Consider the following 55615-nt stretch of genomic DNA (forward strand, 5'->3'; position numbering starts at 1 on the left):
GCCAAGGAGCCGATCAGCCTCGAAACCCCGATTGGCGACGAGGAAGACAGCCAGCTCGGAGATTTCATCGAGGACAAGAACGCGATCCTGCCGCTGGATTCCGCGATTCAGGAAAACCTGAAGGAAACGACGACGCGGGTTCTGGCCTCGCTCACGCCCCGCGAGGAGCGGGTGTTGCGGATGCGCTTCGGCATCGGCATGAACACCGACCACACGCTTGAGGAAGTGGGTCAGCAGTTCTCGGTCACCCGCGAACGGATCCGCCAGATCGAGGCGAAGGCGCTGCGCAAACTCAAGCACCCGTCGCGCTCGCGCAAGTTGCGCTCCTTCCTCGACCAGTAAGAGATCGCCAGATCTTTCAGCGCCCCCGAAGTTCGGGGGCGTTTGCTTTTGGGCGCATCGGTCGCAGGCGGGCGTTGCAAAAGCGTCATCCTCGCGGCGCATGATCGGGCCACCACTCTGGAACTTGCCGATGAAGCCCCGCGCCGCCGCCCTCGTTTTCCTGTTACCCGTATTGACCACGGGGGCGGCCTTCGCGCTGCCGATCCCCGATGGCGCGGGGCTCAGCGTGGTGCGCAAGGAATGCACCCGCTGTCACTCGCTGATGAAAATCGCAAATTGCGACGGCAAGACCCGCGCAGGCTGGGTCAAACATGTCGAGCGGATGACCGATATCGAGCGCCGCCCCGAGGCGATGAAAGCGGTGGTCGACTATCTCACCGAGCATTTCCCGCCTGACTGACTCTGGCGTGGCTCCCTGTCAGCTTGCTGTAAGCTCGCCACGCTAGCGGCGGGGGCGATGCGCCACCTGTCCCGCCGGTGCGAAACCCGTTAAACCGGGCCACGCCCCACCGCAGGAGAGGCGCCGGGAGTGAGGGACGGAAGGGAACGGATGTGCGTGAAGAGCTGCAACGGCTATTGCTGACCTGGGCAACGATCATCGGCATGGCGCTGGCGGCGGCCTGCCACTGGTTCTTGCCCGGTTTCGAGGAAGGCTGGGCCGAGGCCGCGGCGCTTCTCCTCGTGTTTCTCGCCGGTGGCGTGCCCGCAGCGCTGCGCGCGGGCGAGGCGCTTGTGAAAGAGCGCACCCTCGACATCGACCTTCTGATGGTGATCGCGGCGCTGGCCGCCGCCGCCGTTGGCGCCGCGCTCGAAGGGGCGGTGCTGCTCACGCTTTTCAGCCTGTCGACCACGCTTGAGCATCGCGCCATGGGCCGCACCCGCCGCGCCATCGAGGCGCTGATGGAATTGCGCCCGGACCGTGCCTTCAAGCGGGTGGGGGATGGTGTCGAGGAGGTTCCCGTCGAGAGCCTATGCCCCGGCGATGTGGTGATGCTGCGCCCCGGCGCACGGGTGCCGGTGGATGGTCGCGTGGTCGAGGGCGAGGGCTCGGTCGATGAATCCACCATCACCGGGGAATCGGTGCCGGTGCACAAGGCCCCCGGCGCGCAGGTGTTCGAGGCGACGGTGAACCTGCATGGCGTGCTCGCCGTCGAGGTGGCCCGCCCGCTGACCGAAAGCACCGTGGCGCGGATGATCGCTCTGGTCACCGAGGCACAGGCCGAGCGCGCGCCCTCCGAGCGCTTTTCCGAATGGTTCGGTCAGCGCTATACCGTCGCCGTTCTGGTGGGCGCGATCCTTGCTTTCGGTGGGTTTTTCGCGCTGGGCCATGATTGGCAGGTGTCCCTTTACAAGGCGGCCACGCTGCTGGTGGCGGCGAGCCCCTGTGCCATCGTGATTTCGGTTCCGGCGGCGATCCTCTCCGCGTTGGCGGCGGCGGCGCGGGGCGGGGTGCTCTTCAAGGGCGGGGCCGCGCTCGAAACCCTCGCCAAGGTCGAGACCTTCGCCTTTGACAAGACCGGCACGCTGACCACCGGCCAGCAGGAACTCGTCGAGATCCACGCGACCTGCGACGAGGCCGATTTTCTCGCGCGTCTCGCCGGGCTCGAGGCCCATTCCGAGCATCCGATTGCCGCCGCCATCCGGCGCGCCGCCGAGGCGCGCGGCATCGCCCCCGTGGCGGTGCGCGAGGCACGCGCGGTGCCGGGCGAGGGGATGGTCGGCGTTGACGAGACCGGCGTGATCTGGGCGGGCAACCTGCGGCTCGCCACCCGCATGGGCGCGAAGGCCGAGGCCGATGCCGCGAGCCAGGTGCCCGAAGGGCTTCATGCCGCGCCACGCACGCTGGTGTTGCTGGGCCGCGGCGCGCAGCTTCTGGGCGTTGCCGGGTTCGAGGACCGGCCGCGGGCCTCCACGCCGCACGGGCTTGGCGCGCTGCGTGCGGGCGGTGTTGGCGAGATCCTGATGCTGACGGGGGATCGGCGCGCGGTGGCCGAGCAGGTGGGGGCGGAGCTGCGCATCGCCCCCGCGGCAATCCACGCCGATTTGCGCCCCGAGGACAAGCTGCGCCTTGTGGGGGAGCTCGCAGGCAAGGGCCGGGTCGCCTTTGTGGGCGACGGGGTGAACGATGCTGCAGCACTTGCGCGCGCCGATGTGGGCATTGCCATGGGGGCGGCGGGCTCAGAAGTGGCGCTTCAGGCCGCCGATGTGGCGCTTCTCTCCGAAGACATCGGACGTCTTGCCGAGGCGCATCGGCTCGCCCGCCGCACCGCGACGATCATTCGCCAGAACCTGATTTTTGCGATGACGGCGATGCTCGTTCTGGTGATCTCGGGGCTTTTCTTCGCGTTGCCGCTGCCGATTGCGGTGATCGGCCATGAGGGGGGCACGGTGCTCGTCGTGCTCAACGGGCTGAGGCTCCTTGCGGACCCGATCCGCAAGGCGCGCGCCTGATCAGGCGGCCAGAAGCGGCAGCGTGACGCCCATCACCCAGGCGAGGGCCAGACCAAGCCCGAGCCCGGCGGCGCTGGCGCCCGTGCGCCGCGCCAGCCAGCGCCCGATCAGCCCCTGCCCGAGCCAGAACGCCAACAGCACCGGGATCGCCATCACCACAAAGAGCCGGTCCTGATCGCCCAGCGCCACCGCGCCGGCGAGTGAGGCAAGGGCCGCCAGCCGCGCCAGCGCCCGGCGCCAGAAGGCGGCGTTCCCCGCCTCGGTGAGCGCGGCATCGGCGAGCATGAAAGGCAGCGTGCCGCACAGCATGAGGGCGATCAGCCCGGCGCGCTCGGGCGAGGGCCAGAAGTTGATGAAATAGCGATCCATCGCGAAGCCGAAAACGCCAAGCCCCCAGATCAGGAAGAACGCGACCGCCTTCCCGTGCAGCCGCTTCAGCCCCGCGCCGCGCAGGAGCGCAAGTTGCAGCCCGCCGTAAAGCGCGAGATGGATGGTGAGATAAAAGACCGCCGTCACCCCGAGCGGGTTGACGCGCAGCGCCGCCAGCGCAAGCGGCGTGACGAGCGCGGGGGCGAGCGTGGCGATCAGGAAGCGGCGCCGGGGCAGGGGAATAAAGCCCGGCCCCTTTTTCAAAAGCGCAATCAGCGGATGCGCGAGGAGCACGATGCCGGTGAAAAGCGTGACGAGCCAGACCCCCATCGGGTCCACCGGGGCCTTGCTCTCGCGCCCGAAGGCGCGGTCGAGCCAGGCGCGGGCGGCGGTGATGGCGGCGGGGCTGTAGAGCACGCCCACATGCCCCACATGCGGTGCAACGACGGTTTGCCGTTCCACGCCATCGGCGGCAACCAGCGTGCCCTCCTTGGCCTCTGGCACCACCTGTTCGGCCGCCTTGCGCGCAAAGCCGCGCAGCATCCCCTCCCATTCGCCCGAGATGATCTCGAGCCGCGGCGGAAAATCGGGGGTGATCGCCTCCGAGAACGACGAGATTGCAACGACAGTGGCCACCGGCGTGCCCGCCTCCGCCTCTTCCTTGGCGGCGCGGATGATGATGTCGGTCGCCATCGAATGACCCAGAAGCGCCACCTCCGGCGCGCCCGGCAACGCGCGGGCGGCGGCAATCACCCGCCGCGTCTCGGCCATCAGATAAACCGTTGTCCCCTCGATCTTCGTCACATCGCCGCGCATCGGCACCGGGTTGCGGCCCTGCCCCTCGAAGTCAAACGCAAGGACGCGGTAGCCTGCCTGCGCAAGCCGGAAAGAATAGCCCTGCATGATCTGTCGCGAGCCGGCAAAGCCATGCGCAATGACCACCGCCGGGCCAGTGGCGCCGGGCTGCTGGTAAAGCGTGACCGGTGTCGGGCCGAGCGGGACGGGCCGGATCTCGAGCCCGGCGCGCTCCCGTTCCAGCAGGAACACCGAAACGACGATCAGGCCGAGGGCAAAAAGACCAAGGGCAGCATGGCGGAGCGGATGTCTCACGGGCGCGTCTCTGGTTGGGTGACGGGATCTTGGGTGGCAGGGGCGGCCTCAGTCTGACCGAAAGCGCGCGTGGTGCAAGCGGGCGCAAGCGCGCGGCGCCGGAGGTTGCGCAAGAAGCTGGCGGCCGCGCAAGAAAAAGCCCCCGCGCGGGGGGCTTTTCGCTTTGTGGTGGCGCCGGGGCTTATTTCGGCAAGATCCGCACGCCGCCTTTCGCCGCCGAGGAGGCCAGAAGCGCATAGGCCTTGAGCGCGGTCGAAACGGCGCGGGTGCGCGGCGCGGCCGGGGTCCAGGGCAGCGGCCCCTTGGCGGCGCGGCGCGCTTCCAGCACATCCTCGGCCACGGCAAGGTGGATGGTGCGGTTCGGGATGTCGATCTCGATCCTGTCGCCGGTTTCCACCAGCCCGATCAGCCCGCCTTCCTCCGCCTCGGGCGAGACGTGGCCGATCGAAAGACCCGAGGTGCCGCCCGAGAACCGGCCATCGGTCAGGAGCGCGCATTTCTTCCCCAGCCCCTTCGATTTCAGATAGCTCGTCGGATAGAGCATTTCCTGCATGCCGGGGCCGCCGCGCGGCCCCTCGAAGCGGATCACCACCACCTCGCCCTCGGTGACCTTGCCGGTGAGGATGCCCGAAACCGCATCATCCTGGCTTTCGAACACTTTCGCCGGGCCGGAGAATTTCAGGATCGACTCGTCCACCCCCGCGGTCTTCACGATGCAGCCGTTGAGCGCGATATTGCCAAAGAGCACGGCCAGCCCGCCATCTTTGGAATAGGCGTATTCCGCGGCGCGGATCACGCCCGTCTCGCGGTTGCGGTCCACCTCCTTGTAGCGGTTCTGGGTCGAAAACGCCTCGGTCGTGCGCACGCCCCCCGGCGCGGCGCGGTAGAACGTGTCCACCGCCGGGTCATTCGCCGTCATCACGTCCCATTTCGCGATCGCCTCGCCGATGGTAGCGGAATGGACGGTGCCGCAATCGCCGTGCAAAAGCCCCGCGCGGTGCATCTCGCCCAAGATCCCCATGATGCCGCCCGCGCGGTGCACGTCTTCCATATGCACATGCGAGACGGCGGGGGCGACTTTGCAGAGCACCGGCACCTTGCGGCTCAGACGGTCGATGTCATCCATGGTGAAATCGACCTCGCCCTCATAGGCGATGGCCAGAAGGTGCAGCACCGTGTTGGTCGAGCCGCCCATCGCGATATCGAGGCTCATCGCGTTTTCAAACGCCGCATGGGTGGCGATGTCGCGCGGCAGGAGGCCCTTTTCCTCGCCCTCGTAATGGCGCTTGGTGATCTCGACGATGCGGCGGCCCGCCTCAAGGAAGATCTCCTTGCGGTCGGCATGGGTGGCGAGCATCGAGCCGTTGCCCGGCAGCGCAAGGCCCAGCGCCTCGGCCAGGCAGTTCATCGAGTTGGCGGTGAACATGCCCGAGCAGGAGCCGCAGGTCGGGCAGGCGGCGCGCTCGATCTCGGCCACCTGATCATCGGTGTATTTATCATCTGCCGCGGCCACCATCGCATCGATCAGGTCGATGTCATGGGACATGATCGACGGGTCGATCTTGCCCGCTTCCATCGGCCCGCCAGAGACGAAGATCACCGGAATGTTGAGCCGCATCGCCGCCATCAGCATGCCGGGGGTGATCTTGTCGCAGTTGGAAATGCAGACCATCGCATCGGCGCAATGGGCATTGACCATGTATTCGACCGAATCGGCGATCACTTCGCGCGAGGGCAGAGAATAGAGCATGCCGTCATGGCCCATCGCGATCCCGTCATCGACGGCGATGGTGTTGAACTCCTTGGCAACACCGCCTGCCGCCTCGATCTCGCGGGCGACCATCTGGCCAAGGTCTTTCAGATGCACATGGCCCGGCACGAATTGCGTGAAGGAGTTGACGACCGCAATGATCGGCTTGCCGAAATCCCCGTCCTGCATGCCAGTGGCGCGCCACAGGCCACGGGCGCCGGCCATGTTGCGGCCATGGGTGGATTTGCGGGAACGATAGAAAGGCATCGGCTGTCTCCGGTCTGGCATGCGGCTGGCGCCCTTCTAACGCAGCGCGTCGCCGAATGCCATGCCGTTGCGAAAGCGACCGGAGCGCGGCCTTTCTCCGTTCGGTGTTCCTTCGGGCGGAGAACGGAATCGATCCCGAAAGGCAGGGCCACGGCAGGTCTGCGCCCAAGAAGACGGGAAAGATCCGCGCACCGCAATCGCGCAAGGCACGCGCAAAATTTTCGTGGCCCGGGAGTTGACAGGGCGGGGGACGATGACTAGATCGCCCTCCGTTGGCACTCAGCCGATGTGAGTGCTAAAAGCGACAACCTGGAACCTTAGGGAGTGACCCAGATGGCATTCAAACCGCTTCATGACCGCGTGCTGGTCAAGCGCGTGCAGAGCGAAGAAAAAACCAAAGGCGGCCTGATCATCCCCGACACGGCGAAAGAAAAACCGGCCGAAGGCGAGATCGTCGCGGTGGGTGAAGGCGCGCGCAAGGATTCGGGCGAGCTGATCGCTCCTTCGGTGAAAGTGGGCGACCGCGTCCTGTTCGGCAAATGGTCGGGCACCGAAGTGACGCTCGACGGCACTGAAATGCTGATCATGAAAGAGTCGGACATCATGGGGATCATCTCGTAATCGCGAGACGACCCTGATCCCCAACGATATTTGAAGGAGCCTCAACATGGCAGCCAAAGAAGTCAAATTCTCCACCGACGCCCGCGACCGGATGCTGAAAGGCGTCAACGTGCTCGCGGATGCGGTGAAAGTGACCCTCGGCCCGAAAGGCCGCAACGTCGTGATCGAAAAATCCTTCGGCGCGCCGCGCATCACCAAGGACGGTGTGACGGTCGCCAAGGAAGTCGAACTGGCCGACAAGTTCGAGAACATGGGCGCGCAGATGGTGAAGGAAGTCGCCGCGCGCACCAATGACGAGGCTGGCGATGGCACCACCACCGCCACCGTGCTCGCGCAGGCGATCATCAAGGAAGGCCTGAAATCGGTCGCCGCGGGCCTCAACCCGATGGACCTGAAGCGCGGCATCGACCTCGCCACCGCGAAAGTCGTGGAGTCGATCAAGGCCGCCGCCCGCCCGGTGAAAGACAGCGACGAAGTCGCGCAAGTCGGCACCATCTCGGCCAACGGCGAAGCGCAGATCGGCCGCTTCATCGCGGACGCGATGCAAAAGGTCGGCAACGAGGGTGTGATCACCGTCGAAGAAAACAAGGGCATGGATACCGAGGTTGAAGTCGTCGAAGGGATGCAATTCGACCGCGGCTATCTCTCGCCCTATTTCGTGACCAACCCCGACAAGATGATCGCGGATCTGGAAGACTGCTACATCCTGCTGCACGAGAAAAAACTCTCCTCGCTGCAACCGATGGTGCCGCTGCTCGAGTCGGCGATCCAGTCGACCAAGCCGCTCCTCATCATCGCCGAAGACGTGGAAGGCGAAGCGCTCGCCACCCTCGTGGTCAACAAGCTCCGTGGTGGTCTGAAGATCGCTGCCGTCAAGGCTCCGGGCTTCGGGGATCGCCGCAAGGCCATGCTGCAGGACATCGCGATCCTGACCGGCGGTCAGGTGATCTCGGAAGACCTCGGCATGAAACTCGAGAACGTCACCCTCGACATGCTCGGCCGCGCCAAGAAGATCTCGATCTCGAAAGAGAACACCACGATCGTCGACGGCGCTGGCGACAAGGCGGAAATCGACGCCCGCGTGGCGCAGATCCGCGCGCAAATCGAGGAAACCACCTCGGATTACGACCGTGAGAAACTGCAAGAACGCGTTGCCAAACTGGCGGGCGGCGTTGCGGTGATCCGCGTCGGCGGCATGACCGAAGTCGAAGTGAAAGAGCGCAAGGACCGTGTGGACGATGCGCTCAACGCGACCCGTGCGGCCGTGCAGGAAGGCATCATCGTCGGCGGCGGCGTCTCGCTCGTGCAGGCGGCGAAATCGCTCGACGGCGTGACCGGCGCCAATGGCGACCAGGATGCCGGTATCGCCATCGTGCGTCGTGCGCTCGAAGCGCCGCTGCGTCAGATCGCTGAAAACGCCGGTGTCGACGGCGCCGTGGTGGCTGGCAAGGTCCGGGAATCGGACGACCACACCTTCGGCTTCAACGCGCAGACCGAAGAATATGGCGACATGTTCAAATTCGGCGTGATCGACCCGGCGAAAGTCACCCGTACCGCGCTTGAAGATGCGGCGTCGGTGGCGGGCCTCTTGATCACCACCGAATGCATGATCGCCGAGAAGCCCGAGCCGAAACCGGCCGCGGGCGGCATGCCCGACATGGGCGGCATGGGCGGCATGATGTAATCCTGCCCCGGCAGCGAAACGCGAAGGGCGCCCGCAAGGGCGCCCTTTTGCATTGGCTTGGGGCATGGCACGGGCCGTGCCCCCTAGGGGAGGCCTGCTTACTCCGGTTTGGCGGCTTTTTCGCTGGTGTGCTGGAGCCGCAGCCGGGCCAAGGCCTCGTGCCGGTCGGCCTTGCGCTGCTCGCCAAGCGAGACCTCGACAAAATCCATATGCGCCGCCACCGCCGCCCGGGCGGCCGCGCCGTCGCGGGCCTGGATGGCGGCGTTGATGCTGCGGTGCTGTGCCAGCAGCGCATCCCGGGTGGAGCGGTTGCGGAACATCACTTGCCGGTTGTAGAACACGCCCTCGGTCAGCAGGTCGAACATCGCGCGCATCATGTGCAGCATGATGATGTTGTGCCCGGCCTCGACGATCGCCATGTGGAACTGCGCATCGAGGCTCGCCTCATCAGTCGGATTGCGCTTGCTATGTGCAGCTTCCATGCGCTCGAAGAGCGTGTCGATCACCTTCAGATCGGTGTCCGAGCCAAGCCGCGCCGCGCGTTCTGCCGCCATTCCCTCAAGGTCGCGCCGGAAGGCGAGATAGTCGAACACCGCCTGATCATTGCGGGCAAAGAGCCGGATCAGCGCGGGCGAAAAGGCATGGCCCAGCACTTCGGCAACGAAGATGCCCGAGCCCGCACGCGTGGTCACAAGCCCGGAGTCTTGCAACTCGGCAATCGCCTCGCGCAGGCTCGGCCGCGACACCGCGAGCCGCTCGGAGAGCTCGCGCTCGGAGGGCAGGCGTTCCCCCGGCCGCAGCACCCCCTGCAGGATCAGCGTTTCGATCTGACGCACCACCGCCGCGGCCAGCTTTTCGGATTCGATCTTCTGAAATGGCATGATTTCCCCCGTGGTCAGAAGTTATGACCAATGATCCGGGGGGGCAAGACGGCAAAAGGCCGGGCGGGGCCCGGCCTTCGTCTTGCCTGCGGGCGCGCCTTACTGGTTCGCGCGGATGATGAATTCGACGCGGCGGTTCTGCGCCTTGCCCTCGGGGGTATAGTTCGAGGCGACCGGCTGTTCCTCGCCGCGGCCATAGGAGACGACGCGCGCTTGCGGCACTCCGGCATTGACGAGGATATTGGCAACGGCGCGGGCCCGCGATTCCGAAAGCCGCTGGTTATAGGCGGCCTCGCCGTCGGAATCGGTATGGCCGACCACTTCGACCGTGGTGTTGGGGTAGCGGTTGAGGCTGCCCGCGAGCGTGTAGAGATCCTGTTGCAGATCGGGGCGCACCGCCGCGCTGTCGGTGGCAAAAAGCACATCCTGCGGCATCGTCACCACGAGCCGGTCTCCCTGCCGAACGACCGAGACGCCATTCGTGTCGAGGTCGCGGCGCAGCTCCTGCGCCTGCTTGTCGAGCTGGTTGCCGACGGCGCCGCCAATCAGCCCGCCGATGATCGCCCCCGCCGCGGCCTTGGTGATCCGTTCGTCGCCGCCGCTTGTGGCGCCCAGAGCGCCGCCCAGAAGCGCACCGGTGAGCGCCCCGGCCTGGGTGTTGGACATCTGGCCGGATCCGGAGCCATTGTAGCTCTGGCCGTTGTAACCGTCATCGCAGGCCGCGAGCGTCAGGATCGCAGCGGTCGCGGCAAGGAGGAAGGGGGATCTGGTCATGCTCTGCCCTGTCATTGATGGCCCTGTGGGATGGCCCTGTGGCCGTTTCGGCAATACTACGCCGGAACGGCGTCCCGGTTCCATCACTGCTGCATGAATGGGCATATTTTCGCGCATCACATCTGGGCGAGGGGAGCGGACTCGCGGCGTGCGGCCTCGCGCGCGAGGATCGCGCGCTTGATCCCGAGCCCCCAGTGATAGCCGCCGAGCCCGCCCGATTGCCGCAGCACCCGGTGGCAGGGGATCAGGAGCGCCACCGGGTTGCGCCCGACCGCCGTGCCCACGGCGCGCGCGGCCGAACGGGTGCCGATTTGTGCCGCGAGCGCGCCGTAGCTTGTCGCCGTTCCGGGCGGGATCGCGAGAAGGGCCTCCCAGACCTTGAGCTGGAATGGCGCGCCGATCGGCGCGAGCGGGACTGCCCCTACGCCCCCGAAAGCCGCTTTCATGAGGGGGGCGAGCGCGGCCGGATCTTCGCGCAGGCTCGCCCCGGGCCAGCGGCGCGCCATATCGGTGAAGGCGGCCTCGACCCCCATTTCGGCGCTGAAGGCAAGGCCGCAGAGCCCGCGCGCCGTGGCAAAGGCGAGCGCCGCGCCGAAGGGGGTTTCAAACTTGCCCCAGCAGATCTCAAGCCCGGCCGCGCCCGCGGCGTAATCGCCCGGGGTCATCGCCTCCCAGCGCAGCATCAGGTCGTGCAGGCGCGAGGGCGCCGAGAGCCCGGCCGCCTCGGCCACGGCATCGAGCGGCAGTTTCTCGGCCAGCAGCTCACGCGCGAGCGAGAGCGCGAGATATTGTGTGTAGCGTTTGGGCGAAACACCGGCCCAGGCGGTGAAAAGGCGCTGAAAATGTGCGGGCGAGAAGCCGAGCCGGGCGGAGAGATCGGCCAGGGAGACCTGTGCCGGGCGCCCTGCGGCGCGCGCTTCGGCCTGGGCGGCGTCGATCTCGGCAATCGCGCGCGCGATCACCCGGTAATGATAACGATCCTCGAGCGCATCGGGCTCATCAGAGGGAAAACAATCGGGGGGAAAGCTGTCGGGCATCGGGGCGGTCATGGCGGTCTCCTTGCCCGAAGACTAGCCCGGGCAAGGTCGACAAGCGACCCGAAAGCTGCGGTTTCGGCACTCAGGCGGCGAGCCGGCGCGCCCGTGCCAGCCGCTCGCGGCGGAACATCGCCACTTCCCAGTCGTCCAGCCAGGCGCGCGCGGGCTCGGCATGACCCGTGGCAACCTGGGCGGTCAGGGGGCCGCGCAGAGTGTCGGGGAGAAGCGAGAGATAACCGGCATCGGCATGCACCGTGGCAACCCACATGCCTTCGGCCAGCACCACCTGCGGCGCTTCGAAAAGCATCGAATAAAGGATCTGCCGCCCGGCCCCGGTTTCCGCCTGCGGCAGGGCATGGCGGGCCGGCGCGAACATTTCGCTTTCGCCAAACCAGAGTTCCAGCTCGTGTCCGGCCAGCAAGATGCCGGTGCCCGGCGTGACGAGCACGTCACGCTCGGGCAGGGATTCACCAAAACACTCGGCGCAAAGGCGCAGGGGCCGGGTTTCGACCGGTGCGCGCCGCGGCATCGTGTGTTGACCGACCCAGAGCAGCGGCTGATAGCCGTTGTCGCGGGTCAGCACCCGGTCGCCCGGGCGCAGCCAGTCGATCGGCGCCGGCCCATCGGATGTCGCCACCATCGTTCCGGCGCCGAGCGCCTGCATCCCGGCGATTTCCTCGGGGCTCGCGGCGCGCGCGGGCAGGGCGAAGGGCTCCACTTCGCGATAATCCGCCCCCGGCACCAGAAGATCGGCAGGCATGTAGAAAGCGAGCACGCCATCGATCTCGATCCGGTCGAGGCGCAGCGTGCCGCCGCCGGGCTTTTCGAGCACAAGCGGCACATCTGCCGTCATCACGCCCTGTGCCCGCTTCGTGCCCAACGCATCGGTGAGTGTGGCGCCGGACTCGTCATGCGAGATCTGCCACAGCATCGTTTCCGCATCGAAATCGTGCGGCAACGACCACCGCGCCTGCTCGGCATCGAAGCTGAGCGCCGAAACCGGATAGCCGTATTCCATGAAACCTCCTGCCGTGCCGGATGCGACTCGGCGTCCAGCTTCCTCCGGACAGGGCAAATGCCCGGTTAACAGCGGCGACGAATCGTCTCTAATTCCTCCAAAATAGTAAACCGCACGCGCGCCCTCTTGCCCGCTCGGTGGGGGCCGGGCAGAAGGGGGCATGACCGCGCAACTCGCCTATCCCCAGATGCAGGAAATCTTCCGTCGTTTCGCGGCGGTTGAGCCGCATCCGAAGGGCGAGCTTGAGCATACCAACGCCTTCACGCTGCTTGTTGCCGTGGCGCTTTCGGCGCAGGCGACGGATGTCGGGGTGAACAAGGCCACCCGCGCGCTTTGGCCTCTGGCGGATACCCCCGCAAAGATGCTCGCGCTGGGCGAAGAGGGGCTGATCGCGCATATCAAGTCGATCGGGCTTTACCGCAACAAAGCGAAAAACGTGATCAAGCTCAGCCAGATCCTCGTTGAGAATTATGGCGGCGAGGTGCCGAGTTCGCGCGCGGCGCTCACCTCGCTTCCGGGCGTGGGCCGCAAGACCGCCAATGTGGTGCTCAACATGTGGTGGGGGCATCCGGCGCAGGCGGTCGATACCCATATCTTCCGCGTTGGCAACCGCACCGGCCTCTGCCCGGGGCGCGATGTCGAGGCGGTGGAGCGCGCGATTGAAGACAATGTGCCGGTGGAATGGCAGCGCCACGCGCATCACTGGCTGATCCTGCACGGGCGCTATATCTGCACCGCCCGCAAACCCCGCTGCGCCGATTGCCTGATCCGCGATCTGTGCCGTTTCGAGGAGAAAACCGCATGAAGAAATATCAGGTCGTCGGCATCGGCAACGCCATCGTCGACGTGATCGCGCAATGCGAGGACGCGTTCCTGAGCGTGAACGGCATCGACAAAGGCGTGATGCAGCTGATCGACCGGGACCGGGCAGAGACACTTTACGCCGCGATGGGGGCGCGCACCGAGGCGCCCGGGGGCTCGGTTGGCAACACCATCGCGGGGCTCGGCAACCTCGGGCTCAAAGCTGGTTTCATCGGCCGCGTTGCCGATGATGCGCTTGGCCATTTTTATGAGGCGGCGCTGAACGCCGAGGGCACCGATTTTCCGAACCCGCCGGTGAAAAGCGTGGAGCTTCCGACGTCGCGCTCGATGATCTTTGTGACGCCGGATGGCGAGCGCTCGATGAACACCTATCTCGGTATTTCGGCGGAGCTTTCCACCGAGGATGTGCCGCTTGATGTGGTTGAAAACACGGAATTTCTGTTCCTCGAAGGCTATCTCTTCGACAAGGATCACGGCAAGGCGGGGTTCCTGAAAGCCGCGCAGGGCTGCCACCGTGGCGGCGGGCGCGCGGGGATTTCACTTTCGGACCCGTTCTGCGTCGATCGCCACCGCGCCGGCTTCCGCCGCCTCGTGAAGGAGGAGATGGATTTTGCGATTGGCAACGAGCACGAATGGGCCTCGCTCTACGAGACCGACCTTGAGAGCGCGCTGAAGCAGGCAGCCTCCGAATGCGGGCTCATCGTCTGCACCCGGTCGGGCGCGGATGTGGTGGTGATCCGTGGTGACGAGCGGGTCGAGGTGCCGGTGCACCGGGTCGTTCCGGTCGATGCCACCGGCGCGGGCGATCAGTTCGCCGCGGGCTTCCTTTACGGCATCGCCACGGGCAAGCCGCTTGCCGTTGCGGGACGGATGGGCTGCATTGCTGCCGCCGAGGTGATCAGCCATTACGGTGCGCGCCCCGAGGAGGATATTCTCGATCAGTTCCGCGCCGAGGGGCTGCTCTGAGCCGCTCGCCCTATCTGGCGCCTGATTTTTACGAGAGCGCGATTGCTGCCGGGCGGCATCGTGCGATCGTGGGCGGGCGCTGGGACGAAACCGGGCGCGTGCAGATGGCAGCGCTCCGAGATGCGGGGCTTGCGCCGCATCATCACCTTCTGGACATCGGTGCGGGCGCCTTGCGGCTTGGCTGCAAGGCGGTCGGCTACCTCGCTCCGGGCCATTACTGGGCAACGGATGCCTCGCGCGCGCTTTTGCTCGCGGGCCATGCGCGCGAGCTGGAAGACCCCGCCCGGCTCGACCCGGCGCAGCTTATAGAGGATGGCGATTTCGCCTTTCCGGGGGTGCCCGACACGATCACCCATGCGATTGCCTTTGCCGTCTTTGCGCATTTGCCGGGCGAATGCTTCGCGCTTGCGCTGGCGAACCTCGCGCGCTTCCCCCGGCTTGAGGCCTTTCTGTTCACGGTCTTTCTTGCGCCTGATGCGCTCGCGCACACCGCCTACCGGCAAGCCGATGGCGTGGTGACCCATCCCGACCGCCCGCCGCGGCATCTGCGCGAACCGGAGGTGCATGACGCCGCCCCCGGTTGGGTGCTCACCCGGGATGACCGGCTGCTGCCGCGCGGGCAGGTGCTTTTTACCGCCCGGAGGGACTGAGCCCGGCTCCCATCGGTCGCCCGCGTCAATCCCCGAGTTTCGCGTGCATCTCGTCGAGATCCACTTCCCCGATCGGGAACTTGTTGTCCGGGTCGTCGAAGTCATATTTGAAAAGCTGGAAATCCTTTTTGTAGATCTCCCACACGAGATGGCGCGACAGGTCGTCGAAATAGTCGCTCACCTTATGCGCGCGTTTTGGCCCGTGGCCCTCGCTCTCGTTGAACTTCGGGATCGCGTTCAGGTCGACCGGATGCGGTGTCTCGATATGATCGAGCACCCGTTGCATCCCTTCGTTGAACTTTTCGGTGAAAAACACCTGATCATAGCGCCCGCCGTTGACGATGAAGGTCGAGATATGCCCCGACATCGCCGACCAGTGAATGTCCGGCTCCATCGGGCGGCGCCAGCGGATCGTGTCGCGGGCAAAGAGCAGGAAACGGCGGAACGACTTCACCTGATCAAAGGCGAAATCATCCTCGGGGCTGCCCACTTCGATGCCATATTTCTGGATAAGTTGCGGCACGAGGTTGCCGCGGTAGCGCTTGCCGTTCCTCTGGATGCCCGCGATCTTGTCAAAGAAAGAGCTGAGGATCCGCGCATAGGGGTTGCGCACACAGGTGAAGGCGTAGCTCTTGTGCCCCTTCACGTTCCTTTCGATCAGTTTCTGGCTCTCTTCCTGGCTCCATTTGTGCAGCCCCGTGGTGCTGTCATGAATGTCGCCGTCAAAGAATTGCCCGTGATCGGAATAGAACATGATCTGCCCGATTGAGGAGCAGGCGCATTTCGGGACGACGCGGTAGACCACGCTCTCACTCTCGGTCATCCACGTGCCGGGAAACCCCATGAACTCAGCCTCCAGTTGCGATGCGTCGACCCTGCCGCACCCGATCTTGATAAATCCTTCCCGACAGGCAAGGAAGCTCTGTTTTTTCAACGCCTCTTGGCGCTATTACGGCAGAGTGCAAGAAAACCGCGCAAGAGCAGTCTCCGGAATGGCCAAAATCGCCTTCATCCTGCTGACCCACAAGGATCCCGAAGGGGTCATCGCGCAGGCCGAACGGCTGACCGCGGCGGGTGACTATGTCTCGATCCATTTTGACGCCCGCGCAAATGCGGAGGATTTCGCGCGCATCCACGCGGCGCTCGCGCCTAACCCGTCTGTCAGCTTCGCGAAGCGGCGCTGCAAATGCGGCTGGGGCGAATGGAGCCTCGTCGCGGCGACGCTCGAGGCGGTGAAGGCCGCGCTTGAGGATTTCCCGGAGGCAACGCATTTTTACATGCTCTCGGGCGATTGCATGCCGGTGAAAAGCGCCGAATTTGCGCATCGCTTCCTGGATGCGGAAAACGTCGACTATATCGAGAGCGTCGATTTTTTCGCGTCTGGCTGGATCAAGACCGGGTTCAAGGAAGAGCGGCTGATCTATCGGCACTGGTTCAACGAACGCAGCCAGCCGAAGCGTTTCTACGCTGCACTGGCGGCGCAGCAGAAGCTCGGGCTGACCCGCAAGATCCCCGACGACATCCAGATGATGATCGGCTCGCAATGGTGGTGTCTGCGGCGGCGCACGATCGAATGGGTGCTTGAGTTCACGCGCAAGCGCCGCGACGTGATGCGCTTTTTCCGCACCACCTGGATCCCCGACGAGACGTTTTTCCAGACCCTTGTGCGCCATCTGGTGCCGGAAAAGGAGATCCGCTCGCGCACGCTCACGTTCCTCATGTTCACCGATTACGGCATGCCGGTGACCTTCTACAATGATCATTACGACCTGCTTTTGGGGCAGGATTACCTGTTTGCGCGCAAGATCAGCCCCGATGCGCTGGCGTTGAAGGAGCGGCTTGGCGCGCTCTGGCAGCAGAAAGGCGCGCAGTTCGAGATCTCGAACGAGGGGCGGGCGCTCTTTTCCTTCGTCACCGGGCGGGGCCGGATCGGGCGGCGCTTCGGACCGCGATTCTGGGAGCGTGAGGCGAGCCTCGGACGCGAGCGCACACTGATGATCGTGGTGTGCAAGAAATGGCATGTCGCCAAGCGGCTGGTCGAGCAGGTGCATCATCGCACCGGGTTGCCGGTGGTCGAATATCTTTTCAACGAGGCGGGGGGGCTCCCCGATCTGGGCGGCATCGAGCGCACGGTGGAAAAGCGCAACCGTCACCGCCGCGCGCTTTTGCGCATGCTCTTCGATCATTTCGGAACCGATCAGATGGTGATCTGTCTTGATCCGGCCGCCATCGAGCTGATGCGCGATTTTACCGCCGACAAATGCACGACACGGGTTCTGGAAATCGCCTGCGATTTCACCGATGACTATCTGATCGGCCATGCCTGTCGCATCGGCCTTGCGGGGGAACACAGCCCGCGCGAGGTGTTGGACCGGCTCTTGCCGACGATCCGCAATGATCTGCAATATGAAAGCGAGCAGATGCGCGATGCGCAGTTTCCGGTGTTCCTGCGGATGCGTCAGGGCGCAAGCCCGGAGGAAAATGCCGCCGCGCTTGCGGCATTCCTCGGGATCGAGCGGGAGCTTGCGCTCGAGATCGCCGCAACCGATTATCTGTTCGTCGATTGAGGAGGTGGCCCGTGCCCTATGTCTATGACGATACGAACATCTTCGCCCGCATCCTGCGCGGCGAGATCCCCAACAAGACGGTGCTGGAAACCGAGCATACGCTCGCCTTCGCCGATATTGCGCCGAAGGCGCCGGTGCATGTGCTGGTGATCCCGAAGGGGCCTTACGTCACCTATGACCATTTCTGCGCCGAGGCCTCCGCGGCGGAGATCGTCGATTTTGCCCGCACCGTGTCGGAAGTGGTGAAACTTTCGGGGGCCGAGGCGCATTCGGGCGGCAAGGGCTTCCGCGCCATCACCAATGCGGGCGAGCATGGGGTGCAGGAGGTGCCGCATTTCCACATGCATATCCTCGCCGGGCGCCCGATTGGCCGGATGATCGACTTCGACTGAGGCAGCCTGCCGCAGCGCCGCTTGCCCCGCGCCTGCTTTTGCGGATAAATCGGGCCAAGCGTTTCAGCCCCAGACGAGGAGCCTGCCATGACCAAGACCCCCGAGACCCAGACCGTGACGAGCTGGAAAGTGGCCTGTGACGGGGGATTGGGCGGGCATCCGCGGGTTTGGCTGACGATCCCGCCCGAGACGGGCGAGGTGGTCTGCCCCTACTGCAGCAAGACCTTCGTGATCGACCGCGCCCACGCGCACGCCGATCACTGAGCCGCATCATGCGCGGCGGAGCGGCGGCCCCTTCGGGCCGCCTTTTCGTTTCTCGGGTTCCGGCCCGCGGGCCGCTGTGGCACAACGAACCGGCAAGCGAAGGGAGAGGACCATGAGTTTCGGCAAGGGCTGCCATCTGCATCTGATCGACGGATCGGCCTTCATCTTCCGCGCCTATCACGCGCTGCCGCCGCTGACGCGCAAATCCGACGGGCTGCCGGTGGGCGCCGTCGCGGGCTTTGCCAACATGATCTATCGCTATATCGAAGAGGCGAGGGGGGCGGATGCGCCGACCCATGCCGCGGTGATCTTCGATTACAGCTCGAAGACCTTCCGCAACGAGATCTACCCCGCCTACAAGGAAAACCGCCCCCCCGCGCCCGAGGATCTGCGCCCGCAATTCCCGCTCACCCGCGCGGCGACCAAGGCCTTCAACCTCGCCTGTCTCGAGATCGAGGGTTATGAGGCCGACGACATCATCGCCACGTTGGCGCGGCAGGCGCGCGAGGCGGGCGGGCGCGTCACCATCATCTCGTCCGACAAGGATCTGATGCAGCTGGTGGGCGGTGGCGTTGCGATGCTCGACGCGATGAAGAACCTCGCGATCGGCCCCGAGGAGGTGGAGGCCAAATTCGGCGTTCGCCCCGAGAAGGTGGTGGATGTGCAGGCGCTCGCGGGCGATTCGGTCGATAACGTGCCGGGCGCGCCGGGGATCGGGATCAAGACCGCGGCCCAGCTCATTGCCGATTACGGCGATCTGGAGACGCTGCTCGCGCGGGCGGGCGAGATCAAGCAGCCCAAACGGCGTGAGACACTGATCAATTTCGCCGACCAGATCCGGGTCTCGAAGCAGCTCGTGACGCTTTGCGATACCGTGCCGCTCGACTTTGGGCTTGAGACGCTCGAGGTGAAGGAGCCCGATCCGCAAGCGTTGATGGACTTCCTCAATCAGATGGAGTTCCGCACGCTCACCAAACGCGTGGCGGACAAGTTCGGCCTGGCCGCGCCGCTTGCCAGCGAGGGTGCCCGCGGCGACAGCGTGGCCGCGAAATGGGCCGATGGCGCCGCGCCGCAGCCGCGCATCGACCCGCAAGCGGTGCCGGAGGCGCCGATCGACCCCGCCGCCTATGCCACCATCCGCGATGCGGAGACGCTGGAGGCATGGCTTGCCGAGGCGCGGGCCAAGGGCGTGCTCGCCGTGGATACCGAGACCACCTCGCTGGATGAAATGCGCGCCGACCTGGTCGGCATTTCGCTCGCCACCGCGCCGGGCAAGGCCTGTTACATCCCGCTGGGCCACACTGCGGGCGGTGATGACCTCTTTGGCGGCTCGGCGCGCGTTGAGGGGCAGATGGATTTCGAGGCTGCGCTGGCGCTCCTCAAGCCCGTGCTTGAGGATGAAGCGATCCTGAAGATCGGCCAGAATATGAAATATGACTGGAAGATCTTTGCCCGCCACGGCATCCGCGTCGCGCCTTTCGACGATACGATGCTGATGAGCTATGCGCTCTTTTCCGGGCTGCACGGTCACGGGATGGATGCGCTCTCTGAGGAATATCTCGGCCATCGCCCGATCCCGATCAAGGAGCTGATCGGCGCGGGCAAATCGCAGATTACTTTTGACAAGGTGCCGCTCGACAAGGCCACGCCCTATGCCGCCGAGGATGCCGATGTCACGCTGCGGCTCTGGCGCGCCTTCAAACCGCAGTTGTCGCGCGCGCGAGTGACAACGGTTTACGAAACGCTCGAACGCCCGCTCGTCCCGGTGCTGGCCGAGATGGAAATGGCGGGCGTGAAGGTGGATACCTCCGTGCTCGCGCGGATGTCGAACGTGTTTGCGCAGCGCATGGCGGGGCTGGAAGAGGAAATCCAGACCCTCGCGGGCCAGCCCTTCAACGTCGGCTCGCCCAAACAGTTGGGCGAGATCCTGTTTGACGGCATGGGCGTGCCGGGCGGGCAAAAGGGCAAGACCGGTGCTTATGCGACCGGCGCCGATGTGCTTGAAGACATCACCACGATGGACGATCACAAAGAGGCGGCGGCGCTTGCTGCCAAAGTGCTCGACTGGCGCCAGATCTCGAAGCTGAAATCGACCTATACAGATGCTCTGCAGGCCCATCTCAACCCCGATACGGGGCGGGTGCATACCTCTTACAGCATTGCGGGCGCTAACACCGGTCGCCTCGCCTCGACCGATCCGAACCTGCAAAACATCCCCGTGCGCTCGGACGAGGGGCGCCGCATCCGCGAGGCCTTCATTGCGCCCGCGGGGCGCAAGATCGTTTCGCTCGACTATTCCCAGATCGAATTGCGCATCCTCGCCCATGTCGCCGATCTCCCCGAGATGAAGGAGGCGTTCCGGCAGGGCATCGACATTCACGCGATGACGGCATCGGAAATGTTTGGCGTTCCGGTCGAGGGGATGGACCCGATGATCCGCCGTCAGGCGAAGGCGATCAACTTCGGCGTCATCTATGGCATTTCGGGTTTTGGCCTTGCGCGCAATCTGCGCATTCCGCGTGCCGAGGCGCAGGGCTTCATCGACCGCTATTTCGAGCGCTTTCCGGGGATCCGCGCCTATATGGAGAGCACCGTTGCCTTTGCGAAGGAGCATGGCTTCGTGCAAACGCTCTTTGGCCGCAAGATCCACACGCCCGAGATCAACGCCAAGGGGCCGGGGGCGGGCTTTGCCAAACGCGCCGCGATCAACGCGCCGATTCAGGGCGCTGCGGCCGATGTGATCCGCCGTGCGATGATCCGCATGCCCGCCGCGATTGCGGGGCTGCCCGCGCGGATGCTGCTGCAGGTGCATGACGAGCTGATTTTCGAGGTGGAGGAGGGCGAGGTCGAACCGCTCATCGCCACCGCGCGCGCCGTGATGGAGGGGGCCGCCGATCCGGCTGTGCGTCTTTCCGTGCCGCTTGTCGTCGATGCCGGGCAGGGCGCGAACTGGGCCGAGGCGCACTGAGCGCCCGTTTCACGAGAGACTCACCCTGATGTGATCGCGCGTTGCGGGTGTGATGGTGGCGCCTTTGTGCCGGGATTTGCGCATCCGAGGATGCGACAAATTTCCCGCGTCACAATTTTTTCTGGCGCATCCGGGCTGCCGCGGGGCTGATTTGGTCGTCTTAAGCTTCATAAAATAATGATCTTTCAATGGCTTCATTTGCGAAAGTGACGCAGTCACCGAATTTAGCCTCCTTGTAAGCATTTGATCATTATCACTTTTTCACATGGGACATTTTGCCCACCTGCGACAGCCCGCGCAGGCGCGACAGGCCGCCGCAGGGTCCATAGCTCGAGGAACCGCCTGCACGGGACTGGGCGGCGAACCAGTTGGAGAGAACAATGGAGTTCGGATTAGTCGAGCTATCTCGCCTGCAATTTGCAGCGACAGCGATGTACCACTTCCTCTTCGTGCCCCTCACCCTCGGGCTCTCGATCATGCTGGCCACGATGGAGACGGTCTATGTGATGACCCGTCGCCCGATCTGGCGGCAGATGACGAAGTTCTGGGGCACGCTTTTCGGTATCAACTTCGTGCTTGGCGTTTCGACCGGCATCACGATGGAATTCCAGTTCGGCATGAACTGGAGCTATTACAGCAACTACGTTGGCGATATTTTTGGCGCGCCGCTGGCGATCGAGGGGCTGATGGCCTTCTTCCTCGAAGCGACCTTCGTGGGGCTGTGGTTCTTCGGCTGGGAAAAACTGCGCCCGCGCGCGCATATGTTTGTCGGCTGGTGCGTGGCGATCGGCTCGAACTTCTCGGCGCTCTGGATTCTCATCGCCAACGGCTGGATGCAAAACCCGGTCGGGGCGGAGTTCAACCCGATGACCATGCGCATGGAGCTGGTCGACTTCTATGCCGTGCTTTTCAACCCGGTGGCGCAGGCGAAATTCGTCCATACCGTTTCGGCCGGCTATGTGACGGCCTCGATCTTTGTCGTCGGTGTGTCCTCCTGGTATCTGCTGCGGGGCCGCCATGTCGAACTGGCGCGCCGCTCCATCGCCATCGCCTCGGCCTTCGGCCTTGCCGCCTCGCTCTCGGTGATCGTGCTGGGCGACGAGTCGGGTTATGAAGCCACCCACAACCAGAAAATGAAGCTCGCCGCGATCGAGGGCATGTGGGACACGGAAAAGGCGCCTGCCTCCTTCAACCTGTTCGGCATCCCCGATCAGGAAGCGCGCGAGACCAAATATGCGATCAAGGTTCCCTTCGTGATGGGGATGATCGGCACCCGCTCGCTGACCGAAGAGATGCCGGGCATCAAGGATCTGGTGAAGGGCTCCGAGGGCCGCATCCGGTCTGGGCTTGTTGCCTATGAGGCGCTTTTGCAGATCCGCGCCAATAAGGGCAACGTGGCGCCGGAAGTGAAAGCCAGTTTCGAGGAACATGCGTCCGACCTCGGCTATGCGCTTCTGCTTTCGTCGATGGTCGAAGATCCGCTGACCGCGACCGATGCGCAGATCGAGGCCGCCGCCTGGAAAACCGTGCCCGGCGTACTGCCGATGTTCTGGACCTTCCGGCTCATGGTGGGCTTTGGCTTCTTCATGCTGCTGATTCTGACCTACATGTTCTGGACCACCAACTTCCGCGGCGGGCGTTATCCGCAATGGGCGCTCAAGGTCTCGGTTTTCATCATCCCGATGCCCTGGCTTGCCGCCGAAATGGGCTGGTTCGTGGCCGAATTCGGTCGCCAGCCCTGGACCGTGGACGGGCTCTTGCCCACGGCGCTCTCGGCCTCGCATCTCTCGGTCTTTGATCTCGCGGTGACTTTGGGCGGCTTTGTCGCGCTCTACACCACGCTTTTGATCATCGAGATGAAGCTGATGCTCGCGGCGATCCGCAAAGGGCCGGTGCATGATGTCGAGGCGGTTGCCGCCTGGAACGCGCGCCACGCCCCGATTGCCCCCCAACCTGCGGAGTAAGATCATGATTTTGCATGAACTGCTGAGTTACGAAATCCTGCGCGTGATCTGGTGGGTGCTTCTGGGCGTGCTGCTCATCGGCCTTGCCGCCACCGATGGCTTCGACATGGGCGTGGCCGCGCTCATTCCCTTCGTGGGCAAAAGCGATGCCGAACGGCGTATCGTCATCAACACCGTTGGCCCGGTCTGGGAGGGCAACCAGGTCTGGCTGATCCTCGGCGGCGGGGCGATCTTTGCGGCCTGGCCGATCCTCTATGCGGTCAGTTTCTCGGGCTTTTATCTGGCGATGTTCATCGTGCTGGCCTCGCTGATCCTGCGCCCCGTGGGTTTCAAATATCGCAACAAGCGTGAGGGCTTTGCCTGGCGCACCCGTTGGGACTGGGCGCTTGTCATCGGCGGCGCGGTGCCCGCGCTGATCTTTGGCGTAGCGGTCGGCAATGTGCTGCAAGGGGTGCCGTTCTCGCTGCAAGACAACATGATGCCGATCTATCCGGGCAACTTCCTGCTCAAGCTTCTGGGCCTTTTGAACCCGTTTGCGCTCTTTGTCGGCGTGGTCTCGCTTGCGATGCATGTCAGCCACGGCGCGTCGTGGCTTGTGCTGAAGACCGAAGGCGCGGTGCAGGCGCGGGCACGGCGGATCGGCACCTATGCCGGGCTTCTGGGCATCGTCACCTTCCTGCTCGCCGGTGTCTGGCTCGCCTTTGGCGTCGAGGGCTACCGTTACGTCTCCGAGCCCGACCATTTCGGCCCGTCGAACCCGCTTCTGAGCGAGGTCGTGCGCGGCGGCTCGTGGATCGACGCTTACACGACGCGGCCATGGATCATCATCGCGCCGATCATGGGCGTGGTGGGGCTTGCCGGTCAGGTGCTGCTGATGCGGCTCTGGAGCGGCTGGTCGGTGGTGGCAGGCAAGGTGGGGATCTTCGGCATCATCTCGACCGTGGGTCTGACGATGTTCCCCTTCATCCTGCCCTCCTCGCTGAACCCCTCCGCCTCGCTGACGGTCTGGGACAGCTCGTCCTCGCATATGACGCTCTTCATCATGCTCGTTTGCACGATCATCTTCCTGCCGATGATCCTTGCCTACACCGCCTGGGTTTACAAGGTGCTCTGGGGCAAGGTCACGCAAGACGAGATCAACTCCAACCCCAACGCTTACTGAGAGGTCCGAAACATGTGGTATTTTGCCTGGCTTCTGGGCCTGCCGGTGGCGGTGATGTTCGGGGTGATCAACGCGATGTGGTTTGAGTTGCAGGAAGACCGTCGCCGTGCCGAGGGCGCGCAGGAAGACTGAGATCCGCTCCGGCGGGGCGCCGCTGCCGCCGGACCACTCGCGCTCAAGGCGCGCCTCCGCCCGGGTTCGCCCGGGCGGATCTTGCTTTTTGGAGGGGGGCGTTTGGTTCCGTCGAAACGCTGGGCCGTGCCTATGCCGGTTCGGCGGCGCGCGTTTCCCACATCTCGCGGAAGGCGGGGCGGGACTGGCACAGATCGAGCCAGCTTTTCAGCCGCGGATAGGCCGCCAACAGGGCGGCGTGCGGCTGCGCATAGCGCACCATCTCGGCCATGTTGATATCGGCCACGGTGAAGCGCCCGCCGACCATGTGGCTATGCGCGGCCAGATGGGTTTCCAGCGCCTTGAAGGGCCGGCCAAGCCGGGCACAGGCGGCAATGATCCGCGCCTCGCCGGTTTCCGTCGCCGCCTCGCCGCGGGCATAAGCGAAAGAGATCTCGAGTGCGGCTTCCTCGATTGCGGTGGCGCCGTAAAGCGCCCATTGCTCCATCAACGCCTCTTCGCGCGGGTCTTTCGGTGCGAGCGGCCCGCCCGCCTTGCGCGCGAGATAGAGGTTGATCGCGAGCGATTCCGAAAGCACGAGCCCGCCATCTTCCATCACCGGAATCGCGCCCGCCGGTGAGAGCTTCAGAAATTCCGGCGAGCGGGTGTTGAAGGGCGCTTCCGGGTGGACGGGGTCGATTCCCTGCGCCTCGAGCCTGTAGGCCTGGATCACCGGCTTCAGCGTCCAGGGCAGACCGAGTTCCATCAGTGCCCAGATATTGCGCGTCGCGCGCGAGCGATACATGCCGTAAAGCGTGATCATGATCCGTTTCTCCCCGAAAGCGCCTGTTGCGGCCATCCTGCCCGATGCGCAGGAGGAAGGAAAGCAACGCATGGCCGCCCCCAAAGAACACGCGGCACACGAGATGATGCAGGAAGGTCAAGGCGACGAATTGACCCGCATCAAGGCGGATTTAACGCGTTTGTGCCAGCACAGAAACGGTCAACAGGGAGGAACCGATGGAAGATCAAGTCAGCGTGCCGCAGGGCGAACCCGAGCAACTGCCCGCAGCGGCGCCGACCGAGGTTGCCGAGGTGGCTCCCGTGGAACCGGCCCCGGTGACCGGCAAGCCGTTGCCGGTCGAGCCGGAAGAACCGGCGCCCGGTGAGGGCGCGGCCCTGCAAGGCCCGCAGGCGTTTCCCTCGCTCGATCCCAATGCGATCCGCACCGCTTTCGAGAGCGGTAAATACCCCTACCCGCACCGCATGGCGCGGGCCACTTACGAGAAGGAAAAGGCGAAGCTTCAGGCCGAGCTTTTGAAGGTGCAGCGTTGGGCGCAGGAGACCGGCGAGAAATTCGTGATCCTGTTTGAAGGGCGCGATGCGGCCGGAAAGGGCGGCACGATCAAGCGCTATACGGAGCATCTCAACCCGCGCTTCGCCCGCGTCGTGGCGCTCAACAAGCCCTCGGATGAAGAGCGCGGCCAATGGTATTTCCAGCGCTACATCCGCTGGTTGCCCACCGCGGGCGAAATGGTCTTCTATGACCGCAGCTGGTACAACCGTGCCGGGGTTGAGCGGGTGATGGGCTTCTGCACGCCGACCGAATATTTGGAGTTCATGCGTCAGGCGCCCGAGTTCGAGCGGATGCTCGTCCGCTCCGGCATCCGGCTCTTCAAATACTGGTTCTCCGTCACCCGCGAGGAGCAGCGCCGCCGCTTCACCGAGCGCGCGACGGATCCGCTCAAACGCTGGAAGCTTTCGCCCATCGACATGGCGTCGCTCGACAAATGGGAGGATTACACCGAGGCGAAGGAGGCGATGTTCTTTTATACCGACACGGCCGATGCGCCCTGGGTGATCATCAAGTCAAACGACAAGAAGCGCGCGCGGCTCAACTGCATGCGCCATTTCCTGTCCTCGCTCGACTATCCCGACAAGGATCTCTCCATCGTCATTCCGCCCGATCCGCTGATCGTTGGCCATGCCCGCCATGTGGTGCATTCGGCCGAGCACATCCTGGGCGCGGCACAGCATCCCGAGAGCCGGCGCCAGACCCGCGCCAAGGCGCCGCGGGCCGCGACGCCCCCTGCAACGCCGGGCTGAACGCCTCGCCAGAAGTGCAGCTTGAATCGCCGCGCGCTTGCGGCGATTTTGCCCTCGATAGGTTTGGGGGATTGCATGAATTGGGACGAGCGCTTTGCGGGCGCAGACTATTATTACGGAACCGAACCCTGCGCGTTTCTGCGCCGCGAAGCCTGGCGGCTGGCGCGCGGGGCGGAGGTGCTCTCGGTGGCCGAGGGCGAGGGGCGCAATGCGGTGTGGCTCGCCGCACAGGGGCTGTGCGTTCATGCGCTCGACGCCTCGGCCCCTGCGCTCGCCAAGCTGCAGGCGCTGGCCACCGAACGCGGCGTTGCCGTGGCGACCGAACAGGCCGATCTGACGCGTTACATCTGGCCGGTCGAAGCCTATGATGCGGTCTTGGGGCTCTTCATCCAGTTCGCCCCGCCCACCCTGCGCGCCGCACTTTTTCGCGGCATGGCGCAGGCCCTCAAACCCGATGGAATTTTGTTTTTGCACGGTTTTTCTGTCCGGCAACTGGCCAACAGCTCGGGAGGGCCACGGGTGGCCGAGCAGCTCTGGACACTTGATGACCTGCGCGCCGCCTTTCTCGGCTGGAAGATCCTGCATCAAGGCGATTACGACGCCGATCTGGGCGAGGGGGCGGGTCATGCGGGCCGTGCCGCGCTGATCGATTTCGTCGTCCGCAAACCCGCCGAAACCCAAGGGACTGCGCGCTGATGCCGCAGGCCCGGGAGGCCCTGTGACGCTGTCACAGACATTTCATTCCCTATCTCATAGACGGAACGGCAGTAATCGTGCGTAAAACGGCTACTCAAGTTCACGATCGCACTGACCCCAGAACTTCCAAGGAGATATGCATGCGTAAAATTCTGCTCACCCTGCCGGTTGCGGCGCTGGTTCTCGGCACGGCTGCCTATGCGGACGGGATGGAAACGGTGAAAGCCCGCCAAGACTATTTCAAATCGCTCGGCGGCTCGATGAAGGCGATGATGGGCGTGGCCAAGAACTACGACGCCGAAGCCGCCAAGGCCGAAGCCGCCAAGCTCGAAACCCTGCTTGCCACCGATGTCGGCCCGCTTTTCGCGCCGGGCACTTCGGACGCCGATTTCCCCGGCGAGAGCGATGCGAAAGCCTCGATCTGGGCGAACATGGACGATTTCGGCGCCAAGGGCAAAGCCATGCATGAAGCGGGCGCGGCCGTGGTCGTCGCGGCCAATTCGGGCGATGCGGCCGCTTTCGGCGCCTCGCTGCAAAAGCTTGGCGGCACCTGCAAGGCTTGCCACGACGATTACCGCGTGCCGGAATAAGGCGCGATACCGGGCGGGGGAAAGCCCCCGCCCGTTTCTTTTCCAGACGAGCGAGATCCATGAGCACAGACCCCGAAACCGCCCCCGAAACCCGCCAGATCTGGGATCCGCTGGTGCGGATCTTCCACTGGACCCTTCTTCTTTGCGTTGCGGGGGCCTTCGTGCTCGGCCATTTCGGGCCGGATATCATGACCTGGCATTTCTACCTCGGTTACACGATCTGCGGGCTTTTGGTCTTTCGCATCCTGTGGGGTTTTATCGGCACGAGAAATGCGCGCTTTGCCAACTTCGTGCGCGGGCCCTTCGCCGTGATCCGCTACGTCTTCACGATGGCCTCGCGCAAGCCGAGCCATACCGACGGGCATAACCCGCTCGGCGGCTGGTCGGTGGTCGCGATGCTCCTTGTGCTCATCGCGCAGGTGCTCACCGGGCTCGGCACCGATCCGGACGATTTCGTCAATGTCGGCCCGCTCGCGCAATATTTGCCCGAGGGCTGGCCTCGGCTCGCGCTCTCTTGGCACCACAAGCTCGGCTGGGTGCTTCTGGCGCTGATCGCGCTCCATGTGGGCGCGATCTATTTCTACAAGGTCTGGAAGCGCGAAGACCTCGTGACGCCGATGATCATCGGGCGGCGCCGGCGCTCCTGAGGGCTCTGGACGGCTGGCAGCGGCTCGGCTAGCGTCCGGCCATGAACCAGACAGTCAAATCTCCGGCGGTGCGGCCCTCCGGCCTCGCCGCAAATATCGCTGCGACGCTGTGGCTCGGCCTGCCGATGGTGGGCTCGAACATCGCGCAGATGCTGCTGCATGTCTCCGACACGATCATGCTCGGCTGGTATGGCGTGCCCGAACTTGCGGCGGTGGTGCTGGGCTCCTCGTTTTTCTTTTTCCTCTTCATCCTCGGCTCGGGCTTTTCCTATGCGCTGATGGGGCGGATCTCGGCAGCGATCGGGCGCGGCGATGCGGTGCAATTGCGCCGCGATGCGCGGATGGGGCTCTGGATCGCGATTGGTTACGGTTTGGCCGTGATGCCGGTGATGGCCGCCGCCGAGCCGATTCTGTTGGCGCTCGGGCAAAACCCGCAGCTTGCGGCGCTGGCGCAGGAGTATCTGAGCATCGCCATGTGGGGCCTTGTGCCTGCGCTGATCGTGGCTTGCCTGCGCGCCTATCTGAGCGCGCAAGAGCGCGCGCATCTGGTGATGTGGGTGACGCTTCTGGGCGTGGCGCTCAATGTGCTCGGCAACTGGGCCTTCATCTTCGGCCATTTCGGCGCGCCTGAAATGGGCGTGCGCGGGGCGGCGCTCGCCTCGGTGCTGGTTCAGCTCTCCTCAGCGATCTTGCTTGCGCTTTACGCCGCCCGGGCCAAAGGCCTGCGCCAGGTCGCGCTTTTCGCGCGCTTCTGGCGGCCGGACTGGGAGGCACTCTGGGCCGTTCTGCGCCTTGGCCTGCCCGCGGGCCTCACCCATCTCTCGGAGGCGGGGCTGTTTCAGGCCTCGGCGCTGATGATGGGCTGGATCGGCACCACCGAGCTTGCCGCGCATGGGATCGCGCTCGAACTCGCCTCGCTCACCTTCATGATCCACATGGGGCTCTCGAACGCCGCGACGGTGCGGGCGGGCCACGCCTATGGGGCGGGCGATCCTGACCGGCTGCGCGCCGGGGCGAAGGCGGCGCTGATCCTGTCGCTCGTTTTCGCGGCGCTGACGATCATCGTTTTCCTTGGCATGCCGCATCGGCTGGTGAGCCTCTTCATCGACAATTCCGACCCGATGGCCCCCGCGATCCTCGCCTTTGGCGCGCGGCTTCTTGCAGTTGCGGCGCTCTTTCAGCTCTTTGACGCGGCGCAGGTGATGGCGCTGGGGCTCTTGCGCGGCGTGCATGACACCCGGGTGCCGATGGTTGTGGCAACAATCTCCTACTGGCTGATCGGCGTGCCAACGAGTTACGTGCTCGCCTTCCCGCTCGGGCTCGGCGGGGTGGGGCTTTGGCTTGGCCTCGTGCTCGGCCTCGCCTGTGTCGGCGTGACGCTGATCTTGCGGTTCTGGCGCGGGCCCTGGCTCGTTACCGGAACGCCTTCAGATAGTGGGTCTCGAACGCCCGCTTGAGCCAGTGGAGCGGTCGCATCGCGGGCAGCACAAGGTTGATATTGCCGCGGCGGAACACGATCATCCCCTTGTCGAGGCTGTCCATGATGCAGATGAGTTCGGGCACGAATTCGGTGCGCGGCGGCTTGCCCGCAAGCGCGGCGGCGATATTGGCGGCCACGGCCTGCGCCTGCAAATCGGCCTGATGTGCCTGTTTGGGCAGCCATTCCGGCCCCGGATAGGAGCCCGCGTCGCCCGCGACCCAGATCCCTTCAAAGCCCGGCACGCGGCAGAGCGCATCGCCCTCGATCATCTTGCCGGGGCTGAGCGGCAGATCGGTGCCCTCGAACCATTGAAGGCCGGTCATGCCGGGCTGAAACAGGATCAGATCGGCGGCGATCTCGCCCCCTTCCGTCACGACCTTATCGGGCTCGATCCGCACCATCTTGTGGCCGAGATGGGTGGAAATGCCCCGCCGCGCCATTGCCGCAAGCACACCGTCCACCGCCTTTTCGCCAAGCCGTTGACCGGGGCGTTTGGAGGGGGAAAAGAACACCAGTTCAAACTTCTCGCGCCGGCCCTGACGGCGCAGGAGCGTATCGAGGATGAACAGGTATTCAAACATCGGCCCGCCGCGGATCGCACCGGGCTCGGCCGGGTTGGCCGCCATGCCGATGGCGATGGTGCCGCCCTCAAGCTTTTGCAGCCCCGCGGTGATCCGCTCCGCGGCGTCGATCCCCTCGCAGGGGATGATCGCATTCTCGATCCCCGGCAGCTTGCGCAAAAACCGTCCGCCGGTGGCGATAATGATGTGATCGGCGCTGAGCACCTCGCCGGTGTCCAGCGTCACGCTCCGGTTCGCGCCCGACATCGTCGTCACAGAGGCCTTGATATGGCGCAGCTTGTGGCGGGCAAAGAAATTGTCGAGCGGCAGCTTCAACCCCTCCCCCGTGCGCAGCCCTGCCGGGATCCAGATCGTCGAAGGCAGGTAATGGAGCGTATCGCGCGGCGAGACGAGGGTGATCTCGGCCGTCACGCCCCGTTTGCGCAGCGCGCGCGCCGCGGTGAGGGCGGCAAAGCCCGATCCGAGAATGAGGATATGCGACATGGCGGCTCCGATCCGGAAATACATTCATCTTGTGGAATATATTCTAGCGCCTCGACCCTTTCCGACACAAGCGCGCTGGCGCGACGGGGCCATCACGCTTCGGTGTTGTCGCCCCCACCGCCGCTCAGGAGCCGCTCGGCCTTTTTGCGCACCAGAACCGAGCGCAGATCGTGCATCGCCAGAAGCAGCGCATCGGTCACTTCATCAAGTTGCGCGCCGCTGGCTTTTGTCTGCGCCCAATGCGTTGTCAGGTTGAGATGATCGATGGTGCGCAGGATGTCATCGACCTCGCGGGCGGAGAGCAGCGCCGCCCGCTTCGCCATCCAGGCTTCGATCTCGCGCAGATCCGCGGGCGAGAGCTTGCGCTCCCCCTGCGGTTTGACCTCGCCATTGCGGATATTGACGACGGCGATCTGTTCCATCTCGATGCGGCGTTGCCGGTTCTCGGTATCCACCTTGAACACGGCCGCGCCATTCTCGCGGATCCGGAAATAATACTCCGGCAGATCGCCAGCCATCCAGTTCTCCCGGGGTGCGCGCGCGGCCCCTGCGTTTTACCCTTATTTCAGCCCTTCGCAGAAGGCCTTGATGCGCGCGCAAGCCTCGGTCAGCGCGGCATCCGAGGTAGCGTAGCTGATGCGGAACGCGGGCGAAAGCCCGAAGGCCGCGCCAAACACCACCGCAACGCCCGCTTCCTCAAGCAGCGCATTGGCGAAGATCTCGTCATCGGTGATCGTCACGCCCGCTTTCGAGGTCTTGCCGATCAGCCCGGCGATCGAGGGATAGACATAGAACGCGCCTTCGGGCGTCGGGCAGGTGATGCCGGGGCAGGCGTTGAGTGCGGCCACCACGAGGTCGCGACGGCGCTCAAACGCCACGCGGCTCTCGCCGATGTAATCCTGCGGCCCGTTGAGCGCCTCGACGGCGGCATATTGGCTGATCGAGCAGGGGTTGGAGGTCGATTGCGACTGCACCTTGCCGATCGCCTTGATCAGCGCCTCCGGGCCGCCCGCATAGCCGATCCGCCAGCCGGTCATTGCATAGGCCTTGGAGACGCCGTTGCAGGTCAGCGTGCGGTCGTAAAGGCCGGGCTCGACCTGCGCGGGGGTAACAAATTCGAAGCCGCCGAACACGAGGTGCTCATACATGTCATCCGACATCACCCAGACATGGGGATGGCGCATCAGCACATCGGTGATCGCCTTCAGCTCGTCGCGCCCATAGGCCGCGCCCGAGGGGTTGGAGGGCGAGTTGAAGATGACCCACTTGGTTTTCGGCGTGATCGCGGCTTCCAGATCCGCGGCGGTGATCTTGTAACCCGCCTCCATCTTGCCCTCGACAAAGACCGGCGTGCCGCCCGCAAGCAGCACCATGTCGGGGTAGCTCACCCAGTAGGGCGCGGGGATGATCACCTCGTCGCCCGGATTCAGCGTGGCCACGAGCGCATTGTAAAGCACCTGCTTGCCACCGGTGCCGACCGTGATCTGCGCGGGGGTGTAATCGAGCCCGTTCTCGCGCTTGAACTTGGCGCAGATTGCCTTTTTCAACTCGGGGATGCCGTCAACGGCGGTGTATTTTGTTTTGCCCGCCGCAATCGCCGCCACCGCGGCCGCCTTGATGTTTTCGGGCGTGTCGAAATCTGGCTCGCCCGCGCCAAGGCCGATCACATCGCGCCCGGCCTCCTTGAGCTCCCGCGCCTTGTTCGTCACCGCGATGGTGGGCGAGGGTTTCACGCGCGCAAGCGTATCGGACAAAAAGGCCATGACGGGGCTCCTGTGGCTGAACTTCCTGTCCCTTACGCGCGCGCGCGTAAGCCTTCAAGCATTGTCAGGGGGGATTCGGCGGGGCTCACCGGCCTGTCATCGCCCGCCGGGCTTGACGCGGCGGGACGGGAGTGCAAGGCAAGGAAAAACGGCACAGAAGGGACGTGCGATGACCGACACCACCCCCCAAACCGAAACGCCGGACGCGCGGCTCAAACGGATGCGGATGCGCAGTTGGCGGCGCGGCATCCGCGAGATGGACCTGATTCTCGGCCCCTGGGCCGATGCCGAGATCGAGCGCCTCGATCCGGCCGCACTCGATCTTTATGACCGGCTGCTCGAAGAGAATGATCAAGATCTCTATCCCTGGATTTCGGGTGCGCTGCCATGCCCGCCCCAATATGTTGAAATGTTGGATCGGATCGGCACTTTTGCCCGAACGCGGCATGGCCGGATAACGTCATAAAGTCGCAGCAAATTTGGCATGAAGTGCGGCGCACTCAGATCTGCTTAACCCTATCTTCGGGTTTTTCCGCCAATTTGCCTCAAGGAAGCGAGGATGGCGGAGTAAGGAATGACGTTTCAAACCCCGATGAAGGCGCCCACGATTGATGAGAGCGCTCCCCCCGGCATGATGGCCTGCTACCTCGACAGCCTGTCGCTGGTCGAGAGGCTGCACCGGTTGCTTCTCGATGTGATCAAGGACGAATTTGAACGGCTCGGTATTCTCGAGATCAACCCTGTTCAGGCGCTCTTGCTGTTCAACATCGGCGAGAACGAGGTGACGGCGGGGGAACTCAAGAGCCGCGGTTATTACCAGGGCTCGAATGTGAGCTACAACCTCAAGAAGCTGGTCGAAACCGGTTACATGCACCATCAACGTTGCGATATCGACCGCCGTTCGGTACGCGTGAAGCTGACGCCGAAGGGCGTGGACCTGCGCACAGCCGTCTCGGCCTTGTTCGAGCGTCACGCCAAGGGCATGGACGACCGGGGTGTGATCACGCTCGACTCTATGGACGAGATGAATCGCACCCTGCGCCGCATGGAACGCTACTGGTCCGATCAGATTCGCTACATTTACTGACCGGTTGACCGGTTGACCGGCTTCCGGCGCTTTCCTCCTCCTGACGCTGCGGCAAGCATGGCGGGCCCGTCCCGGTGCTTGCTCCGGCGCGAGCGGCGTGGTTGTCTTGGCAATCGCGCAGCGGGGGAGGGGCGGATGCGACGGAGCTTGCGATTTTTGGGGCGAGGCCTGCTCGTCATCGTGCTTGTTCTGGGCGCGATTGCGCTGGTCAAGCATCAGGAGATCACCCGGCTCCTGGCGGTTAATGCGCTCTTCTCCGAAGAGCGAATCGTGACCAATTTTTCGCATATGGACCGGCTTTTCCTGTTCCGGGTGCTCGACCGGGGCACCGGGCCGGTTTCGATGCTGCCTGCGGGCAGGCCCGAACCGCTTGCCCCCGAAGTGGAAGACTGGATCGCCGCGCGGGATGTTACTGCGCTGGTGATGCTGCGCGACGGCGCTCTCGTGCATGAAAGCTATTATCGCGGCACCGGGCCCGAAGATCTGCGCATTTCCTGGTCGATGGCGAAATCGGTGCTTTCGGCCCTGTTCGGCACGCTGCATGACGACGGCACGATCCCCGATCTAGACCGTCAGGTGACCGAGTTCGTGCCGTCGTTGCGCGGCTCGGCTTACGACGGGGCGACAATTCGCGACGTGCTCACGATGTCCTCGGGCGTGGCCTTCAACGAAGATTATATGGATTTTTCAAGCGACATCAATCGGATGGGCCGTGTCCTGGCGCTTGGCGGTTCGATGGATGGTTTTGCCGCCTCGCTCAAGACACGTGCAAGCGCCCCCGGTACGCATATGCATTACGTCTCGATCGACACCCATGTTCTGGGCATGGTGATTGCCGGTGCCACGGGGCGCGACCCGGTGGATCTCATGGTCGAGCGGATCATTCAGCCGATGGGCTTCGAGGCCGCGCCGGAGATGCTGCTGGATGGCGAGGGGACGGGTTTCGTGCTCGGCGGGCTCAACATGCGCACGCGCGATTATGCGCGTATTGGCCAGATGATGTTGCAGCACGGCTTCTGGAACGGGCGTCAGATCGTGCCGGAGGACTGGGTGACCGCCTCGACCGCGCATCAGGCGGCCGATGGCGCGGGGTATGGATTCCAGTGGTGGGTGCCAAAGGACAGTGCCGCCTTCGGACATGATTTCATGGCACAAGGGATCTATGGCCAGTTCATTTACGTCAATCCCGCCGCGCAGGTGGTGATTGCCGTCAATGCGGCCGATCGCGGCTTCGATGCGGAGGGCGTGACGGATCAGAACCTTGCGCTCTTCCGGCGTATGGCGCAGGCTGAGCCCTGAGGGAGAGCCATGGAAAAGGACGGATCGGTCAATGTTCTGGGCGGCGCGCTGCAGCCCTGCTCGGTTTCGCCGATGACCGGGTTCTTCCGCGATGGCGCCTGCAACACCTGTTGGGAAGATCACGGCCTGCACACGGTCTGCGTGGTGCTGACGGCCGAATTCCTCGCCTGGTCACGCTATATCGGCAATGATCTGACCACGCCGCGCCCCGATCTCGCTTTTCCCGGCCTCAAGCCGGGAGAACGCTGGTGCCTCTGTGCCGGACGGTTTATGGAAGCGCATGACGAGGGCTGCGCACCGCAGGTGGTGCTTGAGTGCACGCATCGGCGCACGCTCGAAGTGGTGCCCTTCGAGGTGCTCTCGGCCTATGCGATCTGATCGCTGACCGGGGTCCAGATCACATCGTCGATCCTTGGCGCCGAAGTGGCAAGCATGACGAGCCGGTCAAAGCCCATCGCGATGCCCGAGGCGGCGGGCATCTGCGCCAGCGCCTGAAGGAAATCCTCGTCGAGCGGGTAACGCTCGCCATAGATCTCTTCCTTCTCGTCCATCTCTGCGCGGAAGCGCGCGCGCTGGGTTTCAGTATCGGTGAGTTCTCCAAATCCGTTCGCGAGTTCAACCCCACAGGCATAAAGCTCGAAGCGCTCGGCCACGCGGGCATCGTCTGGCGCGGGGCGGGCCAAAGCGGCCTCGGCGAGCGGATAGCGGTCGAGGATCGTGGCGCGGCCATGGCCCAGATGCGGCTCGACCCGCGAGACGAGCACTTTCGAGAGCATGAGCGACCAGCTGTCCTCCGCTCCCACCTTGATCCCCGCGGCGCGGCACTGTTTCCGCAACCCCTCGGCATCGGTGATCCCGCCGCAGCCGCAGGTGGCGAGCAGGTCGATCCCGGCATGGCGTGCGAAAGCCTCCGCGACCGAAAGCCGCTCCGGCGCCGCGAAAGGGTCGCATTCGGCGCCGCGATAGCGCAGCACCCGGCTTCCCGCGGCCTCGGCGGCAAGGCGCAGCAGCGCCGCGCAATCCGCCATCAAGACCGTGTAATCTGCGCCCGCACGATACCATTCGAGCATGGTGAATTCGGGGCTGTGCAGCGCGCCGCGCTCGCGGTTGCGCCAGACATGGGCGAAGGCGGCGATCCGGCTCTCGCCCGCGGTGAGCAGCTTCTTCATCGCGAATTCGGGCGAGGTGTGCAGGAACATCGGCTGCGGCGCCCCATCGTTGCCGATCGCGGTGGTGGCGAAAGCATGCAGATGCGCCTCGTTGCCGGGGCTGACCTGCAGCGCCAGAGGGTCGACCTCGAGAAAGCCTTCGGCCTCGAGCCAGCGTCGCAGCGCGGTCTGGATGCGCCCGCGCGCCAGCAGGGCGGGGCGGCGGTCGGCGTGGCGTTCGGGGCTCCACCAGGGGGTTTGGCTCATCTGCAGGGCTTTTTGCTGGAAATCGTGACGGATCTGGTTTAGGCGCTTCGCCATCCGGGCGCCAGAGCCTGCTCACGACCATTCAAGGAACTCCAAATGGCCAAAGTCATCGCCTCTTCGCTGCGCAAGGGCAATGTCGTCGACATGGACGGCGTGCTCTACATCGTCCTGACCGCCGAAAACATCCACCCCGGCAAGGGCAACTCGGTGACCCAGGTGGAGATGCGGCGCATTTCGGACGGGGTGAAAGTGTCGGAACGCTGGCGCACTGTGGACAGCGTCGAGAAGGCGCATGTCGACGAGGAGGAATTCGATTTCCTCTACGAGGATGCGGAGGGCTTCCACTTCATGAACCCGCAGACCTATGACCAGATCGCGGTGAGCGAGGATGTGGTGGGCGATGCCAAGGTGCACCTGCGCGACGGCATCCGGGTGTGGATGCTCCTGCATGAAGGCGTTGCGCTGTCGATGGAACTGCCGCAGAAGGTGACGGTCGAGGTCGAGGAGACCGAGCCGGTGGTGAAGGGGCAGACGGCCTCGTCGAGCTACAAGCCCGCGCAATGCACCGGCGGCATCCGCGTGATGGTGCCTCCCCATATCGGGGCCGGCACCCGGATCATCATCAACACCGCCGACAATTCCTATGTGGAACGCGCCAAGGACTGATCCGGACCGCGATCGATGAGATGCCAAGGCGCCCCGCGGGGCGCCTTTTGCATCGGGTGTTTCGCTTCGGCAGGGCCGAAGCGACCCAGCGGGGGGCTGCCGCCCCCCGCACCCCCTGCTTTCCAGGGGGGGCTGCCCCCCTGGACCCCCGGTGCCTCCGGCCCGGGACCCTCCGTTTCAGCTTGAAGATACGGGGGGAAACGAGAGAGCTTTCGTGATGTAAAAAAAGCCGGAGGGAATCCTCCGGCCGGTTTCATTCTCTTCTCATTCTCTGGCGGTCGATCTCAGACCTTGCGCAGCCGGACTCAGACCTTGCGCAACCGGATCACGACATCGACGCGGCTCACCTCGGTGCCTTCAGGCGCCTTTGGCACCCGCACCAGTTCCAGCTCGTCATTCGGCGCGTCGGAGATCCGGTTGTCCTCTTCCCAGAAGAAATGCGGATGATCGTCCATGCGGGTGTCAAAATAGCTGCGCCCGGCATCAACGGTGATCTCATGCATGATCCCCGCCTCGCAAAACGCCCGCAACGTGTTGTAGACCGTCGCCAGCGAGACCTTTTCACCCGACTCAAGCGCCGAGGCATAAAGCCCCTCCGCCGTCACATGGCGATTATGGCCGTCGCCCACCAGAAGCGAGGCGAGCGACATCCTTTGCCGGGTCGGGCGCAAGCCCCCCGCGCTGAGCCATCTGAGGCCGCGTTCCTGAGCAATCGTTTTCATCGTCACGAACCTTCGTCTCTTTGGAACTACTATAAGTCAAGGCGGGTCATAAATTCAATGGAATTCTGACGCACCCGCTTTAGGGGGGCGGGCCTTGCGCGTCAAGCTTGGGCGGTGATAGAGGGGAGGGGACGAAAAAGGGGGGATGCCGATGTCAGCCTATCCGACGAGCTTCGGCAAGGACGATCTGCTCAAATGTGCGCGCGGCGAGCTGTTCGGGCCGGGCAATGCCCAGCTGCCCGCGCCGCCGATGCTGATGATGGACCGCATCACCGATATTTCGGCCGATGGGGGCTTGCACGGCAAGGGCCATGTGGTCGCGGAATTCGACATCACCCCCGAGTTGTGGTTTTTTGACTGCCACTTCCCCGGCAACCCGATCATGCCCGGCTGCCTTGGCCTTGACGGGCTCTGGCAGCTCACCGGGTTCAACCTCGGCTGGCGCGGCTGGCAAGGGCGCGGCTATGCGCTCGGCGTGGGCGAGGTGAAGCTCACCGGCATGGTGCGCCCGGATCGCAAGATGCTCACCTACAAGGTCGACTTCACAAAAGCTTTGCAGACGCGGCGGCTGACGATGGGCGTTGCCGATGGTATCGTCGAGGCCGATGGTGAGGTGATCTATGTGGTCAAGGACATGAAGGTCGCGCTCTCCGAGAGCTGACCCCGAACGGACAGGAGGCCCCCATGCGGCGTGTCGTCATTACCGGCCTGGGCATCGTCTCGCCCATCGGCAACAACGCCGAGGAAGTCTCGGCGAGCCTGCGCGCCTCGCGCTCGGGCATCGTTTTCGCCCCAGACTATGCCGAGCGCGGCTTCCGCAGCCAGGTGCATGGCCTGCCGCAGATCGTGCTTGAGGACCATATCGACAAGCGCAACCTGCGCTTCATGGGGCGCGGTGCGGCCTATAACTTCCTGGCCATGGAGCAGGCGATCGCCGATTCGGGGCTGGAAGAAGGCGATGTCTCGAACCCGCGCACCGGCCTGATCATGGGCTCGGGTGGTCCCTCGACCTCGAATTTCTTCGAGGCGCATCAGATCGTCGTGCAGAAGGGCAGCCCCAAGCGCATGGGTCCGTTCATGGTGACGCGCTGCATGTCGTCCACCAACTCGGCCTGCCTTGCGACGCCGTTCAAGATCAAGGGCGTGAACTATTCGATCACCTCCGCCTGCTCGACCTCGGCGCATTGCATCGGCAATGGCGTCGAGCAGATCCAGATGGGCAAGCAGGATGTGGTCTTTGCCGGCGGCGGCGAAGAACTGGACTGGACGCTGTCGTGCCTGTTTGACGCGATGGGCGCGATGTCGTCGAAATACAACGACACGCCGACCACCGCGAGCCGCGCCTTTGACGTGACGCGCGACGGCTTTGTCATCGCCGGCGGCGGCGGCGTGGTGGTGCTTGAAGAGCTTGAGCATGCCAAGGCGCGCGGCGCGAAGATTTACGCCGAGGTCACCGGCTACGGCGCCACCTCGGATGGCTATGACATGGTCGCCCCCTCGGGCGAGGGTGGCGAGCGCTCGATGCGTCTGGCGGTGGGCACGCTGCCTGAGGGCCGCAAGGTCTCCTATATCAACGCCCATGGCACCTCGACCGTGGCGGGCGACGTGACCGAGGTGGAGGCCGTGCGCCGCCTCTTTGGCGAGGGCAATGTGCCGCCGATTTCCTCGACGAAATCGCTCACCGGGCACTCGCTCGGCGCCACCGGCGTGCATGAAACGATCTATTGCCTGCTGATGATGCAGGGCAAATTCATCACCGGTTCGGCCAATGTGACCGCGCTGGACCCGGCGATCCGCCCCGAAGAAATCTGCACCGAAACGCGCGAGAATGTTGAATTCGACTCCGTGCTTTCGAACAGCTTCGGGTTCGGGGGCACCAATGCCTCGCTGGTGATGAGCACCTATCGCGACTGAGCTTGAAGGGCACCGATGGCGGATTTGATGAAGGGCAAGCGCGGGCTTGTCATGGGTGTTGCCAATGAGCGCTCGATCGCCTGGGGCATTGCCTCGGCGCTCGCAGCGGAAGGGGCAGAGCTGGCGTTTTCCTATCAGGGGGAGGCGTTTGGCAAGCGCGTCGAGCCGCTTGCGGCCTCGGTCGGCTCCACGCTCCTCGTCGATGTCGACGTGAATGACGATGCCTCGATGGACGCGGCCTTCGCGCGGATCAAGGACGAATGGGGCAGGCTCGATTTCGTCGTTCATGCCATCGCCTATTCCGACAAGACCGAGCTGACGGGGCGGTTCATCAACACCTCGCGCGAGAACTTCAAGAACTCGCTTGCGATCTCCTGCTTCAGCTTCATCGACGTGGCGCGCCGCGCGGCGGAGCTGATGCCCGAGGGCGGCGCGCTGATCACGCTCACCTATGGCGGCTCGAACCGGGTGACGCCGTTTTACAACGTGATGGGCGTGGCGAAAGCGGCGCTCGAAAGCGCGGTGCGCTACCTTGCCAACGACCTCGGCCCGCAGGGCATCCGCGTCAATGCGATCTCGCCCGGGCCGATGAAAACGCTCGCGGGCGCGGCCATCGGGGGCGCGCGCAAGACCTTCCGCCATACCGAGGCAAACAGCCCGATGCGCGCGAATGCCACGCTTGAGAGCATTGGCGGCACGGCCGTTTATCTCTGCTCGGAATATGGCGCCTGCACCACCGGCGATGTGATCATGGTCGATTGCGGCTATCACGTTCTGGGCATGCCGCAGCCGGACAATATCTGATCTGTCAGATCAAACGGAAACGGGCGCCTTCGGGCGCCCTTTTCATCCGTCTCGATCAAGTTCGCGCAGCGCCCGGCGCAGCTTTGGCGTTTGTTCGCGGAACCCCTCGGCATCGCCGAAATCGCAGAAATTGCCGTAGTAAGGGTGCACGCCCTTCACCCGGCGCGCATGTTTGATCGGGCACCAATATTGCTCGGTGCGCGCCGCCACCTCGCGGACGTAGGAAATCACCCCGTTGCCATAGCCGCAGTAGACGCAGTTGATCTTCTGCACGAGGTTCAGATAGGCGAGCATCTGCCGGTCAATCACCACATGCTCGCGCCGCTTCACCTTCGGGATGCCGTAAACCGGAAAGCAGACCGCCTGATAAAGGCTGACGAACAGATCAAGCAGCACGAAGGGGATGAAGACGGCATAGATGAAGGGCGCTGTCAGCACCACCATCAGCCGGGTGCGGCGCAGAAATTGCCACAGCCGCACGCGGGCGAGCCGGTGCGCATCGCGCACGCCCTGATCGAACTCGATCCGCCCTTGCGTGAAGCGGTAGCGCCATTGCGCCCGGCTTTGCTCCCACGCCTCTTCGACTTGCGCCTCAAGCTCGGCCAGACGCGCCTGCAACTGTTCCAGCCGGTCGGCCATGCCCTTCTCCTGCGCCAGTGGTTGAGGCGCCCTTTAACGATCTGTCGCGCCGATGACCATGGTCCTCGGCGGCGGTTGCCGTTCGGTCAGCCTTCGGTCCTGTCCGCGTGGCCCGGAAGTTTCACCCCGTGCTTTTCCATGTAGGGGCGGAAGTAGTCGCGGAACGGGTCGAGCCCCTCGAACAGCATCAGGAATTCCTCGCGGTTCATCACCAGCACCTTGGTGTCCTCGGCGGCATGCACGGTGGTGTGGCGGCGCGTGGCGCCCAAAATCATCCGCTCGCCAAAATGCCCGCCCGGGCCGATGGTGCGGGTGGTCCTGGCGCCGGTTTCCGGGTCGGTCCGCTCCATCTCCACCGCGCCCGAGATCACGGTGTAGAACCCGTCTGACCGGTCGCCCGCCTCGTAGATCCGGTCGCCCGCGCGGTAATAGATGTAGCGCATCGGCGGTTTCGGATGCGAGCGGAGCTGCACGAGGCTGCGCGCGCCCAAAAGATCGAGCGTCCAGTTGACCATCACGTTGATCCGCGTGCCCCAGCCGGGCAAGAGCGCGAGATAATAAGAGCGCCAGATGAACCACGCCGGGAAGCCGGTGAAATGGCGCCCCATCACATCGGCGACGCCGCGTTTGGCGCCAAGCGAGGCGAGCGCGCCGCGCGATTCATAGGCAAAGGGTTGGGTCGGCTTGCCCTTGATCGCGGCGGCGACATTTTTCGCCAACCGCTTCGCCTCGCGCACGGCAAATTGCGCGGTGGGGGGGGCAAAGTCATTGCGGGCGCTGGCGCCTTCCTTCAGCGGTATGAGCGCGCAGTCCCCCAGTGCCCAGACATCGGGGCGCCCCTGCACCTGAAGCGAGCGCTCGACAACGATCCGCCCCTTGTCCATCGGCAGCCCCATCCGGGTGACAACGGGCAGCGGCGCATTGCCGATCGTGGCTACCACGGTGCGGGTGTTGATCACCTCGCCATCGGTGGTGACAAGCTGACGATGGGTGCAGCTTTTCACCCCGGTTTTCAGCATCAGCTCGATATCGTGCTTCTGCAGATGCTCGCTGGCGTAATCGGCCAGCTCATCGGGCATCTCGCCCAGAATCCGCGGCGCGAATTCGATCAGGAGCACCCGCACTTCGGAGGGTTTGATCTTCGGGTAGAAGGGCAGCGAGCGGTCGATCATCTCCTTCATCTCGCCCACGGTCTCGACGCCGGAGAAGCCGCCGCCCACAACGGTGAAGGTCAGTGCGCCGCGCTTGGTGTCGGGCAGCGCCGTCACCTGCGCATGTTCGAGCTGCTCGATCACATGGGCGCGGAGCCGCCGCGCATCCTCGAGCGTCTTCATTTTCAGCGCATGTTCCTCAAGCCCCGGCATGCGCGAGAAATCAGTGCCTTGGCCCAGAGCGATCACAAGGTGATCATAGGGCACCTCGGTCGGGCGGCGCTGGATGCCCTGGAAGACAATCACCACCTTGCGGTCAAAATCGACGCTGTCGACCACCGCCTTGCGCACCGAGATCCCCTTGAGGATGAAACGCAAGGGCGTGACCGCATGGGCGGGGGTGATGGAGCCCGCGCCGACCTCCGGCAAAAGCGGCTGGAACACGAAGTAGTTCTCGGCGTTGATCACCTCGATCTCGGCCTTGCGCCCGAGCGTGCGCCTGAGTGCGCGGGCCGCATACATGCCACCGAAACCACCCCCGAGAACAACAATCCGCTGCGTCATCTGGCTCTCCATCTGGCTGGCGCGTCCTAGCTGCCGCGCAGCATAGACGAAGCGCATCGATCTGCCAGACACTAATCTGGCATGGCCGCTCTTCGGGCGGGGCTGTGGCGCGGTTACGTCTTTTGCCGCGCCCGGCGCAGCACGCCGGCGAGCGAGAGCGCGATCAGCCCGGCGGTTGCCAGCACGAAGACCGCCGAGATCGGGCGTTCCAGAAACACCATCGGATCGCCCCGCGACACGAGGAGCGCGCGGCGCAGGTTGGTCTCGATCAGCGGCCCAAGGACGAAGCCCAGAAGCAGCAGGCCCGGGTTGAAGCGCGCCAGCGAGAGCGCATAGCCCGCAAGCCCGATCCCGGCGACGGCGAAGATGTCAAACACCGAGGCGCGCACCGAATAGACCCCGAGGCAGACAAAGATCAGGATCGCGGGGTAAAGCCAGCGGAACGGAATTCTGAGCATCGAGACCCAGATCCCGATCAGCGGCAGATTGAGAATGAGCAAGAGCAGGTTGCCGATGCCGAAGCTCGCCACGAGCCCCCAGAACATCTCCGGGCGCGCCTCAAGCATCATCGGCCCCGGTTGCACCCCGTGGATGACGAGCGCGCCGAGCATCAGCGCCATGATCGGGTCGCCCGGAATGCCGAGCGTGAGGGTGGGCACAAAGGCGGTGATCGCGGCGGCGTTGTTGGCGGCCTCGGGCGCGGCGATGCCCTCGATCGCGCCGGTGCCGAAACGCTCGGGGCTGCGGCTCACGCGGCGCTCGAAAGCGTAGGAGAGGAAGGAGGAAATCGTCGAGCCGGTGCCCGGCAGTGCGCCAAAAAAGCTGCCCATCGTGGCGCCACGGAGCGCCGGGAAGGGCAGGCGGGCCAAATCTTCGCGCCGCGGCAAAAGCTCGCGCAGCCGCACCTTGGGCGGCACGCCGGTGCGCTCTGCCGTGCGGATATTGCCGATCACTTCGGAAACGCCAAAGAGCCCCATCGCGAGCGCGACAAGGTTGATGCCGTCCGAAAGTTCGGTCTGCCCGAAGGTGAAGCGCTGTGTGCCCGAGTTCACATCGGTGCCGATGCAGCCAAGGATCAGCCCGAGCACCACCATCGCGAGCCCCTTCGCCGGGGCCGTGGCGCCGATAGTGGAGGCGGCGACAAGGCCGAGGATCATCATCGCCGCGTAATCCGCCGCGCCAAAAGCCGTTGCGGCATGGCTCAGCACTCCCGAAAGCGCGACCAGCACGCCGATGCCGAACATCGAGCCCAAAAAGCTCGCGCTCATCGAGGTGAAAAGCGCCACGCCCGCGCGGCCTTGGCGGGCAAGCGGGTAGCCGTCAAACGTGGTCACTGCCGATTGCGGCGTGCCGGGCAGGCGCAGCAGGATCGAGGCCACCGCGCCGCCATATTGCGAGCCGTAATAGACGCCCGCGAGCATGATCAGCGCCGCCTCGGGGCTGAGGTAATAGGTGATCGGCAGCAGAAGCGAGATCGTCGCCATCGCGCCGATGCCGGGCAGCACGCCTACGAAGGTGCCGAGCACCACGCCGAAGACGCAATAGACCAGCACACCCGGTTGCGTGACCGTGGCGAGCCCGTGCAGAAAACCCTCCCAGCCGGTCATTGCGCGCCCGTCCCGAAGCCCACGGGCCAGAGCGGCGCGGTCATCTTCAGCCCGAAATGGAAAACAAGGACGGAAAGCGCCGTGATCACAAGCGCCAGAGCCAGCCGCCAGGCAATACGCCGGTCCGGTGCGGCGAGCGTGGCAATCAGCACCGCGCCAAAGGTCACGCCCACAAGGCCCATGCGCTCAAGCCCCGCGGCAAAAACCGCAATCGAGGTGAGCACGGCAAGCGTTTCTTTCCAGGCGAGGGTGAGTGTGCGCGCGCCCCGGCCCCAGGCCGAGAGCGCGATCACCGCGCCAAGCCCTGCAAGCCCTACTCCCAGCGCCGTGGGAAAGAAGCCCGGCCCCATCCGGCGCAGTGATCCAAGGTCATAGCTCGCAACGGCATAACCCGCCACGGCGAGGCCGATCAGCGTCAGGATCACCCCGCCGGCGAGGTCTTGCAGGTCGTGGCGCATGGCTCAGGGCTTCGCGTCGATCCGGTCGAGCACGGCGCCCCAGATGGCGGTATCCTCGGTGATCCGGGTGGCGAGCGTCTCGGGCGTGCCGCCCGCGGCTTGCCAGCCCATGTCGATCAGCTTTTGCTGCACCGCCGGATCGGCGAGGATCACGTTGATCTCGGCATTGAGTGCGCTCACTACCTCGGGGGGCGTGCCCGCGGGCGCGATGAACGCATTCCAGAGTTCGGCGCGAAAATCGGCGGGCAGCCCCGCATGCCCGGCCATCACCGGCACCTCGGGGGTTTGCGGGAAGGGTTTCACCGAGGTCACCCCAAGGATTCGCATCTTGCCTGCGGCCACATATTGCAGCGCCGCCGAGGGCGCCATGAAGCCCGCGTCGATCTCATGGCCGATGATCGCCGTCGTCACCTCTGCATACGAGGTGTAGGGGACATGCAGCATCTCCACGCCCGCGCGATCGGAGAACAGCTCCGCCGTCAGATGCGCGCCCGAGCCCTTGCCAACGGAGCCATAGGCCACGGCCTCCGGTTCTGCCTTGGCGAGCGCGATGAAGCCCGCCAGATCCTCGGCGGGGCTGTCGGCCGCCACGGCAAGAACCAGCGGCGAGGTGGCGATCAGCGCCACCGGTGCAATGTCCTTGGCCACGTCATAGCCAAGATCGGGGGTGAGCCGCGGCGCGGTGGTCATCGGCCCGTTGATCGTGGTGCCGAAGGCGGTGCCCGCCGCTTTCGCATGCAGCATCTGCTGCACACCGATCACCCCGCCCGCGCCGGGTTTGTTTTCGATCACGATCGGCTGGCCAAGCTTGGCGGCCAGCGGTTCGGTGATGATCCGCGCCAGCAGATCGGGCGAGGAGCCGGCGGGAAAGCCCACAAAAACATGCAGCGGCTGATCGGGCCAGCCCTCCGCCAGAACAGGCAGGGCAGAGGTGCCAAGGGCGAGGGCAGCGGCGCCCATCAGGGCCGCGCGACGGGTCAGGGTCATGGGGTTCCTCCGGTCTTGCTCGTTGCGCAGAACAGATACCACTGGGGCGGGGAATGCAATTGCAAAGGGGTGCATGGCAGGGATGCACCCGGACCCATCGTCGCAGGCCCCTTCGGGCGGGGCGTCAAATGTCATTTCGGTTTGACATCTGGCGGCTCAGCGGAAATCTTCGGCGCGAACCCGCGCAGGAGGATGACATGAAGATCGACGGAACCCATTATCGCACGATCTGGCAGGATGCTTCCGGCGTGGTGCAGGTGATCGACCAGCGCTGGCTGCCGCATGAGCTGCGCATCGTTCCGCTTGAAAGCCGCGCCGATTTCGCCGTGGCGATCCGCGACATGTGGGTGCGCGGCGCGCCGCTCATTGGCGCGGCGGCGGCTTGGGGTGTGGCGGTGGCGATGCGCGAGGATCCCTCCGATGCCGGGCTCACCGAAACATGGGAAGTGCTGCACGAAACCCGGCCCACGGCCATCAACCTGCGCTGGGCGCTCGATGAAATGGTGCGGGTGCTGCGCCCCCTGCCGCCTGCCGCGCGCGCCGCGGCCGCGGCCAAACGCGCCGCCGAGATCTGCGACGAAGACGTGGAGATCAACCGCAACATCGGGCTCCATGGGCTTGAAATCATCAAGGCGATTGCCGCGAAAAAACCGGGCCAGACGGTGAACATTCTCACCCATTGCAATGCGGGCTGGCTGGCCACGGTGGATTGGGGCACCGCCACCTCGCCCATTTATCACGCCCATGAGGCGGGGATTCCGGTCCATGTGTTTGTGGATGAAACCCGCCCGCGCAATCAGGGCGCCCAGCTCACCGCGTGGGAGCTCAACCACCACGGCATTTCGCATGCGCTGGTGGTCGATAACGCGGGCGGGCATCTGATGCAGCATGGCGAGGTCGACATGGTGATCGTCGGCACTGACCGCACCACCGCGCAGGGAGATGTGTGCAACAAGATCGGCACCTATCTGAAAGCGCTCGCGGCGCGTGCGAATTGCGTGCCCTTCTATGTGGCGCTGCCCTCGCCAACGATCGACTGGCGCGTGGTGGACGGGGTGAAAGAGATCCCGATTGAGGAGCGCACCTCCGACGAGGTGACCCTCGTGCAGGGGCGCGGTGCCGATGGCAAGATCGCGCTGGTTCAGATCTCGCCCGATGGCACGCCCGCGCGCAACCCGGCCTTTGACGTGACGCCCGCGGGGCTCGTGACCGGGCTTTTGACCGAGCGCGGGCTTTGCCCCGCCGAGGCGGGCGCGATGGGCACGATGTTCGCCGATCTGAAAGCCGCGATGCTCGGCTGAGGCCGATAAGGCCGGGCGCTCTGCGGCACTACCCCGCCGCGAGCAGCGCCTCCGCTACGCGTGTTGAGGTAGCAAGATGGGTGACATAGCCGCCGCGGATCGCGGCCAGGCTTGGCGCCACCTTGTCGCGCCCCGGCACCACCAGAAGCCCCATCTCGAGGCCGACAAGCCGGGGCAGTTCGATGCCGATCATCCGCGCCTCGGCCGGGCCGGGAAGCGCGCGCCCCTCGGCGTCGACAAAGCGCCCGCAGATCACCCCAACCGCGCCCTGCGCCACCTGCGCCGCGAGATCCGCGCGCGAGGCGAGCCCGCTTTCGACCACATGGCTCTCTGCCGTCACCGTGCCGGCGGAAAAGAGGAGCTTGTTGACCTGACCAAGCGCCTCAAGCTGGCGCTTCAATATCGGTTCCTCGCGCAGCTCCGCGGCCAGCTCCGCCCGGCTCAGGATCGCGGGCGCATGGAGGTTGAGGCAGCGCGCGCCGAGCCGTTGCGCCAGCCGGGTCGAGCAGGCCTCGGCGGTAAACCCGTAAGGCGTTGCCATGGAACCCACGAGTTGCAGCACGCTCAGATCGGCAATCACCTGCGGCTCAACCAGTTCGGCAAGGTCGTAGACGGTGCGGCCCCAGGCCACGCCGAGCCGGTCGCCCGGTGCGAGCAATTCGGGCAACCATTGCGCCGCGCCCCGCACCACCCGCGCGAAGGTGCCCTCCGCATCGCAGCCCTCGTCGGGCACGACCCAGGCGCCCGCGATCCCGAACCGGTCGCACAGCTCCAGCGCGAGGCGATGCGTGGTGAAGGCCGGCGCGGCAAGGGTGATGCGGATCAACCCGGTCTCCCGCGCCTCTTGCAGATAGTTCACCACCGTGGCGCGCGAGATGCCGAGCGCCTCGGCGATCTCCTGCTGGTTGCGGCCATCGTGGTAATACATCCACGCCACCTCGATCACCGCATTCTCGCCCCGCCCGCGCCCGAGACTGCGTCGTTTCGCGCCTGCCGTCATCGTCGCCCTCCGCTTTCGCCGTTTGACAAAGATAGGTGACAAAAGTAAGGAAATCCAGCCGATATGCCGAGCCGGGAGGGAGACCATGATCCGCAACCTCTGGAACGATGCCGATGCAAGGGCCGCCGCAGGGCAGGGGCTTTTGGCCGAACGGCTCTACAGCGCAAGGCTGATCGGCTCGGACCCGGAATTGGTGCTCCATGGCGGGGGCAACTGCTCGCTCAAGACCTCGGCGCAGGACATTTTTGGCGAGAGCGTCGAGGTGCTGCATGTCAAGGGCTCGGGCCATGACCTTGCCACGATCGACGCTGCAGGCATGCCCGCGGTGCGGCTTGCGCCGATGCTGGGGCTGAAGGCGCTCGAGACGCTGGAGGATGACGCGCTGGTGAAGGCGCAGCGGTTGAACTTGCTGGACCCTTGGGCGCCCAACCCCTCGGTCGAGATGCTGCTGCATGCCTGGATGCCGCATCCTTTTGTTGATCACACCCATGCCACGCCCTTCCTCGTGCTGGCGAACCTGCCCGAGGTGGAGGCGGTGCTGCGCGAGCTTTTTGGCGGCAAGATCGCGCTTGTGCCCTTTGTCAAACCGGGCTTCGGGCTGGCCAAGGCCGCCGCCGCGGCGTTTGAGGCGGCCCCCGCGTGCGAGGGGCTCCTGCTCAAAAACCACGGCCATTTCACCTGGGGGCCGGATGCGAAGACGAGCTATGACCGGGTGATAGGTCATGCGAATACCGTCGCGGCTTGGCTCAAGGATCGCCGCCCGGCAAAGCTCATCCCCGCCGCCGCGCTGCCGGTGGCCGAGGTTGCGCCGGTGCTTGCCAGTCTGCGCGGTGCGCTCGCCACCGCTTTGCCCGAAAGCGCCGCGCTGCCGGTTCTGGATCTGCGCGCCGATGACGATACCCGCGCTTTCTGCGAACGCCCCGATCTGGAGCGGCTCGCCACGCTCGGCGTGGCCACGCCCGACCATGTGATCCGCACCAAGGGCGAGGTGCTGGTGCTGCGCCGCGAGGCGCAAACCCCCGAGCGGATGCGGCAGGCCGTGGCCGATTGGGGGGCGCGCTATACCGCCGCTTTCGAGGCGCACAAGCACCGCTTTGGCGGCCCGGTCACGATGCTCACCCCGCTTCCGGGGCTGGTCTGGCTCGAAGGCATCGGCGCCGTCGGCGTGGGCGCCGATGCGAAAGCGGCGCGGATTGCGGCGGACATTGGCGATCAATCGGCCCGCGTGAAGGCGGATGGCGTGGCGGTGGGGGGCTTTGCCTCCATTTCCCCCGCCGATCTCTTCGACATGGAATATTGGCCGCTTGAGCTTGCCAAACTCGGCACGGCCAAGCCCAAGCCGCTCGCGGGCCGGGTGGTGCTGGTCACGGGCGGCGCGGGCGCCATCGGCATGGCGACGGCAGAGGCCTTTGCCGCCGAGGGCGCCGCGATCTTTATTGTCGACCGGCCCGGCGAGGTGCTCGATCAGGCGGTGGCGAAGCTTGGCCGCGATCATGGCGGGTATGGCTGCGACATCACCCAGACCGGCGCGCCCGCGCAAGCGGTTGCGGCCTGTGTGGCGCGCTTTGGCGGGCTCGACATTCTCGTTTCCAACGCGGGCGCGGCGATCAACGGCGATATTGCCACGCTGGACGATGCGGTCCTGCGCGGGAGTTTCGAGCTCAATTTCTTCTCGCATCTGGCTTTCGCGCAGGCGGCCATCGCCACCTATCGCGCGCAAACCGGCACACGGGGGGGGCGCGGGGCCGAGCCGGGGCAGATCCTGTTCAATGTCTCGAAACAGGCGGTGAACCCGGGCAAGGGCTTTGCCGCCTACGGCCTGCCCAAGGCCACGCTTTTCTTCCTGCTGCGCCAGCTTACGCTCGAACACGGCGCGGAGGGGATCCGGGTGAACGGCATCAATGCCGATCGGATCCGCTCGGGCCTGCTCACCCCCGAGATGATCGCCGCGCGCTCCGCCGCACGGGGGCTTGATGCGGGAAGCTACATGGCGGGCAACCTGCTCAAGGCCGAGGTCGAGGCGCGCCATGTGGCAGAGGCCTTCGTGATGCTGGCAAAGGCGGAGCGCACCACGGGCCATGTGATGACGGTCGATGGCGGGAATATCGAGGCGGCGCTGCGCTGAGGCGCGACGCCCTTTTCAGGTCGCGATCAGAAGCTCGATCCCGCGCGCCTCGAAGGCTTTGGCATCCTTGTCGGAAATGCCGTCATCGGTGATGAAGGCATGCACCACCTCAAGCGCGCCGAGCCGAGTGAAGGAGCTTTTGTTGATCTTCGAGCTGTCCGCCACGAGGTAAACGCGCGAGGCGGCGCGGATCATCGCTTCCTTCAGTTGCAGATCGGCAAAGCTCGGGTAGGTGAGCCCGGCATCGAGCGCCACCCCCGCCGTGGCGAGGAAGAGCTTGCCCGCAAAGATGTTGCGGAAATATTCAACCGACTTGTCGCCGGAGAGGGAAAGCGTGGGCGCCTTGAACTGGCCGCCCGGCATATGCACCGCCGTGCCCGGCACCGAGCCCAGAATGATGGCGATGTTGAGCGCGTTGGTGATCACGGTAAGATTGCGCCGCGCCACGAGGCGGGTGGCGACCTCGGTTGTCGTTGTGCCTGCATCGAGGATGATCGTCTCACCGTCGTTCACAAGGCTTGCGGCCAATGCGCCGATACGGCGTTTTTTGTCCATGTTGTCTTGATGATGCAGCACCAGCCCCTCGGCCCGGGAGGACGGCGCGTTGAGAAACGCGCCGCCATGTTCACGGGTGATGAACCCCTCGGCCTCAAGCTTTTCCAGATCCTGCCGGATCGTGGCCTCCGAGACCTGAAAGGCGGAGGCCAGATCGCGCACCCGCGCCGAGCCCTCCTCCTCGATCCAGTCAAGGATCCGGCGCCGACGCGGTTCGGAAAGCAGGCCGGTCTTGCCGTCGTCACGCATCGGGAGGGGTTTCGGGGGCACGGTTTCGCCTATCTGTTCGGGTCTCTCTGGTCGGGGCAGTTGCTCCGGTTAAGCGCGCGCATCGCGATCGGTCAACGAGGCGTATGCGCGCGTCACTCTTACCGGCTCGCCGCCGCCTCTTGTTGCAGCGCCACACGGGCTTGCAGGCGGCTTTGTGCCTGATCAATGACCACTGCGGCAACGATCACGAGCCCTTTGATCACGGTCTGCCAGAACGACGAGACACCCATCATCACCAGACCATCGGCAAGGATCGAGATCACGAAGGCGCCGACGATCGTGCCCGAGATCTTGCCGCGCCCGCCCGAGAGCGAGGTGCCGCCAAGCACGGCTGCGGCAATTGCGTTGAGCTCGAAGGTTTCGCCGGTTGCGGGGTGGGCGGCTTGCAGTTGCGAGGCGATGATCAGCCCCACAAGCGCGGCGCAAAAGCCCGAGAACATGTAGACGAAGATCTTCACCCGGTCGACCTTGACGCCCGAAAGCGCCGCGCCGCGTTCGTTGCCGCCCACCGCGTAGATATGGCGCCCGAGCGGGGTGCGCTTGGCGATATAGGCGGCCACGAGCCCCACCACGATCAGCATCCAGATCAGGAACGGCAGGCCGAGGAAGGTGCCCGCACCGATCAGCGGGAAGGTTTGCGAGCCGTATTCCGGGTTGCCCGAAAGGTTCGGGAAGGTGCGCCCGCCCGAGGACAGGAGCGCCGCGCCGCGGGCTATATAGAGCGTGCCGAGCGTGGCGATGAAGGGGGCCACATTGAGCTTTGTGATCAATATCCCGTTGATCCACCCTACGAATATCCCCACGCACATCACGATCAGCGCCACTTCGAAGGTGTTGAACTGGATCGACCAGCCAAGGCCGGGGTCAATGCCGTAAAGGATCAGCCAGCCCGAGACCATGGCGGTGAGCCCGACGGTGGAGCCCACCGAGAGGTCGATCCCGCCGGTGATGATGACGAAGGTCATGCCGATCGCCAGAAAGGCCGTGAGGGCTGCGTGTTTGGCAACGATCACAGTATTGGCGAGCGTCATGAAGTTGGGCGCCATCAGTGCGAAATAGCCAAACACGAGGATCAGCGCGAGATAGGTGCGGGCTTGCAGGATCGTGAGCAGGATCGACGAGCCTTGTGCGTCTTTGGGGGCGGGAACGGCGGTCATTCTGCGGCTTCCTTCGGAACTTGCGCATTGGGGGTGGTGGCGGAAATCACCTTCGCGGCATCGGTGCCTGCGGGGAATTCACCGGTCACGCGGCCCTGCGCCATGACAATGATACGGTCGGAGAGGGCAAGCACCTCGTCGAGATCGGAGGTGACGAAGAGAATGCCCAGACCTTCGGCGGCGAGGCGACGCATGGTGCGGAACACCTCGGCCTTGGCGCCGATGTCGATGCCGCGCGAGGGCTCGTCCATCAACAGCACCTTCGGCCCGGTCATCAGCGCCTTGCCGATCACCACTTTTTGCTGGTTGCCGCCCGAGAGCGACGACACCGGGTTTTCAGGGCTCGCCACCTTGATCGTGAGCCGCTTGATGAAGTCGCGCGCGGTCTGCGCTTCCTGTTTCAGGTTGAGATGGAAGAGCTTGGTGAAGGCGGGCAGCGAAGAGAGCGTCAGGTTCTCCCGGATCGCCATGATCTGAATAAGCCCGTCGCGCTTGCGGTCTTCAGGGATCAGCGCAATGCCGCGGGCGATGCGGCCGGGCACGTCGCGCTCGGTCAGAGGCTTGCCCTCGACCCAGAACTTGCCGCTGGAATGCGGGTGCTGTGCCATCACGCATTCGAGGAACTCGGAGCGCCCCGCGCCCATCAGCCCGTAAAGCCCGACAATCTCGCCTGCGCGGATCGAGAGCGAGACGTGATCGACGGTGAAGCCCCCGCCCATGCGCGGCAGGGTGATCTCTTCGGCGCGGAAGATCTCCGGGCCGAAATTGGCCACTTCGGAGCGGCCATATTCCTTCGAGCTGGAGCCGATCATCGCCTGCACGATCCAGGGGATATCCACCCCTTCCATCGAGCGCGCGCCGGTGATCGTGCCATCGCGCAAGACGGTGATGTAATCGCCGACCCGGATCAGCTCTTCGAGCCGGTGCGAGATATAGACGATGCCCACGCCCTGCGCCGTCAACTCGTCGATGACGCGGAACAACACCTCCACCTCGGCCGCCGAGAGCGCCGAGGTCGGCTCGTCGAGGATGAGGATTCGGGCATCCTGCGCGAGCGCCTTGGCGATCTCGACGATCTGCTGCTGGCCGATCCGGAGGGTGCCCAGCAGGGTGTCGGGGGTAATGTCCTGTTCCAGCCGCTCCATCAGCTTGCGGGTTTCCACGCGCTGCTTTTCGGTGTCGATGTCAACGCCGCCGCGGGTGGGCTCATGGCCGATGAAGATGTTTTCTGCCACCGAGAGGTTGGGGAACAGGTTCAATTCCTGAAACACGATCCCGATGCCCGCCGCCACGGCATCGGCCTTGGTGCGAAAGCGCACCTCGCGGCCGTCCATGGTGATCGTGCCTTCGGTCATGTCTTCAACGCCGGCGATGAGCTTCATCAGCGTCGATTTGCCGGCGCCATTCTCGCCCACCAGCACGCTCACCGCGCCCATGCGCACATCGAAATCCACGCCCTTGAGTGCGCGGGTGCCGGGGTAGACCTTCACGCCCCCCCGGATCGAAAGTCCGATCGGGTGCGCCTCGGTCATGGCAGCACCTCGATGGCAACGGGGGTGACGAGCCATTTTTCCTTGGCGGATTTCAGCGGCACGACGCCGGTGAAGCGCAAGGTCTTGCCCATCGGATCGCCTTCGGGGAGCGTCAGCCCCTCGGTGGCGCGGTCATTGAGCGCGCGGCCGAGCTTGGCGAACTCGATCTGGTCGCGGAAAGAGGTGAAATCATAGATTTCGGGGGCAACATCGCGCAGCGCGGAGCCGCGCACCACCGGGCCAAGCTGGATCGCCAGATCGGCGGTGCCATCGGCATCGGTGTCAATGTCGAGTGTGCGCGCGCGACTGTCGAGCTTGGCGGCAACGACCTTGCCCTGATCTTTCAGCGCAAAGTTCACCGGCGCCCCCGCCCCGGCGCCCGAGGCGCCATGCGCGGCGCTTGCCGCGGCGAAATCTGCGTCGATCTCGGCGCGCAGCGCGGCCACGGTCTGCGCCTTCTCGGCGATCCGCGGCACGAGTTTCTGGGTGTAGCTTTCGGCCAGCAGAATGGCGATGCGCGCCGCGTCGCCACTGGCATCGGCGGCGGGGCCGGTTTCATCAGCGGCCTTGTTCGGCACAATCTTGCAACCCGAAAGCGCCATGGCCGAAGCCAGGCAAAGGGCCGTCACGGTGAGGAATTTCATGGCCTTGGTCCCGATAGACTCCGGCGCGCCAAAGGCTCTGGCGCGCCGGTCGTTTTACTCGATCACTCGGAAATCGCGAAGGTTTCGAGCTTGCTGGCGTTGTCGGCGTTGATCAGCACGCAGTCCATGAGCTGCTTTTCATCGACCCCTGTCGCGCCGGTTTTGAGGAACGCATCGGCCTGCGCGACCGCCATCTGCGCTTGCGCATAGGCCGGTTGCAGCACGGTGGCCTTGATGCCGCCCTTGATGATCGAGTCGCGCACGTCGTTCGAGCCGTCAAAGCCGACGACAATCACATCGGTGCGGCCCGCAGCTTCGAGCGCCGCCCAGGCGCCCATCGCCATCGTGTCGTTGCCCGAGATCACGCCCTTGATGTCCGGGTGCGCCTGAAGCATCGATTCCATCACCGTGAACCCCTCGGTCTGCGACCAGTTCGCGGCTTGTTGCGCGACCAGTTTCAGATCCGGGTATTGGTCGATCACGTCATGATAGCCCTGCGAACGGATGCCGGCATTGGTGTCGGATTCCTTGCCCAGAAGCTCGGCATAGGCACCTTCTTCGCCCATCAGGCGGACGAATTCTTCACCACCGAGCTGCGCGCCCTGATAGTTGTTCGAAACGATCTGGCTGACCGCGATCCCGGAGGCGGTGATCTCGCGGTCGATCAGGAAGGAGGGGATGCCCGCATCCTTGGCCTTTTGCACGGCGGCAACGGTCGCATCGGCGCCCGCGTTGTCGAGCACGATCGCTTTCACGCCTGCGGCGATGGCGCTGTCGAAGAGTTCGGATTGCTTGTTGGCGTCGTCGTCATGCACGAGCACCATCGTGTCATAGCCGAGTTCCTTCGCCTTCGCGGCGGCGCCATCGGCTTCCGCCTTGAAGAAGGGGTTGTCGTGGCTCGGCGTGATGATGGCGATCGTGTCGGCCGCGGCGGCGAAGCTCGGCATGATCCCGGTCATGGCGACGGCAAAAGCCGACACCAGAAGGCGTCTTTTCACGTTCATGGGTTCCTCCTTGTCGTCGCACCCCGGCGTGGGGGCGACTCCCCGGCCCTGACTCTGCGCCTTGCTCTCGTTTGTCGTCAAGTAATTTCGTTTCGCCTGCGTTTGTTTTCGTTTTCCGGTTGTGTCGCGCCCCTTCAATCCCCTGAATGTTTGCGGTGACGCGGCGCCGCAGCGGAAAATGCTGCAATTGCAGCCGAT

Annotated in this window: 54 protein-coding genes (1 of these 54 only partly in view); 30 read left to right on the forward strand and 24 right to left on the reverse strand. The window is 64.8% G+C overall.

Annotated features, from left to right (window positions below):
- The 3 genes from rpoD to CRO22_RS06535 form a co-directional block, all read left to right on the forward strand.
- Positions 1–342, forward strand: partial view of an RNA polymerase sigma factor RpoD gene (gene rpoD, locus CRO22_RS06525; RefSeq protein ID WP_097069330.1) — the end only. It extends 1665 nt beyond the left edge of the window; the window shows 342 of its 2007 coding nt (coding positions 1666–2007); the start codon falls outside the window, past its left edge; its stop codon occupies positions 340–342.
- 130 nt (positions 343–472) lie between these two features.
- Positions 473–742 (forward strand): hypothetical protein, encoded by a 270-nt coding sequence (locus CRO22_RS06530; protein WP_097069331.1) that lies wholly within the window; start codon positions 473–475, stop codon positions 740–742.
- Positions 743–945: 203 nt separating this feature from the next.
- The gene (locus CRO22_RS06535; protein ID WP_097069564.1) at positions 946–2793 is read left to right on the forward strand and encodes a cation-translocating P-type ATPase; all 1848 of its coding nucleotides are present in this window, start codon (positions 946–948) and stop codon (positions 2791–2793) included.
- On the opposite strand, the gene CRO22_RS06540 is transcribed toward CRO22_RS06535, so the two are convergent.
- Positions 2794–4272 carry an alpha/beta hydrolase gene (locus CRO22_RS06540; RefSeq protein WP_097069332.1) on the reverse strand — a complete coding sequence of 493 codons (1479 nt, stop codon included), beginning with the start codon at positions 4270–4272 and terminating at the stop codon, positions 2794–2796. It abuts the gene before it with no gap.
- 181 nt (positions 4273–4453) lie between these two features.
- Positions 4454–6289 carry a dihydroxy-acid dehydratase gene (gene ilvD, locus CRO22_RS06545; protein ID WP_097069333.1) on the reverse strand — a complete coding sequence of 612 codons (1836 nt, stop codon included), beginning with the start codon at positions 6287–6289 and terminating at the stop codon, positions 4454–4456.
- A gap of 333 nt (positions 6290–6622) precedes the next feature.
- Here ilvD and groES point away from each other — a divergent pair, with 333 nt between their 5' ends.
- Together groES and groL are read left to right on the forward strand one after the other, a co-directional pair.
- Positions 6623–6910 carry a co-chaperone GroES gene (gene groES, locus CRO22_RS06550; RefSeq protein WP_097069334.1) on the forward strand — a complete coding sequence of 96 codons (288 nt, stop codon included), beginning with the start codon at positions 6623–6625 and terminating at the stop codon, positions 6908–6910.
- 46 nt (positions 6911–6956) lie between these two features.
- Entirely contained in the window at positions 6957–8594 is a 1638-nt protein-coding gene (gene groL, locus CRO22_RS06555) for a chaperonin GroEL (RefSeq protein WP_097069335.1), read from the forward strand.
- Between the two features lie 98 nt (positions 8595–8692).
- Here the strand turns inward: groL and CRO22_RS06560 are convergent, their stop codons facing one another.
- The 4 genes from CRO22_RS06560 to CRO22_RS06575 all read right to left on the reverse strand — a co-directional run bounded on the left by CRO22_RS06560 (position 8693) and on the right by CRO22_RS06575 (position 12304).
- Positions 8693–9475, reverse strand: coding sequence for a FadR/GntR family transcriptional regulator (locus CRO22_RS06560; RefSeq protein WP_097069336.1), 783 nt, complete (start codon positions 9473–9475; stop codon positions 8693–8695).
- A 99-nt stretch (positions 9476–9574) separates the two neighbouring features.
- On the reverse strand, positions 9575–10249 hold the full coding sequence (locus CRO22_RS06565; protein ID WP_097069337.1) for an OmpA family protein: 675 nt from the start codon (positions 10247–10249) through the stop codon (positions 9575–9577).
- A 116-nt stretch (positions 10250–10365) separates the two neighbouring features.
- On the reverse strand, positions 10366–11298 hold the full coding sequence (locus CRO22_RS06570; protein ID WP_245860903.1) for a methylated-DNA--[protein]-cysteine S-methyltransferase: 933 nt from the start codon (positions 11296–11298) through the stop codon (positions 10366–10368).
- 70 nt (positions 11299–11368) lie between these two features.
- A complete protein-coding gene (locus CRO22_RS06575) occupies positions 11369–12304 on the reverse strand; it encodes a Hint domain-containing protein (protein ID WP_176518568.1) in 936 nt (311 codons plus the stop codon).
- A gap of 160 nt (positions 12305–12464) precedes the next feature.
- Between CRO22_RS06575 and nth the strand changes: the two genes are divergently transcribed.
- The 3 genes from nth (at position 12465) to CRO22_RS06590 (ending at position 14742) form a co-directional block, all read left to right on the forward strand.
- A complete protein-coding gene (nth, locus tag CRO22_RS06580; RefSeq protein ID WP_097069339.1) occupies positions 12465–13109 on the forward strand; it encodes an endonuclease III in 645 nt (214 codons plus the stop codon).
- Positions 13106–14092, forward strand: a complete 987-nt coding sequence (locus tag CRO22_RS06585) for an adenosine kinase (protein WP_097069340.1) — start codon at positions 13106–13108, stop codon at positions 14090–14092. Before nth ends, CRO22_RS06585 begins: the two co-directional genes overlap by 4 nt.
- Before the next feature lie 104 nt (positions 14093–14196).
- Entirely contained in the window at positions 14197–14742 is a 546-nt protein-coding gene (locus CRO22_RS06590; RefSeq protein WP_245860904.1) for a class I SAM-dependent methyltransferase, read from the forward strand.
- A 25-nt stretch (positions 14743–14767) separates the two neighbouring features.
- Here the strand turns inward: CRO22_RS06590 and CRO22_RS06595 are convergent, their stop codons facing one another.
- Positions 14768–15586 (reverse strand): sulfotransferase family protein, encoded by an 819-nt coding sequence (locus tag CRO22_RS06595; protein ID WP_097069342.1) that lies wholly within the window; start codon positions 15584–15586, stop codon positions 14768–14770.
- Positions 15587–15734: 148 nt separating this feature from the next.
- On the opposite strand from CRO22_RS06595, the gene CRO22_RS06600 reads away from it, so the two are divergent.
- From CRO22_RS06600 to cydX, 7 genes are all read left to right on the forward strand, one after another.
- Positions 15735–17309 carry a DUF5928 domain-containing protein gene (locus tag CRO22_RS06600; RefSeq protein ID WP_097069343.1) on the forward strand — a complete coding sequence of 525 codons (1575 nt, stop codon included), beginning with the start codon at positions 15735–15737 and terminating at the stop codon, positions 17307–17309.
- Positions 17310–17320: 11 nt separating this feature from the next.
- On the forward strand, positions 17321–17701 hold the full coding sequence (locus tag CRO22_RS06605; RefSeq protein WP_097069344.1) for an HIT domain-containing protein: 381 nt from the start codon (positions 17321–17323) through the stop codon (positions 17699–17701).
- Positions 17702–17788: 87 nt separating this feature from the next.
- A complete protein-coding gene (locus tag CRO22_RS06610) occupies positions 17789–17965 on the forward strand; it encodes a zinc-finger domain-containing protein (protein WP_097069345.1) in 177 nt (58 codons plus the stop codon).
- 112 nt (positions 17966–18077) lie between these two features.
- A complete protein-coding gene (gene polA / locus CRO22_RS06615; RefSeq protein WP_097069346.1) occupies positions 18078–20933 on the forward strand; it encodes a DNA polymerase I in 2856 nt (951 codons plus the stop codon).
- Positions 20934–21313: 380 nt separating this feature from the next.
- Complete coding sequence (locus CRO22_RS06620) at positions 21314–22897, forward strand: cytochrome ubiquinol oxidase subunit I (RefSeq protein ID WP_097069347.1); 1584 nt, start codon at positions 21314–21316, stop codon at positions 22895–22897.
- Between the two features lie 4 nt (positions 22898–22901).
- Positions 22902–24059: a cytochrome d ubiquinol oxidase subunit II gene (cydB, locus tag CRO22_RS06625; protein WP_097069348.1), complete on the forward strand. Its 1158-nt coding sequence runs from the start codon at positions 22902–22904 to the stop codon at positions 24057–24059.
- Positions 24060–24071: 12 nt separating this feature from the next.
- On the forward strand, positions 24072–24191 hold the full coding sequence (cydX, locus tag CRO22_RS06630) for a cytochrome bd-I oxidase subunit CydX (protein ID WP_097069349.1): 120 nt from the start codon (positions 24072–24074) through the stop codon (positions 24189–24191).
- A gap of 130 nt (positions 24192–24321) precedes the next feature.
- Here cydX and CRO22_RS06635 read toward each other — a convergent pair whose 3' ends face one another.
- Positions 24322–24993, reverse strand: coding sequence for a glutathione S-transferase family protein (locus CRO22_RS06635; RefSeq protein WP_097069350.1), 672 nt, complete (start codon positions 24991–24993; stop codon positions 24322–24324).
- 197 nt (positions 24994–25190) lie between these two features.
- Here CRO22_RS06635 and ppk2 point away from each other — a divergent pair, with 197 nt between their 5' ends.
- The 5 genes from ppk2 (at position 25191) to CRO22_RS06660 (ending at position 29666) form a co-directional block, all read left to right on the forward strand.
- Positions 25191–26276, forward strand: coding sequence for a polyphosphate kinase 2 (gene ppk2, locus CRO22_RS06640; protein ID WP_097069351.1), 1086 nt, complete (start codon positions 25191–25193; stop codon positions 26274–26276).
- Positions 26277–26351: 75 nt separating this feature from the next.
- On the forward strand, positions 26352–26972 hold the full coding sequence (locus tag CRO22_RS06645) for a methyltransferase domain-containing protein (RefSeq protein WP_097069352.1): 621 nt from the start codon (positions 26352–26354) through the stop codon (positions 26970–26972).
- A gap of 140 nt (positions 26973–27112) precedes the next feature.
- Complete coding sequence (locus CRO22_RS06650; RefSeq protein WP_097069353.1) at positions 27113–27562, forward strand: c-type cytochrome; 450 nt, start codon at positions 27113–27115, stop codon at positions 27560–27562.
- A gap of 59 nt (positions 27563–27621) precedes the next feature.
- Positions 27622–28209: a cytochrome b/b6 domain-containing protein gene (locus CRO22_RS06655; protein ID WP_097069354.1), complete on the forward strand. Its 588-nt coding sequence runs from the start codon at positions 27622–27624 to the stop codon at positions 28207–28209.
- Positions 28210–28250: 41 nt separating this feature from the next.
- Positions 28251–29666: an MATE family efflux transporter gene (locus CRO22_RS06660; protein WP_097069355.1), complete on the forward strand. Its 1416-nt coding sequence runs from the start codon at positions 28251–28253 to the stop codon at positions 29664–29666.
- On the opposite strand, the gene CRO22_RS06665 is transcribed toward CRO22_RS06660, so the two are convergent.
- The 3 genes from CRO22_RS06665 to CRO22_RS06675 form a co-directional block, all read right to left on the reverse strand.
- Positions 29623–30753 carry an NAD(P)/FAD-dependent oxidoreductase gene (locus CRO22_RS06665; protein WP_097069566.1) on the reverse strand — a complete coding sequence of 377 codons (1131 nt, stop codon included), beginning with the start codon at positions 30751–30753 and terminating at the stop codon, positions 29623–29625. The genes CRO22_RS06660 and CRO22_RS06665 overlap by 44 nt on opposite strands.
- Positions 30754–30845: 92 nt before the next feature.
- On the reverse strand, positions 30846–31271 hold the full coding sequence (locus CRO22_RS06670; RefSeq protein WP_097069356.1) for a hypothetical protein: 426 nt from the start codon (positions 31269–31271) through the stop codon (positions 30846–30848).
- 42 nt (positions 31272–31313) lie between these two features.
- Positions 31314–32516 (reverse strand): pyridoxal phosphate-dependent aminotransferase, encoded by a 1203-nt coding sequence (locus tag CRO22_RS06675; RefSeq protein WP_097069357.1) that lies wholly within the window; start codon positions 32514–32516, stop codon positions 31314–31316.
- 169 nt (positions 32517–32685) lie between these two features.
- Between CRO22_RS06675 and CRO22_RS06680 the strand changes: the two genes are divergently transcribed.
- The 4 genes from CRO22_RS06680 to CRO22_RS06695 all read left to right on the forward strand — a co-directional run bounded on the left by CRO22_RS06680 (position 32686) and on the right by CRO22_RS06695 (position 35280).
- Entirely contained in the window at positions 32686–32982 is a 297-nt protein-coding gene (locus tag CRO22_RS06680) for an FAD assembly factor SdhE (protein ID WP_245860905.1), read from the forward strand.
- A 108-nt stretch (positions 32983–33090) separates the two neighbouring features.
- Positions 33091–33603: a MarR family winged helix-turn-helix transcriptional regulator gene (locus CRO22_RS06685; protein ID WP_176518569.1), complete on the forward strand. Its 513-nt coding sequence runs from the start codon at positions 33091–33093 to the stop codon at positions 33601–33603.
- 135 nt (positions 33604–33738) lie between these two features.
- The gene (locus tag CRO22_RS06690) at positions 33739–34902 is read left to right on the forward strand and encodes a serine hydrolase domain-containing protein (RefSeq protein WP_097069358.1); all 1164 of its coding nucleotides are present in this window, start codon (positions 33739–33741) and stop codon (positions 34900–34902) included.
- 9 nt (positions 34903–34911) lie between these two features.
- A complete protein-coding gene (locus tag CRO22_RS06695; RefSeq protein WP_097069359.1) occupies positions 34912–35280 on the forward strand; it encodes a DUF2237 family protein in 369 nt (122 codons plus the stop codon).
- Here the strand turns inward: CRO22_RS06695 and epmA are convergent.
- Entirely contained in the window at positions 35268–36317 is a 1050-nt protein-coding gene (gene epmA / locus CRO22_RS06700) for an EF-P lysine aminoacylase EpmA (RefSeq protein WP_097069569.1), read from the reverse strand. The two genes, CRO22_RS06695 and epmA, sit on opposite strands and share 13 nt — an antisense overlap.
- A 96-nt stretch (positions 36318–36413) precedes the next feature.
- Between epmA and efp the strand changes: the two genes are divergently transcribed.
- The gene (gene efp / locus CRO22_RS06705) at positions 36414–36983 is read left to right on the forward strand and encodes an elongation factor P (protein WP_097069360.1); all 570 of its coding nucleotides are present in this window, start codon (positions 36414–36416) and stop codon (positions 36981–36983) included.
- A 305-nt stretch (positions 36984–37288) separates the two neighbouring features.
- Here the strand turns inward: efp and irrA are convergent, their stop codons facing one another.
- A complete protein-coding gene (irrA, locus tag CRO22_RS06710; protein ID WP_097069361.1) occupies positions 37289–37705 on the reverse strand; it encodes an iron response transcriptional regulator IrrA in 417 nt (138 codons plus the stop codon).
- Positions 37706–37856: 151 nt separating this feature from the next.
- On the opposite strand from irrA, the gene fabA reads away from it, so the two are divergent.
- Genes fabA through CRO22_RS06725 form a run of 3 tightly spaced genes read left to right on the forward strand, consistent with a single transcriptional unit; the run spans position 37857 to position 40423 of the window.
- The gene (gene fabA, locus CRO22_RS06715; protein ID WP_097069570.1) at positions 37857–38366 is read left to right on the forward strand and encodes a bifunctional 3-hydroxydecanoyl-ACP dehydratase/trans-2-decenoyl-ACP isomerase; all 510 of its coding nucleotides are present in this window, start codon (positions 37857–37859) and stop codon (positions 38364–38366) included.
- A 23-nt stretch (positions 38367–38389) separates the two neighbouring features.
- Positions 38390–39619 (forward strand): beta-ketoacyl-ACP synthase I, encoded by a 1230-nt coding sequence (gene fabB, locus CRO22_RS06720; protein WP_097069362.1) that lies wholly within the window; start codon positions 38390–38392, stop codon positions 39617–39619.
- Between the two features lie 15 nt (positions 39620–39634).
- Positions 39635–40423 (forward strand): enoyl-ACP reductase FabI, encoded by a 789-nt coding sequence (locus tag CRO22_RS06725; RefSeq protein ID WP_097069363.1) that lies wholly within the window; start codon positions 39635–39637, stop codon positions 40421–40423.
- A 42-nt stretch (positions 40424–40465) separates the two neighbouring features.
- Here CRO22_RS06725 and CRO22_RS06730 read toward each other — a convergent pair whose 3' ends face one another.
- The 5 genes from CRO22_RS06730 to CRO22_RS06750 form a co-directional block, all read right to left on the reverse strand.
- Positions 40466–41062 carry a hypothetical protein gene (locus tag CRO22_RS06730; protein ID WP_097069364.1) on the reverse strand — a complete coding sequence of 199 codons (597 nt, stop codon included), beginning with the start codon at positions 41060–41062 and terminating at the stop codon, positions 40466–40468.
- An 86-nt stretch (positions 41063–41148) separates the two neighbouring features.
- Complete coding sequence (locus CRO22_RS06735) at positions 41149–42777, reverse strand: FAD-dependent oxidoreductase (RefSeq protein ID WP_097069571.1); 1629 nt, start codon at positions 42775–42777, stop codon at positions 41149–41151.
- A 113-nt stretch (positions 42778–42890) separates the two neighbouring features.
- Complete coding sequence (locus CRO22_RS06740) at positions 42891–44384, reverse strand: tripartite tricarboxylate transporter permease (protein WP_097069365.1); 1494 nt, start codon at positions 44382–44384, stop codon at positions 42891–42893.
- On the reverse strand, positions 44381–44842 hold the full coding sequence (locus CRO22_RS06745) for a tripartite tricarboxylate transporter TctB family protein (RefSeq protein WP_097069366.1): 462 nt from the start codon (positions 44840–44842) through the stop codon (positions 44381–44383). The genes CRO22_RS06740 and CRO22_RS06745 overlap by 4 nt, the downstream gene beginning before the upstream one ends.
- Positions 44843–44845: 3 nt before the next feature.
- A complete protein-coding gene (locus tag CRO22_RS06750; RefSeq protein ID WP_176518570.1) occupies positions 44846–45829 on the reverse strand; it encodes a Bug family tripartite tricarboxylate transporter substrate binding protein in 984 nt (327 codons plus the stop codon).
- Positions 45830–46026: 197 nt separating this feature from the next.
- On the opposite strand from CRO22_RS06750, the gene mtnA reads away from it, so the two are divergent.
- Positions 46027–47130, forward strand: a complete 1104-nt coding sequence (mtnA, locus tag CRO22_RS06755; RefSeq protein ID WP_097069368.1) for an S-methyl-5-thioribose-1-phosphate isomerase — start codon at positions 46027–46029, stop codon at positions 47128–47130.
- A 28-nt stretch (positions 47131–47158) separates the two neighbouring features.
- Here mtnA and CRO22_RS06760 read toward each other — a convergent pair whose 3' ends face one another.
- A complete protein-coding gene (locus tag CRO22_RS06760; RefSeq protein ID WP_097069369.1) occupies positions 47159–48130 on the reverse strand; it encodes a sugar-binding transcriptional regulator in 972 nt (323 codons plus the stop codon).
- An 85-nt stretch (positions 48131–48215) separates the two neighbouring features.
- Here CRO22_RS06760 and CRO22_RS06765 point away from each other — a divergent pair, with 85 nt between their 5' ends.
- Positions 48216–50255 carry a bifunctional aldolase/short-chain dehydrogenase gene (locus CRO22_RS06765; RefSeq protein ID WP_176518571.1) on the forward strand — a complete coding sequence of 680 codons (2040 nt, stop codon included), beginning with the start codon at positions 48216–48218 and terminating at the stop codon, positions 50253–50255.
- A gap of 15 nt (positions 50256–50270) precedes the next feature.
- Here CRO22_RS06765 and CRO22_RS06770 read toward each other — a convergent pair whose 3' ends face one another.
- The 5 genes from CRO22_RS06770 to CRO22_RS06790 form a co-directional block, all read right to left on the reverse strand.
- Positions 50271–51080, reverse strand: a complete 810-nt coding sequence (locus CRO22_RS06770) for a DeoR/GlpR family DNA-binding transcription regulator (protein ID WP_217991880.1) — start codon at positions 51078–51080, stop codon at positions 50271–50273.
- A gap of 98 nt (positions 51081–51178) precedes the next feature.
- Positions 51179–52237 carry an ABC transporter permease gene (locus CRO22_RS06775; protein WP_097069370.1) on the reverse strand — a complete coding sequence of 353 codons (1059 nt, stop codon included), beginning with the start codon at positions 52235–52237 and terminating at the stop codon, positions 51179–51181.
- The gene (locus CRO22_RS06780; protein ID WP_097069371.1) at positions 52234–53769 is read right to left on the reverse strand and encodes a sugar ABC transporter ATP-binding protein; all 1536 of its coding nucleotides are present in this window, start codon (positions 53767–53769) and stop codon (positions 52234–52236) included. The genes CRO22_RS06775 and CRO22_RS06780 overlap by 4 nt, the downstream gene beginning before the upstream one ends.
- A complete protein-coding gene (locus tag CRO22_RS06785) occupies positions 53766–54413 on the reverse strand; it encodes a DUF2291 family protein (RefSeq protein ID WP_097069372.1) in 648 nt (215 codons plus the stop codon). The genes CRO22_RS06780 and CRO22_RS06785 overlap by 4 nt, the downstream gene beginning before the upstream one ends.
- Before the next feature lie 62 nt (positions 54414–54475).
- Positions 54476–55417: a D-ribose ABC transporter substrate-binding protein gene (locus CRO22_RS06790; RefSeq protein WP_097069373.1), complete on the reverse strand. Its 942-nt coding sequence runs from the start codon at positions 55415–55417 to the stop codon at positions 54476–54478.
- Positions 55418–55615: the final 198 nt, after the last annotated feature.

Origin of the sequence: Rhodobacter maris (genome assembly GCF_900217815.1) — a bacterium.
Taxonomy (GTDB): Bacteria; Pseudomonadota; Alphaproteobacteria; order Rhodobacterales; family Rhodobacteraceae; genus Rhodobacter; species Rhodobacter maris.

What these genes read in the sequence shown, in the direction of transcription:
- mtnA (WP_097069368.1), top strand. Translation starts at nt 46,027, where the DNA reads ATGAAGATCGACGGAACCCATTATCGCACGATCTGGCAGGATGCTTCC.
- CRO22_RS06635 (WP_097069350.1), bottom strand. Translation starts at nt 24,993, where the DNA reads ATGATCACGCTTTACGGCATGTATCGCTCGCGCGCGACGCGCAATATC.
- groL (WP_097069335.1), top strand. Translation starts at nt 6,957, where the DNA reads ATGGCAGCCAAAGAAGTCAAATTCTCCACCGACGCCCGCGACCGGATG.
- CRO22_RS06650 (WP_097069353.1), top strand. Translation starts at nt 27,113, where the DNA reads ATGCGTAAAATTCTGCTCACCCTGCCGGTTGCGGCGCTGGTTCTCGGC.
- CRO22_RS06670 (WP_097069356.1), bottom strand. Translation starts at nt 31,271, where the DNA reads ATGGCTGGCGATCTGCCGGAGTATTATTTCCGGATCCGCGAGAATGGC.
- irrA (WP_097069361.1), bottom strand. Translation starts at nt 37,705, where the DNA reads ATGAAAACGATTGCTCAGGAACGCGGCCTCAGATGGCTCAGCGCGGGG.
- CRO22_RS06790 (WP_097069373.1), bottom strand. Translation starts at nt 55,417, where the DNA reads ATGAACGTGAAAAGACGCCTTCTGGTGTCGGCTTTTGCCGTCGCCATG.
- CRO22_RS06595 (WP_097069342.1), bottom strand. Translation starts at nt 15,586, where the DNA reads ATGGGGTTTCCCGGCACGTGGATGACCGAGAGTGAGAGCGTGGTCTAC.
- efp (WP_097069360.1), top strand. Translation starts at nt 36,414, where the DNA reads ATGGCCAAAGTCATCGCCTCTTCGCTGCGCAAGGGCAATGTCGTCGAC.
- CRO22_RS06780 (WP_097069371.1), bottom strand. Translation starts at nt 53,769, where the DNA reads ATGACCGAGGCGCACCCGATCGGACTTTCGATCCGGGGGGGCGTGAAG.
- CRO22_RS06740 (WP_097069365.1), bottom strand. Translation starts at nt 44,384, where the DNA reads ATGACCGGCTGGGAGGGTTTTCTGCACGGGCTCGCCACGGTCACGCAA.
- nth (WP_097069339.1), top strand. Translation starts at nt 12,465, where the DNA reads ATGACCGCGCAACTCGCCTATCCCCAGATGCAGGAAATCTTCCGTCGT.
- CRO22_RS06760 (WP_097069369.1), bottom strand. Translation starts at nt 48,130, where the DNA reads ATGACGGCAGGCGCGAAACGACGCAGTCTCGGGCGCGGGCGGGGCGAG.
- CRO22_RS06660 (WP_097069355.1), top strand. Translation starts at nt 28,251, where the DNA reads ATGAACCAGACAGTCAAATCTCCGGCGGTGCGGCCCTCCGGCCTCGCC.
- CRO22_RS06725 (WP_097069363.1), top strand. Translation starts at nt 39,635, where the DNA reads ATGGCGGATTTGATGAAGGGCAAGCGCGGGCTTGTCATGGGTGTTGCC.
- ppk2 (WP_097069351.1), top strand. Translation starts at nt 25,191, where the DNA reads ATGGAAGATCAAGTCAGCGTGCCGCAGGGCGAACCCGAGCAACTGCCC.
- cydB (WP_097069348.1), top strand. Translation starts at nt 22,902, where the DNA reads ATGATTTTGCATGAACTGCTGAGTTACGAAATCCTGCGCGTGATCTGG.
- CRO22_RS06560 (WP_097069336.1), bottom strand. Translation starts at nt 9,475, where the DNA reads ATGCCATTTCAGAAGATCGAATCCGAAAAGCTGGCCGCGGCGGTGGTG.
- CRO22_RS06745 (WP_097069366.1), bottom strand. Translation starts at nt 44,842, where the DNA reads ATGCGCCACGACCTGCAAGACCTCGCCGGCGGGGTGATCCTGACGCTG.
- CRO22_RS06785 (WP_097069372.1), bottom strand. Translation starts at nt 54,413, where the DNA reads ATGAAATTCCTCACCGTGACGGCCCTTTGCCTGGCTTCGGCCATGGCG.
- CRO22_RS06645 (WP_097069352.1), top strand. Translation starts at nt 26,352, where the DNA reads ATGAATTGGGACGAGCGCTTTGCGGGCGCAGACTATTATTACGGAACC.
- CRO22_RS06655 (WP_097069354.1), top strand. Translation starts at nt 27,622, where the DNA reads ATGAGCACAGACCCCGAAACCGCCCCCGAAACCCGCCAGATCTGGGAT.
- CRO22_RS06695 (WP_097069359.1), top strand. Translation starts at nt 34,912, where the DNA reads ATGGAAAAGGACGGATCGGTCAATGTTCTGGGCGGCGCGCTGCAGCCC.
- epmA (WP_097069569.1), bottom strand. Translation starts at nt 36,317, where the DNA reads ATGAGCCAAACCCCCTGGTGGAGCCCCGAACGCCACGCCGACCGCCGC.
- CRO22_RS06750 (WP_176518570.1), bottom strand. Translation starts at nt 45,829, where the DNA reads ATGACCCTGACCCGTCGCGCGGCCCTGATGGGCGCCGCTGCCCTCGCC.
- CRO22_RS06765 (WP_176518571.1), top strand. Translation starts at nt 48,216, where the DNA reads ATGATCCGCAACCTCTGGAACGATGCCGATGCAAGGGCCGCCGCAGGG.
- CRO22_RS06610 (WP_097069345.1), top strand. Translation starts at nt 17,789, where the DNA reads ATGACCAAGACCCCCGAGACCCAGACCGTGACGAGCTGGAAAGTGGCC.
- CRO22_RS06735 (WP_097069571.1), bottom strand. Translation starts at nt 42,777, where the DNA reads ATGACGCAGCGGATTGTTGTTCTCGGGGGTGGTTTCGGTGGCATGTAT.
- CRO22_RS06675 (WP_097069357.1), bottom strand. Translation starts at nt 32,516, where the DNA reads ATGGCCTTTTTGTCCGATACGCTTGCGCGCGTGAAACCCTCGCCCACC.
- CRO22_RS06535 (WP_097069564.1), top strand. Translation starts at nt 946, where the DNA reads ATGGCGCTGGCGGCGGCCTGCCACTGGTTCTTGCCCGGTTTCGAGGAA.
- CRO22_RS06530 (WP_097069331.1), top strand. Translation starts at nt 473, where the DNA reads ATGAAGCCCCGCGCCGCCGCCCTCGTTTTCCTGTTACCCGTATTGACC.
- CRO22_RS06680 (WP_245860905.1), top strand. Translation starts at nt 32,686, where the DNA reads ATGACCGACACCACCCCCCAAACCGAAACGCCGGACGCGCGGCTCAAA.
- CRO22_RS06570 (WP_245860903.1), bottom strand. Translation starts at nt 11,298, where the DNA reads ATGACCGCCCCGATGCCCGACAGCTTTCCCCCCGATTGTTTTCCCTCT.
- fabA (WP_097069570.1), top strand. Translation starts at nt 37,857, where the DNA reads ATGTCAGCCTATCCGACGAGCTTCGGCAAGGACGATCTGCTCAAATGT.
- CRO22_RS06585 (WP_097069340.1), top strand. Translation starts at nt 13,106, where the DNA reads ATGAAGAAATATCAGGTCGTCGGCATCGGCAACGCCATCGTCGACGTG.
- CRO22_RS06590 (WP_245860904.1), top strand. Translation starts at nt 14,197, where the DNA reads ATGGCAGCGCTCCGAGATGCGGGGCTTGCGCCGCATCATCACCTTCTG.
- CRO22_RS06690 (WP_097069358.1), top strand. Translation starts at nt 33,739, where the DNA reads ATGCGACGGAGCTTGCGATTTTTGGGGCGAGGCCTGCTCGTCATCGTG.
- CRO22_RS06620 (WP_097069347.1), top strand. Translation starts at nt 21,314, where the DNA reads ATGGAGTTCGGATTAGTCGAGCTATCTCGCCTGCAATTTGCAGCGACA.
- groES (WP_097069334.1), top strand. Translation starts at nt 6,623, where the DNA reads ATGGCATTCAAACCGCTTCATGACCGCGTGCTGGTCAAGCGCGTGCAG.
- CRO22_RS06685 (WP_176518569.1), top strand. Translation starts at nt 33,091, where the DNA reads ATGACGTTTCAAACCCCGATGAAGGCGCCCACGATTGATGAGAGCGCT.
- polA (WP_097069346.1), top strand. Translation starts at nt 18,078, where the DNA reads ATGAGTTTCGGCAAGGGCTGCCATCTGCATCTGATCGACGGATCGGCC.
- CRO22_RS06565 (WP_097069337.1), bottom strand. Translation starts at nt 10,249, where the DNA reads ATGACCAGATCCCCCTTCCTCCTTGCCGCGACCGCTGCGATCCTGACG.
- ilvD (WP_097069333.1), bottom strand. Translation starts at nt 6,289, where the DNA reads ATGCCTTTCTATCGTTCCCGCAAATCCACCCATGGCCGCAACATGGCC.
- cydX (WP_097069349.1), top strand. Translation starts at nt 24,072, where the DNA reads ATGTGGTATTTTGCCTGGCTTCTGGGCCTGCCGGTGGCGGTGATGTTC.
- CRO22_RS06665 (WP_097069566.1), bottom strand. Translation starts at nt 30,753, where the DNA reads ATGTCGCATATCCTCATTCTCGGATCGGGCTTTGCCGCCCTCACCGCG.
- CRO22_RS06600 (WP_097069343.1), top strand. Translation starts at nt 15,735, where the DNA reads ATGGCCAAAATCGCCTTCATCCTGCTGACCCACAAGGATCCCGAAGGG.
- fabB (WP_097069362.1), top strand. Translation starts at nt 38,390, where the DNA reads ATGCGGCGTGTCGTCATTACCGGCCTGGGCATCGTCTCGCCCATCGGC.
- CRO22_RS06730 (WP_097069364.1), bottom strand. Translation starts at nt 41,062, where the DNA reads ATGGCCGACCGGCTGGAACAGTTGCAGGCGCGTCTGGCCGAGCTTGAG.
- CRO22_RS06775 (WP_097069370.1), bottom strand. Translation starts at nt 52,237, where the DNA reads ATGACCGCCGTTCCCGCCCCCAAAGACGCACAAGGCTCGTCGATCCTG.
- CRO22_RS06575 (WP_176518568.1), bottom strand. Translation starts at nt 12,304, where the DNA reads ATGGAATACGGCTATCCGGTTTCGGCGCTCAGCTTCGATGCCGAGCAG.